General features: G+C 50.6%; 31 protein-coding genes and 1 tRNA gene. 8 read left to right on the forward strand and 24 right to left on the reverse strand.

What is annotated here, in order from left to right; all coding sequences use genetic code 11:
• Positions 1–201: 201 nt before the first annotated feature.
• The 18 genes from HNQ57_RS18200 to HNQ57_RS16895 all read right to left on the reverse strand — a co-directional run bounded on the left by HNQ57_RS18200 (position 202) and on the right by HNQ57_RS16895 (position 41,632).
• The gene (locus HNQ57_RS18200; RefSeq protein ID WP_184464954.1) at positions 202–1,728 is read right to left on the reverse strand and encodes a tyrosine-type recombinase/integrase; all 1,527 of its coding nucleotides are present in this window, start codon (positions 1,726–1,728) and stop codon (positions 202–204) included.
• Between the two features lie 414 nt (positions 1,729–2,142).
• On the reverse strand, positions 2,143–2,427 hold the full coding sequence (locus HNQ57_RS16815; RefSeq protein ID WP_184464956.1) for a hypothetical protein: 285 nt from the start codon (positions 2,425–2,427) through the stop codon (positions 2,143–2,145).
• Between the two features lie 78 nt (positions 2,428–2,505).
• A complete protein-coding gene (locus tag HNQ57_RS16820) occupies positions 2,506–4,458 on the reverse strand; it encodes a pyrroloquinoline quinone-dependent dehydrogenase (protein ID WP_184464958.1) in 1,953 nt (650 codons plus the stop codon).
• Positions 4,455–6,236 carry a Vgb family protein gene (locus HNQ57_RS16825; RefSeq protein WP_226968216.1) on the reverse strand — a complete coding sequence of 594 codons (1,782 nt, stop codon included), beginning with the start codon at positions 6,234–6,236 and terminating at the stop codon, positions 4,455–4,457. Before HNQ57_RS16825 ends, HNQ57_RS16820 begins: the two co-directional genes overlap by 4 nt.
• Before the next feature lie 77 nt (positions 6,237–6,313).
• Positions 6,314–8,671, reverse strand: coding sequence for a TonB-dependent receptor (locus HNQ57_RS16830; RefSeq protein WP_184464961.1), 2,358 nt, complete (start codon positions 8,669–8,671; stop codon positions 6,314–6,316).
• 53 nt (positions 8,672–8,724) lie between these two features.
• A complete protein-coding gene (locus HNQ57_RS16835; RefSeq protein WP_184464963.1) occupies positions 8,725–10,671 on the reverse strand; it encodes an outer membrane protein assembly factor BamB family protein in 1,947 nt (648 codons plus the stop codon).
• A 79-nt stretch (positions 10,672–10,750) separates the two neighbouring features.
• Positions 10,751–13,201, reverse strand: coding sequence for a penicillin acylase family protein (locus HNQ57_RS16840; RefSeq protein WP_184464964.1), 2,451 nt, complete (start codon positions 13,199–13,201; stop codon positions 10,751–10,753).
• A 486-nt stretch (positions 13,202–13,687) separates the two neighbouring features.
• Positions 13,688–14,815, reverse strand: a complete 1,128-nt coding sequence (locus HNQ57_RS16845; RefSeq protein WP_184464966.1) for a thiolase family protein — start codon at positions 14,813–14,815, stop codon at positions 13,688–13,690.
• 198 nt (positions 14,816–15,013) lie between these two features.
• Entirely contained in the window at positions 15,014–17,278 is a 2,265-nt protein-coding gene (locus tag HNQ57_RS16850) for a CapA family protein (RefSeq protein ID WP_184464968.1), read from the reverse strand.
• Positions 17,279–17,459: 181 nt separating this feature from the next.
• Entirely contained in the window at positions 17,460–18,719 is a 1,260-nt protein-coding gene (locus tag HNQ57_RS16855; RefSeq protein WP_184464970.1) for a M23 family metallopeptidase, read from the reverse strand.
• Between the two features lie 210 nt (positions 18,720–18,929).
• Positions 18,930–23,012 (reverse strand): hypothetical protein, encoded by a 4,083-nt coding sequence (locus tag HNQ57_RS16860; protein ID WP_184464972.1) that lies wholly within the window; start codon positions 23,010–23,012, stop codon positions 18,930–18,932.
• Between the two features lie 4 nt (positions 23,013–23,016).
• On the reverse strand, positions 23,017–28,188 hold the full coding sequence (locus HNQ57_RS16865) for a hypothetical protein (protein WP_184464974.1): 5,172 nt from the start codon (positions 28,186–28,188) through the stop codon (positions 23,017–23,019).
• Positions 28,178–29,026, reverse strand: coding sequence for a hypothetical protein (locus tag HNQ57_RS16870; RefSeq protein WP_184464976.1), 849 nt, complete (start codon positions 29,024–29,026; stop codon positions 28,178–28,180). The genes HNQ57_RS16865 and HNQ57_RS16870 overlap by 11 nt, the downstream gene beginning before the upstream one ends.
• A 2-nt stretch (positions 29,027–29,028) precedes the next feature.
• A complete protein-coding gene (locus HNQ57_RS16875; protein ID WP_184464978.1) occupies positions 29,029–31,467 on the reverse strand; it encodes a hypothetical protein in 2,439 nt (812 codons plus the stop codon).
• Positions 31,467–34,667: a poly-gamma-glutamate biosynthesis protein PgsC/CapC gene (locus tag HNQ57_RS16880; protein WP_184464980.1), complete on the reverse strand. Its 3,201-nt coding sequence runs from the start codon at positions 34,665–34,667 to the stop codon at positions 31,467–31,469. The genes HNQ57_RS16875 and HNQ57_RS16880 overlap by 1 nt, the downstream gene beginning before the upstream one ends.
• Positions 34,668–34,706: 39 nt before the next feature.
• Complete coding sequence (locus HNQ57_RS16885; protein WP_184464981.1) at positions 34,707–37,388, reverse strand: CHASE2 domain-containing protein; 2,682 nt, start codon at positions 37,386–37,388, stop codon at positions 34,707–34,709.
• Positions 37,389–37,628: 240 nt separating this feature from the next.
• Positions 37,629–39,086, reverse strand: coding sequence for a M20 family peptidase (locus HNQ57_RS16890; protein ID WP_184464983.1), 1,458 nt, complete (start codon positions 39,084–39,086; stop codon positions 37,629–37,631).
• Between the two features lie 11 nt (positions 39,087–39,097).
• Positions 39,098–41,632, reverse strand: a complete 2,535-nt coding sequence (locus HNQ57_RS16895) for a TonB-dependent receptor (protein WP_184464985.1) — start codon at positions 41,630–41,632, stop codon at positions 39,098–39,100.
• A gap of 204 nt (positions 41,633–41,836) precedes the next feature.
• On the opposite strand from HNQ57_RS16895, the gene HNQ57_RS16900 reads away from it, so the two are divergent.
• Positions 41,837–41,913: transfer RNA gene (locus HNQ57_RS16900), tRNA-Pro, on the forward strand.
• A gap of 329 nt (positions 41,914–42,242) precedes the next feature.
• Entirely contained in the window at positions 42,243–43,082 is an 840-nt protein-coding gene (locus HNQ57_RS16905) for an alpha/beta hydrolase (RefSeq protein ID WP_184464987.1), read from the forward strand.
• Between the two features lie 393 nt (positions 43,083–43,475).
• Here the strand turns inward: HNQ57_RS16905 and HNQ57_RS16910 are convergent, their stop codons facing one another.
• On the reverse strand, positions 43,476–44,312 hold the full coding sequence (locus tag HNQ57_RS16910) for a helix-turn-helix domain-containing protein (protein ID WP_184464989.1): 837 nt from the start codon (positions 44,310–44,312) through the stop codon (positions 43,476–43,478).
• A 193-nt stretch (positions 44,313–44,505) separates the two neighbouring features.
• Positions 44,506–45,183 (reverse strand): TetR/AcrR family transcriptional regulator, encoded by a 678-nt coding sequence (locus HNQ57_RS16915; RefSeq protein ID WP_184464991.1) that lies wholly within the window; start codon positions 45,181–45,183, stop codon positions 44,506–44,508.
• A gap of 126 nt (positions 45,184–45,309) precedes the next feature.
• On the opposite strand from HNQ57_RS16915, the gene HNQ57_RS16920 reads away from it, so the two are divergent.
• The 3 genes from HNQ57_RS16920 (at position 45,310) to HNQ57_RS16930 (ending at position 48,018) form a co-directional block, all read left to right on the forward strand.
• Positions 45,310–46,398, forward strand: a complete 1,089-nt coding sequence (locus HNQ57_RS16920) for a TIGR03857 family LLM class F420-dependent oxidoreductase (RefSeq protein WP_184464993.1) — start codon at positions 45,310–45,312, stop codon at positions 46,396–46,398.
• 9 nt (positions 46,399–46,407) lie between these two features.
• Complete coding sequence (locus HNQ57_RS16925; protein WP_184464995.1) at positions 46,408–47,472, forward strand: phosphotransferase family protein; 1,065 nt, start codon at positions 46,408–46,410, stop codon at positions 47,470–47,472.
• A 129-nt stretch (positions 47,473–47,601) separates the two neighbouring features.
• Complete coding sequence (locus HNQ57_RS16930) at positions 47,602–48,018, forward strand: cupredoxin domain-containing protein (protein WP_184464997.1); 417 nt, start codon at positions 47,602–47,604, stop codon at positions 48,016–48,018.
• Positions 48,019–48,400: 382 nt separating this feature from the next.
• On the opposite strand, the gene HNQ57_RS16935 is transcribed toward HNQ57_RS16930, so the two are convergent.
• Positions 48,401–48,748: a hypothetical protein gene (locus tag HNQ57_RS16935; protein ID WP_226968215.1), complete on the reverse strand. Its 348-nt coding sequence runs from the start codon at positions 48,746–48,748 to the stop codon at positions 48,401–48,403.
• Between the two features lie 41 nt (positions 48,749–48,789).
• Positions 48,790–49,224, reverse strand: coding sequence for an OsmC family protein (locus tag HNQ57_RS16940; protein ID WP_184465001.1), 435 nt, complete (start codon positions 49,222–49,224; stop codon positions 48,790–48,792).
• A 231-nt stretch (positions 49,225–49,455) separates the two neighbouring features.
• Here HNQ57_RS16940 and HNQ57_RS16945 point away from each other — a divergent pair, with 231 nt between their 5' ends.
• Positions 49,456–50,610: a tetratricopeptide repeat protein gene (locus HNQ57_RS16945; protein WP_184465003.1), complete on the forward strand. Its 1,155-nt coding sequence runs from the start codon at positions 49,456–49,458 to the stop codon at positions 50,608–50,610.
• A 50-nt stretch (positions 50,611–50,660) separates the two neighbouring features.
• Here HNQ57_RS16945 and HNQ57_RS16950 read toward each other — a convergent pair whose 3' ends face one another.
• Together HNQ57_RS16950 and HNQ57_RS16955 are read right to left on the reverse strand one after the other, a co-directional pair.
• A complete protein-coding gene (locus HNQ57_RS16950; RefSeq protein ID WP_184465005.1) occupies positions 50,661–53,303 on the reverse strand; it encodes a TonB-dependent receptor domain-containing protein in 2,643 nt (880 codons plus the stop codon).
• Positions 53,304–53,427: 124 nt separating this feature from the next.
• Entirely contained in the window at positions 53,428–55,119 is a 1,692-nt protein-coding gene (locus tag HNQ57_RS16955) for a hypothetical protein (protein WP_184465007.1), read from the reverse strand.
• Between the two features lie 282 nt (positions 55,120–55,401).
• On the opposite strand from HNQ57_RS16955, the gene HNQ57_RS16960 reads away from it, so the two are divergent.
• Positions 55,402–56,868, forward strand: coding sequence for an NAD-dependent succinate-semialdehyde dehydrogenase (locus HNQ57_RS16960; protein WP_184465009.1), 1,467 nt, complete (start codon positions 55,402–55,404; stop codon positions 56,866–56,868).
• A 156-nt stretch (positions 56,869–57,024) separates the two neighbouring features.
• A partial coding sequence (locus HNQ57_RS17735; RefSeq protein WP_221301779.1) for a hypothetical protein occupies positions 57,025–57,214 on the forward strand: 190 nt, incomplete at its 3' end.

A 57,214-nucleotide genomic window follows, 5' to 3' on the forward strand; every position in this document is an offset into this window, starting at 1 on the left:
GAAGCCAGCACTCAATCGATTTATGATTGAATTTGAAGACCGCTTAGCGGATTATATTTAACCTTGGCAGTTACACAGAATTATTTACAGGCTCCGCCTACACTCAGCCTTGAAACCCGCATTACTATGCCACCGACCTCAGGCAATACTTAAATCTGCACTAGCTGACATCACCGTATATCATTAACGCGCTCCTGCCACTCAACGAAGAACCCTGCGAACCGACGGCGTCTTGCGCACCTCAGCCAATTCAGACAATAACTCAGCACAAAGCTTAAAAACATCATCCCCATAATCTATGTATTGTGCAGCATCAACCAACTGATCCATTCTCTTTCCTTCAGAATAGACTTTCTGCAACAAAGTATTTCGTCCATCCACATGCCCGATAATTAAACTTTGGTACTCCACAGGCAAGTCCGCCCGATCAAGGCAAGTCGCTGCGGTACTGCGAAAACTATGAAAGGTATACTCGTTCTTGACCCCAGCCCACTCCAAGCCATCTGCTTTCCACCGACTAAAAGTGTCACTCATTTTTTTAGACCGGCGATTATCGTATTCAGACAAGCCTTCAATTAAGTAAGCACTTTTGGTATCCACCTTATTTCCCCGCAACCAAGCCAATACCAAACGACTCCCTCGATTTAATGGAATCCGCCGCTCTCCCGCCTCAGACTTTGACTCCGTTATATCTAAATAATCATACTCACCATCATTTTTCAGATCACCTAGCTTAATTCTCGATATTTCTTCAAGCCTCATGCCCGTATATGCCGCCAACATAGCTGCGGGAAGTAGATTAAGTGCTGAGGCTGAATGTCCTTTTTTCGAGCAAACGGAAAGCCAATTTAAAACTTCACACAACTGCTGACCAGTAAACCCTCTATTCCTGCTATTAGATTTAACCCTCGTCTTTTGCCTTGGAAGCATGTCGTCATAACCATCGAAAGGGTTTGCCGAAATCTCTTTAAGCGCCTTCCTAGCATAATTAAACACCGAGCTAATTTCTGACAGCTTATTTTGCCGAGTCTTATGAACCTGCCACTTACTGGCGACAAGTGCGGCAAAATCCACAGCATTCGCTCCTGATATTTCTGCTATGGGTGTTTTAAGCCCTTGCGGCAATAAGGAAGCAAATAATTTTATTGTTGCTCGCTGCCCCACCAAGTGTGACGGCCTCGAGTTATCAGCCTCACGCTTCGCCATATATCTCTTAACCACCTGCTCTAACGTTAGCCCTCCCGCTTCGCTTCGCAGGTATGTATCAACCTTCCTTGCAAGCACATGGGCACTAGGGCCGCCAAAACCAATAACGTCAGACTGTACAATATCGAACACCCCCTCAAAATCCGATGCTAAATCCATCTCAGCCAACACATTGATATACTCATCAAAAAGCGGATCATCTTTATCAACAATCCCATCCCGCACTATATCGCCAGCACCATTCCATACCGCATCGATCTTCTCATACTGCTTATTGGGATGATTTTTTGCACTCAAATAATATTCGCGGGCAGCACCAATCTGTAGCGCTATATACTCCCTATGCTCTTCTGGGATTGCCGATAAATCGAAAGGGAAATCGTACTTAGGTATTATTGGAGCCTTCAAAGCTAATGTTAATTCATCAAACAAAGCATCCCATTCCGCCACTATTCCATTAGCAACTTTATTAGCAGCCCTTCGATCCGCCGTTCCCGTACTACGACTTAGAAATTCCTTCACAGTACCTTTCTTGGTAAGAAGAGCAGGATGCCTACTGCCACTCAATCCTTTAGGCACACGCTTTTTAACCCAATAAATCGAGCTTCCAGACCTACTATAAATATGCGGACTTTGTTTCATTGAGAGTAATGCCAAACAAGACAATGTGTGACATATTGTGTGACACTTTGTTGCACACCACAACCATAACCCATTGTAATTATTATATTATTTATACCAATCAACAAGTTAACACATAATGCGTCCAATTCCTCTCCTGGGCACCATTATTTACCCTTTAAAACCCACACACTAAGACTCGAGATATAGCACCGATTTTCAAGGTGTGCGTAATTTTGAGACTATTTTTTCAAGTAACTGCGAATACCGCAATCGGCACGGAACCACCGCCACTGACAAAGAGCCCCGCAGCGATCAACCCCCAAGCGAAACGCCCTCTGTTTCAAGCACCGTAGCAACATCCGCCCGCTCAATGATTTTGACTAAAATAGACTGAATAGTTTCGTCTTCACGAGCATCTTGTTCGCAGCTGAATTTTTGCTCCTGTGCAGCAGCCCCCTCTTCCAAAATAAACGAGATAACGACTTCACTGGCAGAGTCAGGGCTTTTGCCAAAATACGCTAACGATATAAGTGGGTAACCGTGAAAGCCTTTTTTAACCTGCTTGGCGATACGTTTTTTGGCTTTATCTACGTTCATTGTGACGCTCTATGTTAGCTGTTTCTGCGACATTACACCGAAAGCACTAGGCCGACCAGCGCCGCACTACGGCTCCCCCTATTTAGACTTAGTCGGCAAAGCAAACGCAATAATATAATCACCCATCGACCGCTGGTACATATGATGCCCCCCAGCCGCAATCACCACATATTGTCGACCGCCCCGCTGGTAGGTCATTGGCGATGCAGTCGCATCGACGGGCAAGGTGTGCTGCCATAGCATTTCACCGCTATCAGCTGAAAACGCTCGGAAGCGCCGATCCATCGTTGCACCGATAAACACCAGATTGCCCGCCGTCATTAGCGCGCCCCCCAAATTCGGTGTGCCCCAATTAATGTCGAAGGGCAGCGGCAGGGGCGCCATCTCATGCACTGACCCCAACGGCTTTTGCCACAGCACTTCGCCCTTGGCTAAATCGATCGCCATTAATTTCCCCCACGGCGGTTCACTACAGGGAATTCCCAATGGCGACAACAGGCTCTCAACCACCACGGTATACGGCGTGCCTGCCATGGTAATACGCATGGTTTTACCCGCTGGCGGTAAATGCTCTCCCGTTTCAGCGCTGCTAGTGGGTTTTAAATATCCAACAAACGGCGCGGTATTTACATTAACCACCAGTTGCTGACGTTCCGGCCAAAATACCCCGCCTCCCCAATTCGCACCACCAAGGCTACCTGGCAGCATTAGCGTGGGGCTCTCGGTCAATGCGGTAAATAGGCCCTGATTATTCAAACCTGCAATTTTCTTGGCACAGACGCCGCGATCCCAGGGCGTCAATCCCCAGGCGCTTTCGGCATTTAACTCGTGATTCAATAATAAGGGCAGCTCAGTGGACGCTGGCTGAGTAGGTGACAAGTGCTCTCCCGTCACCGCCAACTGAGGCACAGGCTTTTCAAGAATGGGGAATAATGGCTCACCGGTCTCCCGATGAAACACAAAAACAAAACCCTGCTTAGTCAGCTGCACAACCGCAGGAATCGATTTGCCACTGCGGTGTAAATCGATCAACATCGGCTGTGCTGGGGTGTCGTAATCCCAAACATCGTGATGCACAAACTGAAAATTCCACACCATTTTGCCGGTGCTACCGCGCAATACTACCAGCGAGTTTGCATAGCGATTATCGCCAGGGCGAAGCGCGCCGTAATAGTCTGGCGATGGCGCGCCGGTAGGAATAAAAACCAGATCCCGCGCTTCATCCACCGACAATGGCGCCCAAGCGTTAGCGCCACCAGAAGCGGCAACGGCATCGACAGGCCACTGTCCGGCGTTAGGCGCGGTTGCGTCTAAAGGGATGGGTTCAAATTGCCAGCGCAGCGCTCCGCTCCGAGCGTCAAAAGCCTTTACCGTGCCGCGCGGGGTGTGGGCGCGAACAAAATCCACCACCGCCGACCCCACAATGATGGTGTTATTTATCACCACCGGTGGCGACACGCTGCCGATATCACCGGGAACAAAACCCTCTTCATCGGTATACAGTTTTACCGTGCCCTTATTGCCAAAGCCTGCACACAATTTGCCATTGCGAGCATCAAGGGCAATCAAACGGCGATCATGGGTTGCGGTGAATATACGCTGACCGCACTGTTCACCATCATTAGCAGAATCGGCCCACCAACTCACGCCACGACACTTAAACGGGCGATCACCGGCCAGCGAAATTTTAGGGTCAAATCGCCAGCGCTCAACGCCGGTCTCTGGATTAAGGGCGATTACCTGATTGAACGCGGTGCAGAACACTAAATGCCCACCCGCGGCCTCTGGCAATAATATCGGCGTGGCTTCTAAGGCGCTGTGCGGTAACTGCTCCGCAAATGTCTCCGCCTCGCCGCTACGATACTGCCAGGCCACTGCCAAGCCCCCAACATTGTCGCTACTAATTTGCTGATGCGGCGAGAAACCTGAGCCCCCTTGATCGCCCCGATAATAAGGCCAGTCCTGCGCCGCTACTGGCAAAGTCGCTAAGCAAGCGCCCAGCAGCAGCAGTGTCGCCCGCTGTATTTTCATTGCGGGTAAGGCGTAATGTGAATCAAGGTAGGCTGAGCGTCTTCTATTTGCCAGCTTGGAAAATGCGAGTTCGAGGTATATACCGAGCCGTCTTCAGCGATTTCAATATCTCGTGTAAATGTGCGACGACGCGGCATGGGGTAAACCTGCCAAGTCTCAGTCGCGATATCAAAGCGCATAACTGTGTCTGACTGATTACCGTTAACCCACACTACGCTGCGCGCCCTATCCACATTTAATGCATAGGGGAATTCGCTAACAACAGGTAAATCATATTCCTTTAGGATTTTAGTTTGCGGGTCGTACATGACCAACAAGCCAGCCTGAAACGCCACCATCCACACGCGGTTCTCGGCATCTACCCGCAGGCGGCGCGGCCCGATCACTTCAATATCGATTACCGTTACTTCGCCCGTTTCAGGATCGATATAACCGAAATCATTAGCATACAGCCGCGCAAACCAGACCCGTCCGTCTGGCGCGACGTCAATACCATACGGCATAGGCAGCCCGCTAGACTCACGATCGACCGAAGGCATAGGGCGCGTCTCTGGGTCAAGCCAAAATATCAGCGGTAGGAGCTTAATGGTCAGCCACTCTTTAATATTACGAGCGGGGATATCGAAATAGCTAAACACCTTTTTTTGACGATCCCACATCGCAACTTGAGACGACAGCGCGAGGGTAAACCACACTCGGTCTTGCTCGTCAGTACGAATAGTATGGGGATAAAAGCCCCGAGTCATTTCGTGACGGGTAAAGGTTTTGGTCTGGGGGTCAAATTCCAACAAGGCCCGCTGCATCGACGGCGTGATAAAAATATGGCCATCTTTAGGCGACACGGCAAATGAGTGCACCCCCATGTAATTATTAATTTTGCCGTAGGCGTTGAAGCGATTTCCTAAGAATCCGCCAAGCTTGTCGTCGGGTTCATGGGGCACCGTGTAAACCGTGTATACACCCGTTTTGGGATTCACTTCATAAATGCGGTCTTGAAGATTATCGCCTACGTACACCATGCCATTGGGATGCAGAATAAAGTCATGCATTTGCGAGAAACCGTCACCAATCGGCCACTCGGTATAACTCGCTCCAGCCAAGGCTGAATCCCAGGGCCGGGGCTCGGGTACAGATTCATAGCTCGCGTTTAAACTGTGGTAACCCGCTGCCAACCCCTCCGCCAATGGCTGGCGTAAGTCACCAGCAATGCGAGCACCATAACCACCCATGCGATCAATAACGGTCAGCCACTCTTCAGCGCTGCGTTCAACCCGCATAAACGGCGAGGCCTGTTGGTGGCAAAACGCACAATTTAAGGCGAAATGTTGTCGTAAGGCCTCGCCACCACCGATATCAAGCTGAGACAACCACACATTCGACGGCTTTTGCTCCGCCAGCACTCGGCGATCCTGCTCACGCTCCATCTGCACCGTCAGGTCTTCACCCAAAGACAACTGTGCAGCGACCACTGCCGCGGGCAAGCTAACATCTTTAAAGCCAGGCTTGCGAAAGCGATAATCATAGGAAATGCCAGTATCAGGAAAATTTAGCATGCCATTGGCATCGCTAAAGCGGGTATTTTCGAGTGCAGACTGATTACTGACACCGTCCGCAGCGTAGCCCTCATCAGCCAAGATCAGCTTCGGCTTTTGCGCCAATACCCGGGTAACCATTACCGTAGCCAATCCTTCGCCAGAGTCATCAGTCACTATCAGGTCCTTCGCCAGCGCGTGTCCCGCCAGCACCATGCACAGCCCTACCCCCAAAATTTTATTCATTACTGCTCGCATTACACTATCCTATTATTGTTTTTGTACGCAGCGCCGCATAAGCCGGCGCAAATCAAAAAGTGCGTCTAATAATTTAAACGCAGAGTCATACCGACGCTGCGAGGGTCGCCCAAAAAGGTTTGATAAGAGCCCTCTGGAGAACCAACGCTGGCATCAAGCACCGCATGAAACGTCGCCGGTCCAATGGCCGAGGCATACTGTTCGTCCGTCAAATTTTTAACCCACAGCGCCACGTCAACATTGGCACTGCGCCATCCCAGCCGAGCGTCAAACACACCGTAAGCGGGCTCTTCATGGCGAGGATCAAGATCGGGAATATAGTGGGTTGAGCCCTGATAACGATAGGCCAAACGGCTGTAGAGATCACCGCTAAACAGCGGCTGGGTATAACGCAGAGCTGCGTTACCAGCGAGGCTCGGGGTAAACGGCAGCTTCTCGCCACTGAGATCACACTGCGCGTATTCATTGTCGGGCTCACGACCGTAATAGCACTGACCGCCGTCGTAGCTCTTATAGACAACGTCTAAGGCAGTGGCGCTTAAACTTAAGGTCAAACTGTCAGACAGTAGCAATAAGCCCTCTACTTCAGCGCCATCCATAATCACCTGATCGGCGCTGTTCACCACAAAACTTAAACCCAGAAAAGAAGCATTTTGTTGGCTATCATAGATAGTGTGGAATAGGGCGCCGTTGAGGCGAGCGCGCTGGTCCCAAAATTCTGCTTTCCAGCCAAACTCAAAGTTCTGTACTTCTTCAGAATCAAAGTCACGCAACTCTGGCGGTACCGTGCCGGATTCTAAGTTAAAGCCACCCGCTTTAAAGCCAGTAGAGTAAGTAAGGTAGAGCATGACGTCAGGGCTAGCAAAATAACTGAGGCTGGCCTTACCGGTCGTTGCTGCCCAACTTTTTGATGAATCGTAAGGGTCCACATTTGGCGCTACTGAGCACACCGGGTTGGTATCAAACGGTGCCGAGCAACCATTAGCCGCCGTGTTATAGGTTGCAATATAACCGTCTTTTGCTTCGTCGGAATACCGCAGCCCCACACTAAGATTCCATTTTTCGCTGAGGTCAAAATCCATTTGGGCAAACACACCGTAGCTGGTGGTCTGTTGGTCTGCTCGGTAAAACGCCTCATCCCCTTCTACGCCAAGTATCGGTACTTGCGCAGGCGATCCAACCGGCACCGGTAGCGGCACCGGCAAGGGCGCGGCGACAAAGTACTTCGCCACAATCGTGCCGTATTCCTCTACTTGGTCTTCCATACGCAGGAACGGTTGAGCCCAATCACCGCGCTGAAAATCGTTGTAATAGTAATACACCCCGGTCATCCAACGCAGGCTATCGCTGCCTTCAGACGCGATACGAAACTCTTGGGAAATGGAGTCGCCCGCGTGCTTATCAAAATTGCTGGCAATATTGATCGGCATAAGCTCGACGTTATACATGTACTTTTCAGAATCGTAGGTATCAAAACTGGAGATCGAGGTAAAGCTGTAACCGTCACCGCCGTATTGCACATTCAAAATAATATCGCTGGAATCCTGCACAATAAGCGGTTTTAAATTGTGTTCAACCACGTGATCGAGGGGATCATTATTACTAATATCATAACCAGCCTCACTGATCATCTCGCGGGTTTTGGCGCTGTAGTACACATCCGCCGCCATGGCATTCATGTCGCGCTCTAACCAACCCGCAATTAAACGCGCGCTCCAGCGATCAGAAAAGTCATACTGCAATTGGCCACGCAGCGCGATGTCATTGAGATTACCGCTGTCTGGGCCACTGAGGTTTTCGGTCAGATTACCGCGCCGAGTGGTACTGGCACTTAAACGGCCTGCCATTTTTTCGGTGAGGGGTCCGCTAACATAGCCCTTAAGCTGATGTAAGTTGTCGCTGGCATAAGTGAATTCCGCCATGGTTTCCAGCTCGCGGCTTGGCGGCGCTGATGACACCGCAATCAAACCCGCCGAGGCATTTTTACCGTACAAGGTACTCTGCGGTCCCTTTAATACCTCGATCGCTTGCACGTCAACAATATCCCCTAGGCCCACCCCCGACCGCGAGCGAAATGCACCATCAATATACAGTGCTACGGCAGGCTCAAAGGTGGGAACATTGGCGGCATTACCGATACCGCGTATGCGCACTGCGGTACTCATTGGCTGCTCAGTGGTTAAGATATACAGCGAGGGGACCAGCGCAGAGACATCGCTAATATCGCGAAATCCAGACTCTTGCAAATCATCAGCTGAGAGTGCTGAAACAGCGACTGGCACATCCTGAAGACTTTCTGTGCGCTTTTGGGCCGTAACCACCACCTCTTCGAGTACTGGTGCGGCAATTGCCGCATTAGCCAAGCCAATGGCGAGGATAATCGGTTTAAGAGCCAAATCACTCACGGTGAATTTTATTGTCATTTTACGCTCCTTGGCGCGGTCACCACGACCGCAATATTTATTATTTTTTATGCCTATTTTTGAATTTTGTAGGCCAGCAAAACATTGCCGGGCAGCTGCCCAAACATGCTGTAACCCGAAAGCACATACAGCCACTCGCCAACCACAATCTGCCCAGCAACATCAATAGCGCCGCCATGGCCCGCTAATCCGTTGCTTGCATTGACCGGTACCGCCGTATTATCTGTCCACAGAACGCTGCCACTGGCGCGGTCAAACACCCGCATAGTGCCATCGAGCCCGCCACTAAAGACGAGCTCATCACTCACCGTTATGGCCGACGACAAACCGTAGTAAAAGCTGCATCGATAGAGCTCAGCTGGATCCACCTTGCTTGCCGAGCGGTTATTTTCTAAGCCAACCAAGGGCCGTTTACTGTAGTCAAAATCGCAATTTCGCTTAACGGGATGCCCCCAAAGCACATCGCCATCGCTTACATTTAAGGCATACAGCCCCGGCTTTGGGGTATACCCCGCCAGCTCTCGCTCGGGGTCGGCTATCGGCACATACAGCGAGTCGCCCGCCAGTGCCATGCCCCAATGAATACCGCCATTGCTTGTACCTTGGCTAAGCCGCTTGCGCCAAACTACGCGCTGCTTATCATCGCCATCGGGATTAAGGGCAAACACTTCGCCGGATTTTTGACCCGCTAATAGCAACTGCCTGCCATCAAAATCCGCAAGAATAATTGAGGCGCCAAAATCAAAATCTTGCCCGGGATTGTCTGGGCAATTCGCCCCACCGTTTAAACACGCCGCATTCCAAATATCACCGGCAGTAGCCTGAAATTTCCACACTAGGTCGCCGCTATCTAAATCCAGTGCAATCACCGCGTCGCTGGTGTCGGTAGCCGGTGCACTCAAGTTTTCGCCAGTACCGATATACAATCGATTGCGCTGGACATCGATGGTGGGCGTTGACCACACAGCTGCACCAGAAGGCCCATAGCGATCTTGGCCCGCTTTATTTTTACCCTGCAAACTGGCATCACGACTGGCATGCCACGTCCACAGTTTGTCGCCGCTGTCGGCGGCAAGCGCCATTACCCCGCCATGAGAAGTGCAACAAATATGACTGGGGCTGCCCGCCGCCGCCACCTCGAATAATGAAATCGGTACATAAAGGCGATCATCGTGGTAGCTAATCGACCCCGAAATTACCGAGTAGTTGTTCAGCCGCGCTGAGCGCTGCCAAACAATATCCAAGGTATTGGGATCAAGGGCATATACCGTTGCCAATGAGTCTGCAAAAACCAGCAATTGCCTAGAGTCACTCAGGGTCGCGACGGTAATGGCTGAGCGAATACCACTAATCATTTTGGTGTGAGCAATGACGCAGCCACTATGGCGATTTAAGACAAATAACTTCCCCGCTTTATCGCCAACAAACAGGCGATCACCAATTACCGCGGGTTGCGAACGCATGTCGCTGACTCGTGGGAAGGCAAAGCTCCAGGCCAAGCTAAGATCACCAACGTTATTTGCGTCGATACGTGTTTGCTTGGAGGAGATAAAGCGACGATTTTCAGGACCTAAGCCCCAGCTCGCCAATATTGGACTGGCGCTGGTATTTTGCGATTGCTCACACATCGCATCGGCAATCCAATCGTATTGATTGGTCGCACTGCCCGCTAAGTAATGTGCAATCAAGCCCCGCTTCTGTTTACTAAGATGAGCCGCCATTGGCTGCATTTTGCCAAATTCCATGGCAATCATCAGATCTTCTTTGGCGAGTCTAGATAGCGCCTCACGTGTCGGCGCATGCATTGTTGGATTGTCGTGACAGCTGGCACAGTGCTTGTCAAAAAGGTATTCACCGGCACGGGCCAGCGGCAAGTGTTCGGCATTGCGCAACACCCACGCCTCGCCATGCTGCACAAGCCACGTTTGCACTGGTGCACGACTCAGGGCAGCGGCGATACCCACCGCCACGATGATAAAAATAATTATGCGCTTCTTCATTAATGCCCCGTTATTATTGTATGAGGTCTTGCCTGCTAAAGGCACCGCAGCGCTTACGCTGCCGTGCCGTTTTAGCGGTCTATTCGCTTATTTCCATACTCGACAAACGACGGTCGGCCGCCACCGCCGCCTCACAAAAACGACCCGCAACCCACTCTTTGCGCGAATACATCTCGGTTTGGTCGGCAAAATAAGGTGACTCACTATTGGTCGATTGCGAGTAAGTCAAAATCGTTTGCGTATCAGGGCACTCGTCGCCATCAAAAGACACCACCTGCACAAAGCTAGCGCCATGAACGACGTCGTTATAGCCAGCGTCTGAATTGCTCCAGGTATTGCTCATCGCATTAAATAAGCCGTAGCCACCGGGACCGCCGTGCATAGGAATTTTGGCCTCTCCGCGCGACTCGGTAGCATGGGTGCGCAAGCTGGCATCCAATGGAATACCGTTCCCTTGTAAGTCGCTAATAGCCGATGCCAGCGCGTATTGCACGTGGGGATTAGCAATATTCAGCCCGCTAGGTGTATTCACTGGATCGTTAACGTCAAAAGGCGTTGTCCACACATCGGCAAAACCAAAGCCACTTGCCGCCGTCCCCGTAGGTACATCACTAATAAACAAATTCGCGACAAAGCGCCTAAATAGCACCGCACCTGGGGCATCAAGGTCATCGCGGCGAGTCCAGCTGGCTAATACCGCGCAGGCCTCAGCGGTTTGCACCGGACCACCGGCACCGATCATACCGGGTGTTACCGCGCACAATTGCAGCAAGTCATCCAACCACAGCTCGGCTGCCATATGACGATTATTAAAAATAAGATCCTGCATTTGTTGGCGGGTAAATTTAGTACCGGGTAGACCATCGCTACCATCGATCCGCTGCTTGGTCATAAGCAGTCCGAGGCGGGTGCGCATCCGTCGCTCAGTACCTTCGTCGCCAATAATACGAAAAAAGCCTTCCAGAGGCTGTTCAGGGCTCGACAGCCAATAACTGTCGTTCGAGTTAGTGAGGTAATCGCGACGAATCAACCAGGGCATATTGTCAGGGCCAATAATACCGGTTTGCACCGCATCGGCGTCATTATCCCAGGCACAAGCAGCCCGCGAACCGTCTAACACCGGTAAACCCAAGGTATTTGCAGTGGCCACGCCAAGAGGTGACGCGCACTCTAGGGCCTTTTGATCCGAGACATTTGGCGTCACCGAAATATCCGCATACAAGGCCTCGCCATTGCTGTCGGCAGCAATGGTGTTTACCCAAGGGATACCTTGATTGCGCTGCATTATTGCCAATAACTCACGGACACTCTGCGCGCGATTGGTTTCCACAAAATGATTTAAATAGCGGAAATTAAGCGCATTGGCGTCGGCCAGAGCGAACGCCGCTGCAGGGGTCCAAGGAAATACCGGTAAACCCAGTATCTCGGTCAACACCGGCCCCCAGCGCGTTGAGTAAAGGGTGCGAGATACCGCAGTGCCATCAGCTAGCTCAACACTTAATTCTTGGGCAAGCATCGCTTCCGGCTGACCGTCGACTAAATAGGAGGTCGGGTCGCCCGGCACCAACGTTAATTGATAGGGCGTAAATCGCCACGCCGACGACACGGTATGACTCCACGCCAAGTTCTGGGTATGCCCAATTAAGATCATGGGCACGCCAAACAAAGCTGAACCCGTCGTATCTAATGTACCAGGAATAGTCATATGCGCTTGATGGAAACGCTCGGCGCCATCCCAAGGGAAATGCGGATTCCCCAATAGCATGCCCTTGCCGTTTGCCGTTGCGTCGGAGCCCAGCGCAATCGCATTACTGCCAATTTGAATACCCTGCCAAGCCTCACCAAGCTGCTGTGCGATCTGCTCGGGGCTCGACGTATTCGCGCTCAGCGAGTTTGGTCCCGGCGGTTGCGCGCTACCAATGCCATTGATTGCCACGGCCGAGCTACCGAGCAAGGCCAGCTGGTAAAAACGACGGTACACATCCAATTCGGTGATCGGCCTCACCCAGCTCGCACCACGGCACGTGGGATCAGGTAGATTTTCAACACCAACATCGCGCAGGTAGCGGTTATAACCCGCCACGTAACCCTTCACCAGCGCTTGGGCCTCAGGCAAAGGCCCCAGTGGCGGCGCCTGTGCCATCAGATTTTCCACGCGCTGTTCGGCGTTAATTAATTTAAAGAAAAAATCTGAATTTAAATTATTATTGGTGGTGCCATTACCGGTCATGGTCCAGCTGGCATCAGGCCCAAAATATTTTGACCTTTCGCCAGACACCGTCACATAGACATCGGCAATAGTGCAAATATTATCTTCGGCAAAGGCGTAGCTATAGCCATAGCCGATACCGGCATAGTCATTGGCTTTAATATGCACCATACCGTACTCACCGCGACGAATTTCCGCGCGGAAAGCACTGTCATCCACTATAGGATCAATGGGCTTTTGGGTATTCGAATAGGAATTACCTCCGCCACAAGCGGAAATCAACAGGCTCACTGTAGCAATATAAATACTGCGATTTATCATTTATACATCCATCTATTTACTTAAGACTGCGACAAATAATTATTATTCAAATAGCCGCGTTTAAAGCTGGTTTAGCCTTCACCATTCACGTCAGCGCCATTGAGTGAGGCATGGGGAGCAATCGCAAAATCTATTATTAAAAACCCATCAGGCCCGCCCTAGGCACCCAACGCACAGGCCAAAGAATAAGGCACCCAAAGACACATAATATACATTAAGTAACCTAATACCAAGGTCTGCCCTAGCCCCAAACTCCCCGCTCTGGCTTTGCCTAAACCGACTGACGCGCGCCACTGCAATGTGTTCACTTTGGAGTGGCGCGGATGAATGGACGATAAACTACCCTGTAAGCTTAGGCGCGGCACATATTTTTTACGAAGGCTTAGTAGCCCGAGACAGGCTTTCGCAGGCAGTGTAAATGCGAATACAAATACGAGGGGCAGAGGAGTAAAGCGAGCCGCCCCGAACGGAGCGACTCAAACGGACTTAAACTAGTTCAATTGCCACAGCGGTGGCTTCGCCGCCGCCAATACAAAGACTGGCGATGCCACGTTTCAAACCACGATTACGTAAGGCGTGAATCAAGGTCACCACAATGCGCGCGCCAGAGCAGCCCAGCGGATGCCCCAACGAACACGCTCCTCCATTCACATTGATCTTTTCTAACGGAATACCTAGAAGCTTATGGGGTAGCAAAGCAACCATGGCAAAGGCTTCGTTTATTTCAAACAAGTCGACATCGCCCGCACCCCAGCCAAGGCCTTTCATCAATTTTTCAACCGCGTACACCGGCGCAATAGGGAATTGCTCTGGCGCGCCAGCATGACGAGAATAAGCCAGAATTTTGGCCAAGGGCTCAGCATCCAGGCCGCTACCAATTAATAAGGCCGCCGCACCGTCAGAAATAGAACTGGCATTGGCAGCCGTTATGACTCCCTCTTTAGAGAACGCGGGGCGCAACTGACGAATTTTTTCGGGGCGCGCATTGCCCGGCTGCTCATCATCACTGTGGCCATCGTGAGCGGCAATCTCATTTATGAAAGCGCCTGACTTTTGGGCCGCCAGCGCGCGCTCTAGTGACATTAGCGCATAGTCATCGAGTTCGTCGCGGGTAAAATGATGCTCTGCTGCGGCTTGCTCGGCCACCAAACCCATTAACTTACCCGAATAGGCATCCTCAAGGCCGTCGACAAACATAGCATCACGCAGCTGACCATGACCTAAGCGATAACCTTGGCGGGCGCGATCCATAAGATACGGCGCCAAGCTCATGTTCTCCATACCCCCGGCAATCACCAGTTTGCTACTACCCGCTTTAATTTGATCCATGCCGCTCATAATCGACTGCATGCCTGAACCGCAGACTTTACTGACCGTTACACAGGGCGTCGCCTCGCTCAAACCCGCTTTTAGCGCTGCTTGCCGCGCAGGCGCCTGACCAATACCGGCAGATATCACATTCCCCATCAGCACTTCATCAATGCGCTCGGCAACATCAAATCCCTCACACGCGGCTTTAATTGCAGTTGCCCCTAACTCCGGTGCGCTGGCCTTCACAAACTGACCGTTTAAGCCGCCCAGAGCGGTCCGCTTGGCGGAATAGATAAATGTCATGACTGAGTCCTGTCTCGTAGAATCGAAGAATTTCTAAGCGCTGATGAATCAATCAACAACCTAGACCTTGTATGGTTTGGGATCTTTGACGTCAATATCAAACACGCCTGAATTTAATTTAAAACCCGAAAGCCCATGCTAACAAGCTCCCGGTTTTGCAGCGAACAATCATACATAGCCGCTATGGACGCTGCTGTACTATAAGCCAGCCGGTTGATGACGCCGAAAACTCAGATTTAGCGTCACCTGCCCCGGACTGCCGGTAAGTCGAATAAACTCGAATGGGTTTGGCGTGGCAATTACACTACCAAGCGCGGGCTTCGCCTCCCAATTAATGACCGCAACATCGTCAAACACGACCAAGCCTTCGCCACGACTCGGCGGTGCTTGCTTAAGAAATACGCGTACCGCTCGGGCATTAAACTCACCCTGCTTTTCTGCGCCCGCTTTCGCAATGTCCGCTGGCATATTTAATTTAACGTTGAAGGCCTGCCAGTCGAAGCTGCCACCTGAATGGGAATACAGCTGTTCGCCACCAAAGGTGAGCTCGCCAAAACTTGCGTAGTATTCAGCGTCGACACTAATCGCCCCCGCATTAACGGCCTTAACATAGCCGTATAAGCTCAAGTCTTTGTTGGGGGCATCTAACTCGTCGCCCACCACCCGAATTCGATTGCGATACGCCGCTATTGTCGCGCCGCTGTGTTCTACCCCACGGGTTAAGCACAGCGCCGCATTGCCACGGTAGGCATGGGACTGACAAACGTAGCGCGATTCAGATTCCAGATTCCAGCGCGCCGCCTCCTGCACATCTTCGTCGCCGTCCCAATCCTCAAAATCACCGTATAACATTTGGTCTCGCCCAAGCTGCATGCTAACACCAGTGCCAGCAGTGACCATAAGCAGTGAGTTAGCACTCGACGCCAAGTCCCGCAAGTCAACGACCGCACTTCCGCTCTCGGGAATTGTAATTGTAATCTGTACAGTACTGTCCAACGCTACGGCATCTGCCGGGTTTAGCGCCACCCAGCCTTGGCCTTGATAGGGGTATACCAGCAAACCCATTGTTGACAGCTCGCCAATTCTACGCAGAAATTTATTGGCTAAATTTCCGCTAATTAAACGCGGCCGATAATCCTCGAGATACACCGGTAACATTCGCAACTGCTGAGTGTCTCCGCCCACCATATCAACCCGAGCAATTAAACCCAGCAGCGTTTCCTGGCGGTCTTGATCGAAGGCCAGGTTACCCAGGCCCAGCACTGCAATTTTATTCTGAATCAAACCCACGCCTTGGGCGACATGGGGGTGGTGCGCAATGACCATTTGCGCGCCATTGGCCAGCACATGATTCATTGACGAGAGCATAAATGTACTCGGCGTAAATGCGTATTCGACACCACCATGCAACTGGGCGAAATTCACAACGCCAGCATCCCGTTCCGCATTCAAAACGGTCGCAATATCGTCTTGACGACTCAAATCTGCCGCCCCACCTTTTACCTCAGTCGCCACATAGCTAACGGGGTGTTCATTTCCGGTAATTGACGTGCCAGAAAAAAATGAATAATTATTGCCCTTCAGCAGATGACGACTCACAGCCATGGCCTCAGCGGAATTCGCCCCGGCGCCGCTGTGCGCTATACCAATGGCATCAAGATTTACGAGCGTATCTAAAGCACCCTGTTCCTGATAATCAAACAGGTGGTTATTACCCAGCGACACATAATCAATTCCCGCCCACGTCAAGGCTGGCAAACTTTCGGGCAAGGTAAAAAAAACAAATTCCTTGGTGGGATGTGGCGTGTCGGGGCGGTGAGTGCACGGCGTTTCAAAGTTAATCACCCCCCAATCAGCGTCTACATAATACGGGCGTATCCACTGCAAAACAGACTGTGTGCCCGACTGAGGACTGCTACTGAGAATAAGCGCGCCAGGCTGATCCTTTGGCACTTCATTGCGCGGCGTAATTTCTAAAGGATCTAGATAACGACGACCAAACGCAACATCGCCGCCAAACACGAAGCGCAGCTGCTGATCGCGATCGTCAGTTAATATCACGTCGCCTATCTCACGGGACGACTCGGCGAGCGGGGCAAGTAAATTAACCACGGTAAATTCACTGCGGTAGCGAGCTGCATCAATTCGCAACAAACGATTACGACGATCCAAATTCGTTAAACTAAAGCGGCCATCACCATCACTTACACTCGTCACTCCGGCGCCATCAATAAAGCTTAGCTGCGCCATTGCGACAGGTTCACCCGCGAGATTAACGACCCGCCCACTGACGCTAATCGGCGTACTTACATAGTTAGTGCGATAATCTCGCTCATCGCTCGAATACTGCGTGTTCAGATTAACGCCGCCAGGCCCACCGGCACCGCAGGCGAGCAAGCCATGGATTAGGGCAAGACTAAGCAGGGGCTTACCCGCACCACAGATTAGCCGTGAATAATTCATGTTTGGAATCCCCATACCATTATTGAAGTACTGCATGCCGTGTCAATAAAGCGGCAGCTATTGCGCTCAGACATAGTACAGCATAGACCGGCATGCCTTAATGGCCTAGTGCCGTGCACAGACAAAAAAGGCGCTATCTCGGTGGTGATAACGCCTTTTAAAAAGAGCTGAAAAATTAGCGTTAGCGCACTTTTTTACCTTTATTGCGAACAGCTGCGCTGGGTGCTTCGGCCAGCGCAGCGGCTTCGAAACCGGTCTCGCGCCCACAGTCTCCCCATTCGGCAAACACTTGCTGCCCTGACACATCGCTCGCCTCAGCCACTAAACATGTCAACGAGGGCCCTTGATCATCACCCAATACCGAGGCAAAGCTCAGCGTCAGGCCATAAACGCTACTGTAGGCATTGAATTGATCTGGGGCGATATATTGGCCATTAAAATGCCCAACACTCGTGTCTGCAGGGTCCTGAGCATCTAAATGAATATTTGCCGTGTACGCGGCAGGATGATCCTCGGCATAGGGACAGTTAGCAAACGACGCCCACGGATAACTTGCCGAGTCTTTGTGAGAGAAATCAAAATTATTCTGTTCGAAGTCTAGAAACGTCGGGTGGGCGTAAAAGCCACTATCATCAGGACTATTACCAGGTTGAGTTACCTCCTGATACTCTCCCGCACTGGCAAGCCAACGGTAGGCGCGCACGCTTACTTTCGCCAAATCCAGACGTTCCGCCGCGGCCGCTTGCTCAATCCGTAGACTCACTTGCATAGCATTGCCCCCTAGAGATTGCACTTCGCTGAAGGCAACCGTCATTGGATTGGACTGATTACGACTATAGGGCAGGACTCGCAAGGGATGTACCGCATCGCGCTGCCAACGCGAGTACAAATCTGCTGGATTAGCGTCGCGAACCTCAAAATGCAGATGCGAAAAACCAGAGGCACTAACACCGGTATAAGCAATTAAATCGCCCTTATTCACCTGGGCACCGCTGGCGACAACCCAAGAAGCTAAGTGCATGTAATTACTATAGTAACAACCACCGCCAGCGCGGCAACTACTGGCACCTGGACGCCGGTGTTCGATTTGCACCAAGGGATCGGAATACGCGCTGTGTTCTCCGGCAATGACCACCCTACCAGCGCTAACGGCAAAGACCGGCGTATTTATTGCGGTAGGAATATCAATGCCGCGATGGTAATCATAGTGATAACCGGCAGAGGCCTTTTGCCTAGGGCCAAAGGTTGAGGACAACGGATAATCACTGTACGCGGCACTGCCTTGGCGATCGACGGGGCAACCGGCTGTCACCTGCCAATTTACCGGTGGCGATTCACTGATACGACCACAAAGTGGCCAGTTAACGCTATCATCATAACCACCGGCAAATACGCCCGCGGTACTCGTTAAAACGACCAATAGCGTTATTACATATTTCATACTGCCTCACCCGCCATGCTCTATGAAGCACCATAAAACCATGTGAATTAAAATGTAGGGAAAAATTTATATTTATTTGCGGTCCGTCTCACACAAATAAGTTAACACACGCAGCGTCTAACAGCCCCGCGACCATCTATTTAATTCGTAATTACACCTATTTTAAGCACATGACGCCTATGTTTTTTATTTTTCAGCCTGCGCCCCGGCTTAATCATTACCGCGCAGCCACCCGCCTTTTTGATCTCGCGTGAGCTTGCGTAATTCTACTGCAGCGCGCTCATAACTAATGCGTTCATTAATGAGTTCACGGTAAATTAAATCCGCTTTTTTGCGCCGTTTAATCGCTTCACCAGCGTCGAGCACAGACTCGACTATATCAATCAACCAAAGCAGTAGTGGGTGGCGACGATCCGCATCGCCATCACTCTCCTCACCGCGCGCTGCTGGAAGGCTCTCTTTCAAAACGCGTTTTGCGCGTTGCAACTCTACTTGGCTCTCTTCATTTTGCAGCTCGGGGCGACCGTCAGCATCCTCCAGCAAAGCGATTAAATACTCCTGTTCGAGCACATCATAATGCGTTGCACCGGCCAAATTCCGCAGGGCTGGCAGCGCATTTTCTAATACACCACTTCGTATCATTTCGCCCAGGGCATAATATTTATCCCAGGCCTGACATTTGTATACAAAATCCAAACCCGTGCCTTTGATATTTTGCATACCCATTAAGCGATTAGACAAACCCGGTGGAGTGTTGTCGATAATCATATTAACAACGTCATTACCGTCGGCATGAAAATCGTCTAAAACAACAATACTCTCTATAAACCAATCGCCAAGTTGCTGGCTAATACTGCTTATATCGTGACTTTGCGCGCAGGTCACAAATTCTTCTAAGCGTCTAGCATCGTATTCAAACTGTTGATTAACTTCAGCGCTATAGTCAAAGTGATTGGCCGTTATTAAATCGCGAAGCGCGGCGCAGTCACCTAGGTCTTTTGCTTTAGCGGCAAGCTCCGTTAAGCCTAGCCCCTCCAGCATTGCAACTAACCGTCCCTGCACTTCAACAAAATATTGCGGCACTCTTAATCGCTTCGCAATCGAGACTAAGCGGGCGCCGGCAGTAACAAGATCCACCGCCTGCATTGTTTGCTCAATATACGCTAGCCACGCGCTGTGCAAATAATTTTGCAGACCATCCAAATTATCGCCAATCAAAATATGTCGATCAGCGCTAAGCTCCTCTGCAATAAGTGCAGCAAACACCTTCGATCGCGATACGCGATCGGCGCGGTTATTAATTAAGGTACTCACCCAAATTTGAGGGTCGACCGCCAGACTGTGTTTATCAAAGCTGAGCCTGCGCCAATTACTTAACGACGCCAAGCGCTCATTGGCCGACATACCATTAATAAAACTCAAGCTCCGCCCTCGCACTTGGGCTGGCGGAAACACCTTGAGCACCCCAATATCTGGCACCATATTGTCGGCCATTTCTTTGTACGAAAAATCCCGAGGAATCCCTAACGTCTCGGCCATAGTCGCCACTAGCGCAATATTGTTGGGGTGTTCTTCATAGGGGAAGCGGGTGAGTATGTCCTTGGGAATACGCGCCGCTTGCCGATAATCGATATAGTGTAATTCCGTATTTTTTGCCTTGGCTGCGTCTTCAAGCAGGGGCAACATACTGACTTCAGTCGTCAGCATGACCGCATTACGCGGCACAAATTTTTGCATTACCTTGGGTATCTCAATACCCGACGGCCCCTGCAAATCTTCGTGGTCAGGGTAGCAATTGGTTACCGTGGAAATATCATCGCGCATCCACTGCTGCTGCAGTATTTCAATATAGCGAGGGGTTAAGCCCATACACTCCCAAAGAAAGGTGTTGGCGCCCAACTTAGCGGCCATCCTAACCAGGTTAACCTGCTCCCAAATAGTGGCTTTATCATAGGGTCGAAATAAAAATAGTTCCTTCATTGGCGCATTCGCTGGCGCATATAAAAACATCGCCTCGCAGCCGGTAGTCTTGGACACAATGGAGTAACCCAAACCGTTTACCAAGGCGGCCTTTAAACGCTCAGTACCCGATTTTCCCCGCGAGCCCCAGCCGCCGATCACCAGCGGCAAACGCTGCCGCGCCCGCCGCATTATGACCCCCATGGCCAAGTGCCTAGAGAAAAAACCTGCGGCAAACACAAAGCAAAACACGGCCAACTGACTTAGCGTATTATGGTAGACCGAGTACAAGTACTGCTGCGCGGAAAGTAAATATTCATCTAACACCACCGGCACAGGAACAAAGGCGGGGAAGAAGCGCTTAACCCGGGAATCGACTGGCGCAGACTGTCGCGGCCACTCGCTATATGCCTTTATCCGCACGGTAAAACCAAGTGCAGTCACGGCCTCTAAATAGCGGCGAGGATCTTGTTGATTTTGAGCATTGCGCAATGCCGCGTAATGCGCAAATTTCCAACTCAGCATGAGTTTCGCCCGAGTGCGTTGCCACACGCTATTAGGCGGCACCAGCTCAGTAATTCCCTCCGCCGTGTAAATACAAAGCGTCTTCGTTGGCCAGCTGCTATCCAGCGCCGAAATCAGCTGATCCGGCAGTGGCAACCACGGTCGCCAACCACCCTCGTCATCGATGTAAAGCGGCTCGCCCGGCACAGTCGTCGGACTCATTTCACAGAGGCCTTCAGGCGGTGCGTAATCAACACCGCTAAAGACCTTACCGCGCCAGTGAGGGTAGTTTTGACGCTTATCTGTCGCCGGGTGGCGAGCTTCATGAATGACCCGCCAGAAACGCAACTTTTCTTTATAGCCCGCTGTTAACAGCACTGAATTTTTAGACACGCGGGCATCTAAACCATGGCGCTTACGACCAATCAGCGCCAGCGCCCGCCCCAATTCCTCCCGATCACTGCCAGCAGGAATTTTTAGTCGAACGCTATCGTGCATAGCCAGTGAATTGGCGCCATTTTGTAAATGCGTTAACAGTGACGGCGCACCGTGAATCGCCCACAACTCCTCGCGACCAATGGCGGCAAAACGCCGGATACTCGTGAGAGTGTGATGTTGATTGAGCTCACTCAGTGCATCGCGCAGCGTGTCATAATTGCTATCGTCACGGGCAGTTTCTTGTAGCTGTCTAAATAACTGCGGGCAGTATTCAATCCATGCACGAAGCAGCAGTTCGTTTTCCTCTGCCTGTAAACGCTCAAGCAAAATAGACAGTAAATACGTAGCGCTTACTTTATCGGCGAGTTGAGGCAGGGAAAGCACCAACTCCATCCGCACCGCGGAATCGTGATCCGCAGCGAAGCGAGGTAACAACTCCGCAACAAAATCACTTGGTAATGACAGTAGCCCATTAATTAATGCCTGACGCACAAAGCCGCTTGAATCATTTGGAATATCGCTAAGCAAGGCACGCGCTTCAGGAATGCGCTGAAAATGTTCACAGAGTACCGACACCACGCGATAGCGATAGAATATCGCATCCGTGCTCAGGGTATCCTGGAGGCGAAGTCTTACCGCACTGGCAAAGTATTCAGGCTGAACAAAGGCAATAACGCTCAATGCCTCGCATTGCAGCCATACCGAGCGACGTTGATCTTGGCAAATTTGATATATATAACTAAGGGTATCTGCCTGTAACGGTAAATTCTCCGCAGGCAGAGTGCGTAAACTTTTTGACAAGCAATCAAACGCCGCTTGCACCAAGCGTCGGCTTCGACGGTGGGTACAATAGGCCAAGGTATGCCCCTCAATATCTAGGCGCCGCCAATGCGCCTGAATCACCTCTCCCTCATTATTACTGGCATTTTCTACAAACAAGCCCGCAAGTAAATTACAAAGCATTACCGCCTTTTGCTCTAGTTCTGACAAGCGCTTCAAGTAACGGTCGCGTATTGCCTCCACCCCAAACCAACGCGAAAGAGCCCGTAAATCACCCCGTACTTGACGTCGACTGCAGCCAAGTTTGTTAAGGTACAAGGCAATATGATAACGGGCATCTGCTTCCGATGTAGCAGACTGATACTCCTTTAAAAAAACCGCATACCAATTTTCTTGCTGATTGATATTGCGCTCTACAGCCTCTAATTCCTTTATCAATAATTCTAATATTCGCAGCCGCAAATCGGGTAAATTTAAAATATCGGCCTTTACATCGAATTGATTTAAAAATACGCGTGCGAGTTCCGTTACCGGCTGGCTATAGATCGGCTTATCGATTGCCGATAATTGGCTTAGCAGTAATTGTTCAATGGCCTTCAATTGTTTTTTCATTGCGCTATTCCATTACACCTAGGCCATCACGCTGGTAGCGATAGCGCAACACTCGCAAATCTCTGAAAACGGTTTCCCGTGGGCTGTAATCCGTTAAACCGCGCCGATGGTGAGCATCTAAACTCAGCTCGAATCCGGCTTCGGGACCACCACTGCCATCGTTAACCCGTAAATACGCTCGTGCATGCCAGCGCCAGCGCGACAGCCACCAGACGCGCTCAAGGGCCACACCGGCAGCTTGCTGCAAATAGGCGTGTGGCCGATCGCTGTCGGCGAGGTACTGGCTAAGGCTGTAGTCGAGGTCAATTTTCCAATTGCCATATAACTGCTGCCATGTCACACCCCCTCTTACGCTATCACCCACGTCATCATCGCTATGCTGATTCCCCGTCAGCGTCAATTCACTTTGTAATAGTCCGTCGCGATAAGGCGCATAGTCTAGCGCCAACTGATAGCGCCAACCGTCGCGATGGGTGTCGCGATAGCGATTAAAAACATCAAAATCCATTGCGTTAGTATCAATACGTTGAATATCCGCTAAATCAAGACTCAACTCATGCGCGAACACACTGAACTCATGAGTTAAGCGCGTTTTATAATTAAAATTTCGAGGTATTTTCAGCGTAAAATCACCGTTCACAGACCACGCCTGATCTAACTGGCTAACATCGCTTTGCTGGTAATAAGCGTCCATTTTAAGGTGCGCAGTCCATGGCCTACCGCTGGGGTAAATATCTAACCAGTTCTCACTGCCGATAGAAGAACTGCCGCTATCGACGCGGCGTTCAAACACATCACTGCGCCAATAAGCATGCTCCCAATCGTCCAGTTTCTTACGCACGCGCACGCCCAATTCCACTGCGCGCTGCTGCTCAGCGTCGGTCTGTAAGCCAAGGACACTGCGTTCGCTGTATTTGGTGTAGCCGCCAAGTGTGGCCCAACTGGCGTATCGTGGCGGCTCATCAAATAAGCCAAGACCCAAACCAGTAATATTAACGTCACCCAGCACCCTTTCAACTTCTTGTGTCACCGTCATTGCCGGCTGATAAAACCGATAATCGGGCAATTGCGGCGCAGCCGCTGTGCGCGTATTTAATTGGCGACGGGAATGCACCCGAAATAAGCCGCCCTGAAGCTTAAATGCGGCGGCGACATTGAGCTCGCCACCCGGATGAAGCAGGTATTTGCGCTCGACTCTGTCTTTACTAAAGTGGTCTATACGCAGCCAACTTGCATCGTGAATATACATTCTCAGCGGTGCCGCAGCACTAGCCGCCAACACGCGGGTTTCACGCTCTTCGTCAACACTGATCCACTGGCCAGCACGTAAATATTCAATTTTAACGCTCGCAAGATGCTGGCGCAGCGGATCCACAAAGGCCATTACCACGCGGTGCTCACCCTCTGGCAAGGGGAATTCGCGAACGATATCTTGCTCTCCCAGCACCAGTTGCGCGAGGGTTTGCTCATCAAGCCCCAGGGTTAATTTTGCGGGAACGGCGCGACGGTAGCTCGGCGTCACTGCGCGCAGGCTCAGCCGCAACCGCGAATCTGCCGGGGCATCAATATAGACGGCAAGACTGTCGCCACCTCGCAACTCCATGCGCTCTGGCAGGGTGTTTGTTACCACGCGACGCAGTCCCGCTGACTCAGATACCGCAGGCCAACTGCGCGCCAACTTAACACTACCAGCCATACTTAAAATCGTTTCTTCTTTACGCCATTCACTGCTGTCATTGAGCATAGCCAGTAAATTTGCCACTTCGTCATGCTCGCGCCGCGCATAGGCACCCGCTTGTAAGGACGCAAAGTTCGCCTCAGGGATAACGCCACCGTGGCGCACATGAAAAATGGCGGCCAGCAATTTGGCCTGCAATTGCTGCGTTGCCAGTTGCACACCGGCTTCGTAATTCGTGGTTAATAGACTGAGCAACGGCTGCGTCGCCTCAGCAATTTGCGATTCCGTAATCGCCGGCCAAACCGCTACGTCTGCACGTGCATTGCCCGCATCGCTAAATCGCGGCTGGCAAAAAGCGCTAATCTGCAGCGCCAGCGGCGCGGATACCGGCGACGTCTTACCACGATTAACATGACTTATGGCGTGATCAATATAAACTTGCCGCTGGTCACGGCAAGGCAGGCCCAAGGCGTTTTGGCGCAATGGCGCTATCGCAAAATTAGACTCCTGCAATTGTGCCAATACCGCCCCGTGGTCACTCAGTAATTCGAGTTCACCTTCGCCATGCCACTCAATATTCACAAAATACCGCTGACCTGGGTACTCCCCACTGGGCGACGGGGTTTGTCCTAGGACATGGGTAGTACTGGCCACGCTGCCAAGCACTGGCACGCGATACCATTGCTTATTAATGCGCAAACGTAACCAGCGGTCTAATCTCGCCTCTGCGTTGTCGTGCACCACACGTATTTCCAATCGTAAGTGGCGATCACCCCGCAAGGAATAACGCAGTGAATTAGATTCACTGATACGGTAGCGATGGTAGGGATCATCCTCGCCGATACGATCAACACGCTGCAAATAGGCACGCCCATTCTGAGCACTATCTATCGCCAGCCAGCGCGTCCAGCGTGAGCGCTCGGGCAGCGCCATCAGCGCGCGATCTCGCTGTGGTGGTTCACTATCGCTTAACAGTTCGCGTAACTGCCCAGCCGCTACCCCAGCGAGCCCCTTTGCGTGCTGGCGCGCTTCCGTAAACTGCCCTTCACTCACTAATGCATACGCCTGCCAATACTCCGCCGCGTCCGTCGACAAAGCGTTAAGCCTAGTGTTGAAGGTGTCTTGCCAGCCCTCTTCCACTGCGGCACGAAGCAGCACGTCGGCAATGAGCTGTTGATTTACATTTAAGGCATTAGTCGCCTCGCTTTCCGCCCCGGCCTCTACCCCACTGGCCTCACTTCGCTGCCACGCTAGCGCAAGTCGCAGTGCATCGCCACTTTGACCATTTTTAAACAAATAATGGATTACTGCACTTGCGGAACGCGCATCGCCGCGCTGAAGAAACGTCACTATTGCCAACATATCGAGGGCGTCGCTATCGCCTGCGTCACTGAAGCCTTGTCGTAAGATCTCACTCGCGGCTTTACTTAATGCATCTCCGCCGTTGAGCAATTCAAATTTTAATAAGGACTGTGCCAAACTGTGCTCGGCCATCGCAATTAATATGTTATTGCGCTCAGCTAAGGCCGCAATAGCAACTGCACTATTTTCTGAATTCACTCGACGGTTGGCGTCGATAAATTCGCTCAGACTCGGGCCGCTCACTTGCGCCGCCATCTGCGCTTGCTCCTGGTAAAAGCGATTGCGAGCGGCATTGAGTTCCCGCGACGTTGCCGTGCTGGCCAACCACTGGTCGCGGGCGCGATGTAAATCCGTTCGCAGGGTCTGTAAGTCTCTCGCCAAGGGCGCTGGCAAACTCGGTGCTATTGCATCCGCCCGCAGCCAATCAAGTACTGCCGTCGCCGATACCGAGTCCAGCAAACCTAGAAACGCTTGCTCACTAAGCGGCTTAGGCTTAGCTACCTCATACTCCACGCTGATATACGCTGTTTCAGCGCCTTTATTTTCGATTTGAAATTGCTCTTCATCCGCGCTAAGCCGCCACTGATAGCGTGCTACCGCAATATGCTCATCAGCAAGGCGCGTATTGACCAAGGCGTTTTGCATCATGGCCTCCGACCACGCGGTCTTCACACCAGCAGTACTGAGAACCTTTAGCGGTATGTTTCGCTGCGCGCTGGTATAGCGCAATTTTTGACTCACCGAATTAAGTGCAATCGACACCCGTAAATTGCGGCTCGTTGTCGGTGTCGGCAAATTAAAGCGCGCTCGCCCCCCTGCAGGTATCGCAAATATCTCTTGGCGGTCAACAGACTTAAGTGCCGCGCTATGCCAGTAGGGCGGCTGGCTTATGCCGGCAAACACCGCGAGCCCGCCCTGCTTACCAAGCTGCTGCGCATAAGGTACTAACCAGCGCCGTTGACTGGCAAGACCCGCAGTTTGCGGCGGTAAGACACGAAAATAGCGCTTCCAACCTAGGGGATAGGCTTGATCATCGCTTAATATCCGCGCGGCGGATTGATCCCAATAAGCACTGTCGTCTGCGGCTTGGGCAAGCAGCTCCTCGGCGAGCCGTTGCTGGGTTCCCGGCAGTGCTAGCGCCGCAACACGACGAGGATCATTTTTGCGTTGAAACACAAAATCATCTTTTGCGGCGCCGGTGACCCGCAAATAAACGGCGCTGCTGCTAACAAGCTCTAGCTCGGCAGTCTGAGCCTTATCAATTGGCAGAGCCAATTCAATACGCTCACTCAATAACAGCCACTGTTTGTGACTGCCACGCCATGCTTGACGGTGATCCAAGCGCGCTGTAAATGTCTGTGTCTGCCACTCACCGCCCTTTATACGCCATTTAATATCAAGATCGGCGGCACGCCCTAGCGGGAGCGGCAAACGCAATTCCAGGTGAGGAAATTCCAGTTCGGGTACGGCAATACGCGACAATTCTTGCGCGGGGCTTAGCTGGTAGTGCTGCCGCTCGCCACTACTGCCGTGCAGCCATACCGCCTTTGCGCTAGCGTCGAGATAAACCTCCCTACGCTGCAGTATGTCAGGTAATGACGCAGGCTTACCCAGCCAAACCGACAGACGATTGTCTAAACAGCCATGCGTTAATTCTCGGTTTAGCGGCTCAGTCTCCGAAAAAACCTGAGCGAGCTGTATAAAGGCGCTACCGCTAAGCGCGATGAAATACTGCTGATGCTTGGCCAGCGCTACAATTTCATTCTCAGCAAACAACAGGCCATCTTGGCTACGCATCACACGAATACGAATAGGCTGATCGCCATTGCGCAAACGCAGCCATTGCGCATTTTCGCTGGCGACTAATAAAGTATTGCGCGCCTCACTGGCCTCGACGCCACCACCTGTTTTAAACGTCGGGTCAGCGCTTCGTGAAGCCTCCGGCGCAAGACGACACTCACCATCGCCCGCACTGTGCTGAGCCACGGGTGGGTATGCAGAAGCCTGCAGCGTCCCCACCTCCGTCCAGCGCAAATAGTCGCCATAAAGATGCTGATAATAATCTTGAGCCACGTCGGCAGTAGCGCCCACCGGCACCACTAGCAGCGCTAGTAAAAACCACACATTAACGCGCATAGGAACTCAAACATTCATAGAGCTGCGCTCGGACGTTGCGGTCATCACGTAACAGCTGACGCGCATTTCGCGACAATTCCAAATGCAAAAAGCCGCGACTGTGCATCGCTCGCATTGTCTTACCCACAGTATTGGTGGTCGCGCCCAGCTCATTAATTTGGTCTGGGTATACCTCCGCCATCAGACCAGTGTGCTCCTGCACACACTGGCTAAGCGTATGCAATGTCGAAGTACTGCGAGCAGTGCCATTGCTCACAATTAAATCGACCCCTTGATTTGCGACTTGGCGCTTTGCTTTGGCAAAACCATGAACTTGCACAAGCACTGTATTGGCCTTTGCCAAGACTGCAGCTCTCGCCATGGCAGTGAAATGGCTACGGGGTAGATGCGCCAAATCTGCCGAGACAACATCGGAATCACTGTGGCGATTACTGCTGTTTAAGCCTAGCGCCAGGAAGTCGTGTTCGGCAAAGAGCAGACGAGCAATTTCACCGGTGTCACTGTCATAGAATTGATGTGGCGCCTGCATAATTAAGTTAGAAGCCGACGCCGTTGCTATGCGGTAGTATCCCCAGCCCTGCTTAGCACCGTCCAGGCGAATTTCAGAAATGGGGGCGTCGTCACACCGCGTTAAGCCTGACGCGGCCAGTTTATCCGACCAATTATCGGCCAACGGTTGGCGTAACACCGCGTAAAATAATTGTTCTGCCCCCCACAGTGTCTCCGTATCCGGCTGGCTATAGGTCGTGTTCTTGCCCATATCACTACAACCCTCCGCCGCCATTAAACTAATGTTAAACATCATCCCGAATAGCAAGCCCGGCTTTATTAATCCCATGCTCACTCCTGCTCCTGTTCATACAAGTTGCTAATGACCTTGCTGCGCTCGCGCTCGCTCGGTATTAACTGCGCAACGGCAATAAAGCCGCCGGGTACCGAAGAAGTCAGCTCTAGGCTTACGGTTTCTCCAGCCAAATCATCCCCCAAATTAAAGTTTAATCGCTCTGGGCCATAAACCTTTCGGCCACTGCCATCGAGCAAATAGGCCGGTGGCAGGGCGGCGCCCTTAATATGATAGAGGGTATCGCGAAGAGTATACGCGTTTGCCACGCCAGCCACTTTCTCGCCGCGTACCCGCAGCCGTAAACTGACATCCCCACGGTGTTCACTGTAAAACTGTATGGCAAGATTGTCGTTAAAGTGAGCTGCCGCTATTTGATATCTAAGGCCCTGAGCCAAGGGAAAAACTTCTCGCCAAGCATAGTCACAGGCGGAGTTCTTGGCCTGCGCATTTAGCCACCACTGCCCATTCACCTCAGCACCATCGCGGTAGCGAGACAGCGATAAGTGATGCTCGCCCAGAGCCATAGCGCCCAAACTAAGCACACCACTTTTGCCGAGATAACGCGGACCATGAGACTCACCGTCAAGATAAAGCATCACTGCTTGGCTGTCTCGCTGACCGGAATACGCCAACTGAGGCGCCATTATATTTTCAAGGTAGGCACCGGCCAGCGTAAAAACATCCCCACTCGGCGACAAAGGGCAGTACCGGCTCATACTAGCTTCGCGGCGCGGCAAATCAGCCTGGGGGTCGAGAAACAACAAAGGACGCGGATAAATAGCGTCGCCCATTGCACTGTTGCGCGTTATTGACTGAGGGGAAAACTCAATGCGCTGAAAATTATCCTTGGCAATAAATTCATCGACTTCCAAAATTGGGAAATGCCATATCAATGCCTGTACTCGACCATCGGCCAATAACGCCGCTTCATTATTTGGATAAAGGGTAAACCACTGCGGCATGCGCTGCTCACGCTCGAACCAATATTTGCGATCCTGAGGTAAATTGCGCGCTAACGGCAAATCTTCGGGACGCGAATACCCACTCACTAGCAGGGGCTCAGACGCCGCGACAATCACATAGGCGGCTTCAGCTGGTAGCTGAATATAATGAGCACTAACCTCACTGATGAGCGACTCGGATGGGCCTGAGCTCAACTGGGTGTAGCGATCGGGCACAAAATCGAGCTGCTGTGAGCGACGGGTTATTTGCTTGCCATCAGCGGTGTATAAGCTGACCTCTACGCTTAGCCGCCCTACAGGCTGCGCAGCCAACATCCGATAGTCCAAGCGCAATACTTGGCGGCGGCCACCATTTTGCATTCGAAACTGAAAACGCAAATCCTTACCAGGCTCCACCAAGTAGCTACTTACGTAATTTCGTTCGGGCTTGTAAGCCGTCGGGAGAAACTCCGCTTCAAACGTCATTGCCTGCGAAGGCACAATTTCTAACAAGCCAGCGCCTAAATCTCCGACCCATTCATTACCCTGAACCTGCCATACCTTAATTTCACGACTCAAGGCCGACTGCCAGCGTAGACGTACCGTATTATCGCCATCCGCTTCAGGGTAAAACTGCAATTGCCACGGCCCCTGGTTCTCGGGCTCAATTACCACGCTCGCCCAATGTTCAGGATCAGCATAGGCACCGGGGCTGGCGAGTACGTCGCCATCTTGGTCGAGGTCCAAGGCCTCGAGCTTTGCCATATACAGGGTGTCAACTTGATAGTCTTTACCCGCGAGCCCCGCCGGGCCAATGGGCTTCCACTCGCGCTGCAATAAATTGCTGATTTCGGGCGTCGATACACTGTGGGGCGGGAAAATATGATTTCGCAACATAAAATCCCGCTGTTCACGCAACATCCGGCGCCAGGTTTGCACCGCATCTACCGGGTCAATTAACTCGAGGACAGCAAGACGAAGGCCAATAAATTCAACGTCATCAGGCGAGGGGGCGGCCTGCACTCGCAGCGTTCTGGCACTAGGATAATCGGCCAGTCTTAGGTAAAAAATCTGATCAAGTGACGGGCGTAATTCACTGCGAGCATAGAAGCGACTGTATTCCAGCTCACTATGTTCATCTTGAATATAAGGGGCCGCCTTACTAACCAGGTGATATATTTTGTCAGCGACTATTTCACCGGCATCATCAAGTAGCTGATAACGAATATTATAGCGAAACGCCAAATCGGGAAGCAGCTTCTCCGGTGCGAGTATGGCATGAGCAATAAAACGCAATTCATTAACCGCACTACCTAGGTCGTATTCGGTCCACGTCTGCCGATTAAGCAAATATACGGTACTGGAGTCCAACTCAACTTGCAGTCCAGTTTGATACCCCGTCAAGCGCTGCAATGTTGGACCACAGCTGCGTGCCACAAAAATGGTGACGATAAGTAATATGAGCACGAGTAGATATCGCTCAAGATTACGCATTAGCCTGGCCCCGCTTGGAGTAATTGCACTCGCAGATCAATAAACTCCTGAGCGCGACTTTGACTTAGCGACGTCGTCGCTGGCACGTACCATACCGAGTCACCGAGTGGAGCCAAATTTGCAAGTAAAATAGGTTCACCAGCTTGGTTCAATAGCAGTAAATACGATTGCCCAGTATTGCGGTCCACCAAACGTTGAACCCGGTGAGTACCGAGTTGGTCTCCTATATTAAATAAATTATTAATATTTTCCGTCTCGACAAAATCGTTTACCCAAGCAAGGAGTCTTGGCGATAAGTCATCGGCCTGGGCCATAGGCGTCGTTCTCAGCCAGTCGGCGAGGCCAAGTTCAATGGCATCAATACCCGCTGCGGTAAACTTCCACTGTAATTGATAATTGTCCCGGGTATTGCGAAATTGCCGCCGAACCTGCGGCGCAAGCCAGACTGTGTCAAAGGTGGCGTCCGCCAACATCGGCATATAACTCGACTGCGCATTCCATGAGGCTTCAAATCCCAATGTCGCTCGCTCACCTTTCACTTCGGCAAAACGCAGACCACTTTGCCGCAATTGCGTCAGCAAACCTTGCTCCAGCGGCGTCGCGCCATAACCGTGACTGGCGCCCAAATGCGCCACCAATACATCGGCATCCGTTGGGAATTCGCGTTTCCCAGGACTAAAGGCTCTAATTTGTACGACGTGTGCTGGGTCAGGCGACTCTCTGAGTGAGACCGTATGGACTAAATTGAACAAGCTCTCCTTGTGCTCACGCAGACTTATATCGGCGCTACCGTCGCTATTAGCAGCGGGATGAGTTCCCGCTATCAGCAAGGTGCGGGCCCGCAATTGTTCAAATAAACTGATGCCATACTCAAAGGTGTTCGCTTCATAAATAGGGCGTGAAATTTCAAGCAAGTAATTATTACCGCCGCCTACGCGAAATACATACGTGCCCCAATGGCGATAAGGTTCTCCTCGCTCGCTTAAAATAAGGTAGTTTTCGTCACTGCTTAAATGATGGTAGCGAATGAGCTGATAGCCGAAGTGTTCCGCTAAGGTCGACACCCTAGCAACGATGGCATCTGCATCTTTATCCCAACCGTCATTGCGAACACCGTTCAACAGACCATATATTGGCGTAAGCACCGCTTGGTCAAAAAACAATAATTCATGTAGCTCAGGTTTTTTATACTCATCAGTGCCGCGCTTAGCGATCATGCCCTTATTTTCGTAAAGCGATTCTTGCAAATAGCCATCGATTCGTTTGGTGGCATTAATAACCTCCAAGCTGTCATCAAAGCCCAGTAATTTATAAGCGGCCAGTGCTGAGCCGTGGTCGAGAAACAGTTCGGCAAACTGCAGTGTCGCCGTTTCGCGCTGTCTGTTTTCTAAGCCACTAGACTGCCAGTGCAGAATCAAATCATTTGACAATAATTTGAGCATCCGCAAATTTAAATCCTTGGGGAGTTGTCCAGCAATCCACAGCGAAGGCTGGTCGCCATGCCGCCCCAACCACCCGCGTTTAACCTGGACACCACCAAACTTCCGGGCCGACTCAATATCGTAGCCTCGAATTTGAACCACTTGCTGGCGACCAAACACTTGATGAAAAACCTGAAAAACCGTATTGGCATTGCGCAAAACGTCGCCGCCACCGTCGAGGGCCTTTTTGCGTCGAGTTCCTGCAAAGGCGATTGCCCGGCTATGCATTTTATCGAAGAGTACCGACGCAGCGTCTGCTGCCTGCACTTCATCGAGCGCCGCGGGTACCTCAAAAACCAGTGGTGATGCGCTATTTGCTCTGAACACATACAGGCCCCAGCCACGCTCCGGCTCCATATCCCGCAGCGCAAGATAACCCTCGTCTAGCACCTCAAGACGGTAGGACAAAATATTAAAATTCGCCGCTATTTTTTCTAAACTGTGTTGCTCGCTACCCTGCAAATAACCATTCAGCATTTCAAAGCTTTCACGAAAACGCTCAAGCTCTAACAGCAATGGCGAGTGAACCAATTGCGAGCTTTCCGAGCTAAACAACTCGGCACGAGCAATCGCCAAATAGCTTTGCAAGCTTTCACTACTGGTCTGGATCGCCTGCGGCTCAACATCAACAGAGATAAATCGATTGCTACTCGGCAATTGATTCAAGCCATAGCCAATCGCCGTTGCCACCGCGACACCAAGAAACGAGACCTGCAATGTGGCGCGGCTAACAAGCACAACTTTGCCAGTCTGGTACATTTTAACCGCCAACAAACTGGACAATAAATAACCAAAAGCGTAGTAGTCCGATATTTTAGCGGCCGGATAGTAAATTTGTACAACAAAGCCTAATAGCCATTTATAAGCGAGGGCGATGGTGAAAAACACCAGTATTTGGCGCGCACCTTCAATATTTCGATTTTTGATAAATGGAATTTGCAGTACAAGGTGCGCCAAACCAAGAATCATCAAGGTTTCAGCAAATGTCGCGAGAAGTTTAAGCGGTGTAAACCACTGCAATGCCAGCAAGCTGGGCAATAGTATGCCGTTAAAATCCCAACCGTAACGCAGGTTCATTCGCGAGGCGATAAACGCAGTGGTCAATAGAATAATATATGCTTTGGGGGCGGCAAAAATTGAGCTAGCAATATCCTCGTACATATAGCCCAAGGTACTTAAATTGAAGTTGGTAAACTCCATAAGTACATAGCGCACAATAAACCAGGTGATCAGCAAATAAACTGACAGCGAGGCGAGACCCAGACGCGCGCCACCATTCCACATCTGGTTCGCAATAAGCGCAACGATGATCAAACCAAAGCTATGGAGGTTGTCCCGCAAATCATAGCGCAAGCCGATGGCTTCAAGCTGAAAGGCAAATTCGGGCAATATCAGGGTATCGAATAGTATCCGTACAAAAATACTACCGAGCACCAGCACAAAGAACCGGTCTCGGCCAAACATTTCATTCAAACCTAGCCAGCGCGGGCCCTTGTCCGCGAGTAAGCGCACCAACACATACGTTGCTACGCCCTCGATCATAATGGCGACCGCAATACTGGGCTTAACAATAATCAGCGGCACAATATAGCCGGGAATGACCAACCCCGACATCGTTGTACCGAAGCGCAAATTAAAAAAGGTAACTACCGCGACACCGACCCACACCGTGATGACGACGGATTCGGAAATAATATTTTCAGGAAAGAGTTCAATCACGGTGGGCAACCAACGCAATAACGTACCAGAGCGTCAAGATCACTTTTGAGTGCCCGCAGTCAAATTATTGATGGAGAACCCTTCTAGGCTAATCTGTATTTGATACCCCCTACCCAGCGCCGTATTGATATCGATGTTGGCCCAATTCTCGACAGTGCTTTTACGCTCCAAAAATCGTCTTAAACTACTATGCGACTCCGCGCTAATCTCACCACCCATTAGCTTTTGAGCAATTTTCTCAAACTCTTCGCTGGGAATGCCATAGCCTTTATTGCTCAAATTTATCTTAGCACCCCGACTGTCGCCGTCCCAAAACTCGCTGATTTCTATCGAAATCTCAGTATTCATTAGTGCATCGTCGCTTAATAGATTAACCGCCGACTGCAGTACGTTCTTCAAATCTTGATCTTTGGCCCAGACCAGTGGGCTTATCACGGGTTTTTTAAGGCTGAACGTTAATTGACGCCGCGCCAGATTATTTTCGTTTTTCTCTAATACCCGCTGCACCGTCTTACAAATATTCTGAGGTTCGGTCTCACGCCGTTTCAACTCAAAACCGCTACTCATCTTTTCAATAGCCTCTAAGGTTTTAGCCATTTGTTCATTATGGCGATCGCGTTCGAATTTCACCTCGTCAGATTCATCGGTCGCGCCCTCTAGGTCGTAATCTCGCCGCCAAATACTCAGTAATTTAAGCCTAAGATTGTCGGAGAAATAGTGCAGTCTATCCTGCTCTAGCTCTGAGCTTTCCTTACTGGAACTGATGTCAATTAATTCCAAAATAACGCCAGTCGGGCGATTAGCGCTGCCCGCCTCGCCTTGCCACTGTTCCGCGTCGATATGCAAGGGCATAATTCGAATGGCGTACTGATGGCCTCTCACCTTTTGCTCCATGGGGATTTCCACCCGCTCTTCGTGATGGAGCACTTCAAACAAATAGCTACCCGCCGTGACCATGTCTAATTCGCTAACCTGGGTCAAAATATCGATAACGGAATTCTTATAAATATCGATTTTGAGCGCTCGAGCAATGTCTTCAAATTGCAAATTGGCGTACAGCAGATTGCCAAACAAACTGTACATACCTGAGGCGGTGCTGGAATGTTTAGAAATATTTTCCAAGACATTCATCCGCGCAAAAACAGACTTGAATACGCTCTTAACTTGACGTCGAACATGACTTACCCGGTCGATAGTAGAAAGCTGACGGCGCAGACCACTGCGACGCTCACGCATCGAGGCCTTGCTACTATGAAATAGCAGCTCAGAAATGCGCTCCGAGATATCGTTCATAATCGCCGTAAGATTCCTAACCGATTCGTAAGATTTACTGGTGACGGTTACCACCCAAAAGCCCAGCAGGATGCCCGCATAGTACAGCGGTACGATCCACTCTTCCTCATCGGGATTCAACTTGAAAAAGAGTCGTTTAACTGATTTCACTGGCACGCCAGCATTACGTGCGTCAACGTACGGGGAGCGGCCGTAATCTCGGCGCCGCTCTTCAATATCGTTGGCGCTAGCGTTATAGAATTGCGCGACTTTTAAGCGATTGCTGTCCTCATCGAGCTCCAGGAATACCGACCGACTGATAAGCAATTGCTGGCCAACAAAGACCATCATTCGCTGCCAGCGCTCGTCACTGACCAGCAGGGGTTGCGGCACGATTTTCTCAGCAAGCATGGCGTGGGCTTCCGCCACGAGTTCAGATACCAGTTGCCGCTCATTGCGATAGCGCTGATTAATGAGATACAACAAAACACCGAATAGAATCAACAATACCTGGGTAATCGGCAGCAATAGTTGCCACCGCACTGCAGCCAGCCAAGTAAGCAATAAAAATACGATAAAAAACAGCAGGCTAACGAAGATTGTTTGCCGTGGTAATACCCACAGAAAACAGGCCACAAAGATAAATAGTATGGAGATCGAAAAGAGCAACGCTTGGATGGCCGGGAGGTAGAGCAAGCCTTTGTCGCTGAGCACGCTATGAGTGATATAGGCTTGAATCTGCAATTCGCTCAAGCCGTCTGCGTATTCTTTAATCGGTACCGAATAACCCGGCGTACCCGCTGCAGGGGCGTCCCCAATCAAAACAACTTTACCCTGCACCAACTCCTTAATTAAGCCAAAGTCCAGCAAGCGGTCTACCGATATTTCGGGGATCAAGCCCGTCGCCCAATAATTAATATTCAGTGGCTCGGTGAGCGTATTGCTAGTTAAACGGCTTTGAAAGCCGTCATAAACGAGGTCGTTCGCACCTTTAACGGCGGGCAGCCATTGCCGGTAGGCATAACCGAGTTTGACTGGAGGGCTAATATAGGCGCTGCGACTTGGCAGCATGGGGCGGTATTCGCCCAATTCATTGACCTGCAGCTGAGACGCGACAATAAGTTCGGGCTTGTCTTTATAGTCCTGCAACCACTGTTCATCAGCCTCAGTCTGGCTGAGTAGCACTACTGCTTTCACACCCTGATCAAATAACGGATCGAGCAAGTCCCGCCATTGTTCGCCGCCCTGAAAATCAGAATCCGGCGCAATACTGACTATTAATACTGGCTTATCGGTATTGGGAGAGCCAAGCGCGAGCAAACCATCGTAAATAGCGTGATTAACAGGTAAAAAAATCGACAGCCAGCTCAATACGCTGACCAGCAGTAAAAAACCGGCTGAAAACGCGAATGTAGACCGATACGTCGCAGGCTTGTTGGCAGATGACATTTCTAGCTACCATGGCATTGAGATACAAAAAAAGGCACCTCGTCGAGCATGACTCGAGAGCGCTTCTAAATAAGTATTACAGGAAATTAACAGAATCAACAGTTTACAATTAAAAAACTACAAAACTAATTAAGTTCAACCCGACAATACCCGATATTTTTCTCGTATCTTTGGAAAATCTGTAAAAAAGTCGGCATTTTGACGCAATTAAGCGCTAGCGCGCACTAGCCACACACCCACTTAAAGCTCAGCCGAACGCCGTATCAGCAGATAATACAAGCGCGCCGAATCAATAAAGCTAGCAGTGGACACGCGCTCATCGGTGCCGTGCATTCCCGCCAACTCTTCTGGCCCCACCTCAAGTCCTAGAAAACGGTAGCTGGCGTCACTAATTGCTTCGAAATGACGAGCATCCGTCGCCCCCACCACGATCCGAGGGGCAACCAAGGTATCTGGCCGCACTTCGCGGATTAAGCGGCTTAATAGCTTGAACCCCGGTGCATCAAGCGGCGCCACTGCCGACGGATTATTAGAAAAATCACTGTAGAGCGACACAGTGACCTCGGGGTCGTCAATAACCGTTGTTACATAGTGGATAACGGAATCCACTGTGTCACCGGGCAAAATCCGAAAATTAACCACTGCCTCGGCACGCTGAGGCAAGACATTGTCTTTTACGCCAGCCGTCATCATTGTTGCGGCGGTGCTGGTTCGAATACCGGCGCTGGTTGCCGGCATCGCCGACAACATTGCTTCCGCCAATGGCCCAAATAGCCACAAATTGGCAAATACGACTCGTTGCACAAAAGGCGCCGCAGACCCCAGCGCCATGAGGGTATCCCGAGTAAAACTGAGGTCTGCCGGAAACGGGTGGTTCTCTAGTCGGTTAATTGCCCGCGCCACCAAACCTAAAGCTGTGTGGCGCGGTGGCATTGAGGCGTGACCACCCAAGCCTTGGGCGCTAATTTTCAAACTGGTGTAACCTTTTTCCGCTGGCCCAATCAGCGCCACCCGACCGTCCACCCCCGGAATCAAGCCCTTGGTCACAAAGCCGCCTTCGTCCAGTAAAAAGCCAAGACGCACACGGCGATCTGCCAGTACCTTTGCCATGGCCTTCGCGCCTTGGCCACCCACTTCTTCGTCGTGACCAAAGCCAAAATATATTGAGCGCTCCGGCACAAAACCCTCGGCCAGTAGACGCTCAGCCGCTTCTAGCAAGCTAATTAAGCTCCCTTTATCATCAAGCGCGCCCCGCCCCCAAATAAATCCATCGGCCACCACTCCCGCGAAGGGTGGATGAGTCCACTCACTTTCACTACCGACCGTGACCGGCACCACATCTTGATGGGCCAAAAACATCACCGGTAGCTGCTCACCACTCCCCTGCCAGTGCAGCAAGAGCGACTGGCCCGCCAAAACTTCGACCTCGAGCTGACTAAAAACCAGAGGGTAGCGCTGAGTTAGAAAGGCATGAAAGTCGGCAAAGGCCTCGGTGTCTACCGGAATATCTGCACCGCGAGAAACGGTGGGAATCTGTATTGCTGCACTTATGCTTGCAAGGGCTCGATGCTCATCCCACTCAAGACTAGTCGCGGTTTCAAGTGGCTCGGGTTCAAGCCCAAATTGCAGGCCTCGCCATAACACCACGGCGCTTAATAGTAATAAGGCCAAGAGTGTTAGGCCCAAGAGCTTTTTCATAATGTATTCCCTTACTGGAACTGGTAGCTCACTTCAAGGCCAAAGTGACGGGGTGCACCCGGCACTCTATTCGCTACGCCAATTACACTGGTCACCGCAATACCGCCAACAAAATAGGGCGTGTCTTTTAGGTTATTAATATAAGCACTCACATTTAGGCGTTCGCTCGCTTCCCACATCAGGCGACCATTAAAGGTTTCGTACTGGTCTATGAAGGAGCTGTCATAGTCGCCGCTGAGATAATCCGTACCAATAAAAATCTCGTCAGAGTAATAATATTGCAGGCTGGGCACGAATAGACCGAACTCAGTCTGTATATCGTACTGCACCACCATTCCTCGGACATTCTGTGGCACTTGCGGAAAGGCTTCATCGCTGCGATCGACAATAGCGAAACCGTCAGCAGTATTGGTACCTAAATTGTATTCAATAAAATCGCCGTCGGTATAGCCCGCATTGGCATTGATCGTCCAGCTACCCAGCAGCGCAGTGAGCTCGACCTCAAAACCGTCAACCACGGCTTTACCCGCATTGCCGGTAAATTGCACCACTTCCGTATTGGTGTTGCCCCGCTCATACAACGCCACTTGCAGGTCGGTATAGTCGAGCTGATACGCCGCCACGTTAAAACGCAAACGCTGATCTAAGGCATCAATCTTTACACCAATCTCGGTATTGCGCACTTGCTCGGGTTCGAATTGCTGAATATTTGAACCGGTTTGGGTGGAGCGCACGTCGAGGCCGCCAGATTTGAAACCGTCACTGATGGTCACGTAAGCAATCAAACTATCTACGTTTAAGCTACTGACGAGTTCATCCGGCGCAATCATATTCGCCGTCAGCAATGGCGTAAACTCCGAGAAACGAGTACTTCCCGCAATCGACGGCAAGAACACTAGGGGTACTTCCGGGGCCTGATAAGCAAAGTACTGGTCGCGACTCACTGGACTGTAAATACCGTCCATCACATGAACAACAGGACTAATAATAGCCAGATTACTGCCAATCTGAGCATTGAGACGGTTAGCGTACTCGTCGTAGTCCGGCACCACCATGGTGTGCACGCTGCGGCGATCTTCCTCGGTATAACGCAAACCCAGGGTCATTTGTAGCCAGTCGTAAACGTCCCACGACGCCTGGGCAAAAATCGCCTTGGTTTCGTTTTCGTAATCCGCCAACGAAGCTGTATTGGCCTGCACCGGCAGCAGCAAATCTGGCGGTACCGGCACCGGCAAATCTACGGCTGCACTGCCCGGTATCCCAACCAAGCCGTTGTCACCAACATCGGTGCCGTCAAGGGTGTTGCTCAGTTCCTCGCGCGCGTAAAACACACCAAAGGTCAGATTCACGGTATCGTCGAGCAAGCTGCCATTAAACTTTAATTCTTGAGTAAATTGATTGCGCTCGGCATCTGGCGCGGTCATGCCTCCGCCTTGAAACACAATATTGCCGGCATTAGGGCCAACACTGACACTGCGCACCGCGGTGCCGTCGGAATCGCCGCTGATGCGAATATTGTTCTGAAAGGCGTAGCTCGTAATGCTCTCCATATCAAAACCCCGCACAGGCAAACGCAAGGTCAACGCATGCATTTGATTATCGATGGCATAAACCGCATCGTCGTCGTTTTGATTCACTGCAAACTGATCCGCCAAGGCCGTGCTAGCATCACATGCCGCCTGCAAATTTTCACCGCCGTCGCCGCGATAAACACCTTGCGTCAAGATTGCGCCGCTGTTTTGGAATTGACAGTTATAGGGTGTACCGCGCTCGTCTATGCGGCTAAGGAAGCTAAAAAAATCCACTTCAAAACTGTCGTTAACGTCCCAAATAGTACGCTGAGATACCGCCACGCGGTCTTCATCGAACAAATTATGATCGGACGCCACATTATCAATATAGCCGTCGCTACGTTTGGAACTGAGAGCAAAACGTGTGCTGATTGCATCCCCCGCCCAGGGCACATTGGCATTCAACTTGGCGTCTTTACGGCCGTAGCTACCAACGGTAATACGGCCAGACACTTCCAGCGCGTCGATATGCGGACGTTTTGAGTCTACCAGCAGCGCACCGCCAATATTGTTTTTACCAAACAGCGTGCCCTGAGGGCCCCGCAGTACTTGGATATTCGCCACATCTACGGCGTCAAGGAGCTGCGCGTCCGAACGCGGCACATAGACCCCGTTTAAATAAATGCCGACACCGGGATCCAACACTGGGTTACCTGAGCGCTGGCCAATACCGCGAATAAAAATCGCCGGCGCCTTGAAATTCGTTTGGGAAAATTGCAGGCTCGGACTCAGTGTTTCAACATCGGCAATAGAGCTAACTCCCATCGCGTCCAAATAATCTGAACCTAAAGCCGTCACGGCTAAAGGCGTTTCCTGGAGGCTTTCTTCCCGTCGGCGGGCCGTGACCACCACCTCTTCGAGTACTGCTTTAGCACGGGGCGTCGTCGATGACTCCGCGTGCAAGAAGCCAGAGCCAAGCAATAACGGCGATAACACCGACATCCCCAACCCCCAAGTCTGTAGACGCAGCAGCATAAAACACTCCCCAGTAAATTATTATTTATGGGCCACATCCTAGCTTGTTACAGAGAATTAACCAATGTTCTCATAGAGAACATCCATGAAACTTTCTCCACAACACTTTGCTCGCCAAACCGCGCAGTATCGCAAAGCCAAAATTGAGGAGGGGAATACACTTTGATATAGTTAATTGCTTATACACATGCCAGCAATAGCAAGCGGAATGTAGCTCAGCTTGGTAGAGCACTGCGTTCGGGACGCAGGGGTCGGAGGTTCGAATCCTCTCATTCCGACCAAGTCTAAAAGATATTCAGCGCTCGCACTGCGCCTAGCCCGATGCACAAGGCAAAGATAATGTTTCAAAACCAGCTAGGGCAATGAATCAATCTAATGGAATAGATTTACGCTGAATACTCGCCTACTAGAAACGCTATTAATCCCCACTACGCAATGACGAGGCCCTAGCCCTGATCAACGCCGGAGAGCAGAAGAGCCGGTCACATATTGAACGCATTCGAATCCAAATCCATATCCGCCGTTTGCTAGATCAGTTATTGAAAAAAATCGACGCTCAGATACAGTACCCGCACCGTCACTCAATACGCCTAAAAAGAGATATTTTCAGATGCCTGCTCACGTAGAAAGTTTTACCAACGCCAAGGGGCTAAACATACATACCCGCAGTTGGTCGGTCTCTGAGGCTAAGGCCCACGTTGTTATTGTGCATGGCCTTGGTGAACACGGCGCTCGCTATCAGGCGCTGGCAGAAACCCTGAATAATAGCGGCTATAACTGCTATGCGCTCGACCACCTCGGGCATGGTTTGTCTGAGGGTAAAAAAGGTCATATCGATAGTTTTTCGATGTTTGTCGACACCACCGTCGAGTTTATTCAGCGCGTCCGCGCCACTGCGCCAAAACTTCCCTGCTTTATGATTGGCCACAGCATGGGTGGTCTCATCGCCACCAATGTGCTGATTCAAAACCCTAAACTAATTGATGCCTGCGTGCTGTCTGGTGCCGCGATTGCCACCGATGAGGCCGTTGGCCCGCTGCTAAAACGCATTTTGAAAACAATAGCAGTGGTATTTCCCCGCCTGCCGGTTTTCGCCGTTGACCCAAGCTTGGTTTGCAGCGTACCCCAGGTGGTCGCTGAATACCGTGAAGATCCATTGGTGCTCAGTGGCAAGGGCACTGCAAATTTAATTGTCGAAATATTGGCCGGTAGCGTCCGGGCGATGGCCGGCGCAAACACAATCAATACCCCGATGTTACTTTTGCACGGCGAACAGGATGCGCTCGCCCACCCCAAAGGCTCGCAAATGCTTTACGACACCATTGCATCGACCGACAAAAAAATAGTGATATACCCCAAGCTCTACCACGAAATTTTTCACGAAGCATGCAAATACGAAATTTACGTCGATATAGCCGAGTGGCTTAACAAACGCCTAAACAGTCACTAAAGTAATTTATAGGAATATACTGCGCCGCTAAATGTCAGTCCTTTGGCAGTACTTATGAGATGGTTTATCGCCCCTTGCGCAATACCGCTCAACATTCGCTGGGTAAAGGTGATCTGTGCCAGGCGCTAAGCAAACACAAGGACTGCGTTTTGGTGCCCGCTCGCCTTAACTGAGAGCCAAAAGATAAGCAGAGCGAAAGCGTAGAGTTAAACGATTTTATAGCTGGACGGACCACAAACCTAAATCCTCTGCATCAGTTAATCTCAAGCCTCACTGGTGGGCTTGAGCGCGACATTATCATGCCTCCAATCACGCATTACCGCCCTGTTCAAGAGGGTAAGCAACAACACGGTTATGCATCACTGCTTACCCTCAGCAATGACGAACCCGCTATTAATAAAATAATAGGGGATGACTCAATTCCGCCCCACCCAAGGAAGCAAAATCGTAGCTTGCGTCTTCAGGGTAGAGGGTAATAATACTGAGGTGGGGCTGAGAGGCGAACGCACTTGGCCCCAATGCGCCGGCCATAGTGCCAACACTAAAAAAGCGCTTCACTTCTCCCGCGATATTAATAGGCACCCTGAAACTTGCCATAGGCTCAGTATGCGCCGCGCGCTGCCGCCAATCAGTCGGCACACTCGGGTAGGCCTGCAATCGCGCTAATGCCTTTTCGGCATTGACGTCACCGGTAAGCAGCGCGGATTGCTGGATCGACATCAAAATAGCCGACAAGGTATCAGCCCAATCGCCGGCGGCATCTTCCACCACCGCCTGGGCAAACAAAAAATCATAAAAATTACTCAGCGATGCCAAACCATCCACATCGAGCAAACTTCCGTAAAAATTTACCCAACCTCGATTCACCATAAGAATATTTGCCGAGCCATCGACAACCGATGCGGGATAGGGGTCGAGGGTTCGCAAGTGCATCATCATTGCCTTGCGCAACCACTTGAGCTCTGGTGCATTAAAATCAACCGGCTCTTCATTCGGCGCAAAGCCCGCCGCAATTAACAAATGATTCAAATCGCGCTTGCCCAAACTCAGGGCCCGCGCAATATCGAGCACCATGGTTTCACTGGCACGGCTACTGCCGTTCTCCAATCTACTAATATGCCTTGGTGAACTGCCTAAACGCCCCGCCAGTGCCTCTTGGCTTACACCGTGCACGCCACGCCAAAACTTTAAGAATCGGCCAAATACTGATTTAGAATCCGTACTCTGCATTTGCAATTACGCTCACGTTTTCGCCGAATCTTTCACATCGATTCAGCCACCCTATTTTTTAAATACAAATTCCTAGTTTTTAGCAATTTGCGCAGATTTACGTCGCACTACGATTACACTAGTTCAGTAAGCACCCGCTAATGCATTGCCGCATTAGCGGTCATAAATATTAAGATTAATTGCTCAAAAGCATTCACACAGCTTGCTCAAGCAATGCTTTTAATCCCTCAACCGAACGATCCACGGTGGCCGACCAAAGTGGCTCAAGGTCTTGCAGCGCCAGATGCGCCATAATCTGCGGGTAAGCGACCGCACTGTCCGCGGCGGATAAACGCTGAACTACTCTTGCATCACTTGCATGAATTTCAAACACCGCAAAGCCCATCACCGCCCACAATAATCCCTGTGCGTGCAACACGGCCGGACCAATCGGCATGCCCTGCGCCTGCAGCAGCGCAGTCACCGCGTCTATTTTACTCAGTGCAGCGGGCGCTGTACCTGCCAGTCCGATTAAAAATGGCAGACCAGGATGTGATTTTACTGCGCCGCGGAGGGAGTTCATCCAGCTCCGCAACTGCTGGTCCCATTCCAAGTCAGTATTTAATGATAGTTCCAGTGCTGCCAGCGCCTGCTCAGCCAAGACTTCAAACAGCGCCTCTTTGCTCGGAAAGTAAGTGTACAAATTTCCCGGCACAGTATCTAAGCGTTTAGCGAGTTGGCGTAGCGAGAAAGACTCACCACCACTGTGCTGCAATAGCGCCATTGCCGCGTCGAGAACCTGCTCTCTAGACAGCCGCGCCGGGCGACCTGCAGCCACATCGGCAGACGACTTTCTGGGTTTGGCGCCTAAATTCAAACCATCTTCTGACATTTAAAGCTCCCAAATATTGACATAATGAACGCCGTTCACTTATATTACTGATCACCGTTCACTAATTATACTGGTAAGCGGATAAAAACCCAAAAAGAACACCGGCACTCACTCTCGGATATAGTCATGACTACAGCAAGCCATCTTTCAGAATTCCCCGAGCTCGGCTTTTATACGCTACCGGGACACACAGAGAACCCCGCCGACATACTAAGCGAGGTTCGTCAGGCCGAGGCATTAGGCCTAGGCTCAGCGTGGATATCCGAGCGTTTTGACGTAAAAGAAGTCGCCGCGCTGGCGGGCGCAGCCGGCGCAGTGACCAATAAATTATTTATCGGCAGCGGCGCGACCAATATCAATTCCCGCCACCCCATGCTCACAGCAACTATGGCGACGACGCTGCATCGCCTCACCCAAGGCCGCTTTGCACTCGGCGTGGCCAGGGGCGTAGGCATTCGCTACGACTTGATGGGCATGGAGAAAATGACCAACGCGCATCTCGCTGAATTTGCTGGATTAATGCGTCAGCTATGGCAGGGTGAGCGCGTTAGTCACAACGGCAAGCTCGGTCACTTTCCCTATCTGCACATGAGCAAGTGGATGAACGAAGATATTCCCCTGATGTTTGTTGGCTTTGGCCCCAAAAGCCTCAAATTTGCCGGAAGTCTATTTGACGGCGTTATTCTCCATACCTTTTTATCTGACGACGCACTCAAACGAGCCGTTGCCCATGTTCGTGAAGGGGCTGAAGCGGCGGGCCGCGACCCCTACTCAGTAAAGGTATGGAGCGTAATGGCCACCGCCTGTGATGCCGACGAAGCTACCTACCTAAAATATATCGTCGCACGTATGGCGACGTATCTGCAGGCGCCCCACTACGGCGAGCTACTGGTTAATACCAATGGCTGGGATCTGGCCGTGTTAGAGCGCTTCCGCGCTGACGAAGTCGTCAGTGCCATGCCAGGTGGAATCGACAGCGTCGCGACGATCGACCAGCTTAAACACATCCGCACACTGCTCCCTGAGTCATGGCTACCTGCCGCAGTAGGAAGCCCCAAAGTCTGCGCACAACGCTTTCAGGATCAGTTTAATGCCGGCGCTGACGGCGTCATTATTCATGCCAGTACACCAAGTGAATTCGCGCCGGTGCTGGACGCCTACCGAGTTATCCGCGATACCGCACGCTTTGCTGATCGCACTAACCGTCCCTGCTGAGATACTCCAATGACTCAAGAATTGCGCCCCACCCCAAGCCTCGACGCCCCCGACACAGTTCGCCTTAGCTTACAGGACTGGCTCACAGAATCCGTTTACCCCAAGCGCAACGTTATTATTCCGGCGATAGTCATCCCCGAAAATACCGGGATGTCGAACATCACGCTGTTATTCGATTGCGTGCTCGACGACCAAGAAACGATGCCCATGGTAGCGCGCCTGCAAGCTCAGGGTGACAAGCTCGCGTTCCCTGAGTACAACCTGCCTATGCAGTACGCAGCAATGGAGGCCCTAGGCAAAATATCGGGTTTACAGCTTCCACAACTCGTCGCACAGGAGCCGAGTGGCGAGATTTTAGGGACGCCGTTTTATATCATGCAGCGCTGCGACGGCCGCATTCCGCCAGATATGCCTCCCTACCATATGGACGGCTGGCTATTAGACGCAAGTCCCGCCGACCGTAAAGCACTATGGAATAGCGCGATCAGTATGATCGCTACTCTACACGCCCAAGATCCAACGGCAGCGCCGCTGGCCGAATTTATCCAGCAGCATCACTTCCCGAAATCCCTCGATGAGCAGCTCAGCTACTGGGAGCATTATATGGACTGGGGATTGGAAGGCGCGCGCAACGAGGCCTGCGAACAAGCCTTGGCATGGCTGCGCCAGCATCAACCCGAGGAGCAATGTCTGCGCCTATGTTGGGGTGACTCGCGAATGGCTAATGTGATATTTGACCCCACCAAAAATGAAATCGCGGCACTACTCGACTGGGAAATGCTCTGTATGGGCGATCCATTGCAAGACATTGCATGGTGGATTTTTATGGATGAAGTATTCAGTCACGGCATTGGCATACCGCGACTTGAGGGCTTCCCCGACATTGATACCAGCGCGCAATTATGGTCTACACTCAGCGGGCATAAGTACGACAAGCTACATTACTATCGCGTGTACGCGGGCATGCGTATTTCATTGATTCTTGCGCGGATGTCACTAGCAACCGACGGCAGCATGGTCGAAGACAGCTTTGCCAGCCAATACACCCTTAAAGTAATGTCGGAAAAGAACTAGGCTGGTATCATTTATTAGCAAGCGTGCTTAGCACGCAAAACGCGGCAATATTGACGAGCGCAGTAATCTATCCCGACCACTGTTGAGTAAACGCTGCGCTAGCCGCCAAACATTAAGACGGAGATGGGCATGAATTATCGACCACTGATTTTTATCCTCATTTCTGCTGTCGCGTTAACAGCGCTATTTGTCGTATTAAAACCCGCCCCGAAGTCACCAATCCAACAAGAACCCACTGTAAATAGGGGAAAGACAAACGCAGCGCCGGAACGATCTGCACGCAGGTTTGAACTTGTTATTGAGGGCGGCGCACTGGCTTCTGGCCCCCGACGCATCGAAGTTCAGCAAGGCAGCGCGATCGAAATTAAGGTCATCACCGATCATGCAGACGAATTACACCTCCACGGCTATGACCTAAAATTACAACTCACCGCCGGTGAGCCTGCCACACTAGCCTTTAGCGCAGATCACTCGGGACGCTTTGGCCTTGAGCTGCATCATAGCCACGGCGAAATTGCCACACTGGAAGTCATGCCTACACCCTAATATTCAATTCATAATCATCAAAATACTGAGCTCAAATAAAGTTCTAAAGGGTCTCCCGCACGCCACGACGAACAGCTAAGCGATTCGCCGCCAGCGTCACACTCACAAACGCTAAGATTTGATTAGCCTGCTAGATAACAAGGCCACTACGAAGATTGCAATATGAGCAGCATTATAATGGAGATGATCAGCGTCATTACTGAACAGCTGCAAGACGCTGGTATAGGCCTACGCGACACTACCATTAACGACGAATAACCGCACGGCACGGTTATCCACACTGGTCTTGTCGACACATTGGCGCAAGCACAGATTAAAGAAACCTTAGGTCACTATTCAATGACAATTGAATTTAATTAGAAAACCATTGGCAATCACCGAATTATGGATACCTATGCCTAAAATAGAGCACCAACACCACAAACATCGCACAGAGCGCAACGCCCACTAACAGCTCGTTTAATACTGGCGAAAAAACAAACAGGAAACCTTGCCCCTTAATGAGCGCAGAAAAACTGGACACAGCAAATGGCATCATAAACAAACGAGCCGTTTGCCATCGACTACCGCTAGCATCAACACTGAGCATTAAACCCAAGCCAATAATTGCGCTGATACCCAGCGCATTTATCCAAATTTTAGGGGCGGGATCAAAATAAAAGTAGACTGTAGTCAAATACCAAATCAAGTAGCACCACAACACTATTTTTCCATTTTTGATCTTTGCCAAATACCGTCCTAGCGCCGTCATATAAAACTTACCCCAGCCTATTACTTACTTAGTACATTAATTTCTAAGCACTTTTTTGCCGACAGAGAATTACTCACAATACATATCTTCTCTGCCTTACGAAGCAGGGTTTCCGCTTTTGATCTACTCGCGGCATCCGCAACAAGCAACGTCACGGAAATCGTTATCTTAGTGAACAACATACTGCGCTCGACTTTATCTAACTCACCCTTGCAGTGACACTCAATAGATAGCCAGTCTAACTTAGCCAACTCCGCCACCGTTCGAAATGACAGAACAAAACAATTCGCCGCAGCCGCCATGAGCAACTCCTCAGGCGACCATTTATCGCCCGGGCCACCGAATTGGCTTGGCGCATTAACCGCCAATGCGGGTAAATGATCTGCAAAAACGTTTAAGGATCCCTGCGGATGCCCGCTTACGGTTACCGAGTAGTGAAGTGGTAATTCATGCATGACTTATCCCCAGCGACATAGAAAATTGGTTTTAATAGGCACGTCCGCAAAATACGTAGCCATAAATATCAGGTCAAAAATAACAGTATATTTATTGAAGGCCCGGCGCTGAATCGGCTACTTACCAATGCCTGCAGAAGACTAATAAACTAAACAGCTCGCAGTATTTACTGACCCACCGTGGTAAATTACGCTTGTAACGCGGAATAATAAACAAATGCGATGTATTTTATGAAAATAAAATCCCCTAGTTCAGCTATTGCGCTCGCCATTTTCATTAGCGGGGTAGGCAGCCTTGCACCTGGCTGCGCTAGCAGCCAAAGCCAATCCTCGGTACAAATCGACCCGCCGCCAGCAAATGCAGTTGCAAACTTATTAAACAATGATATACACCCCATCACCGCAAAATCTGCTTTCTCACCCGAGGAGAACATTCTCGCTATCGACGCCGATATGCGATATTTCGTTGAAGAAAATGTACCTGCTGCCTTAAGCCCTCGGGCCCGCTTGAGCTATCTCTTAGACGCCATGGTTCGACCCTCGCAGCTCGGTCTATCATATGACCCAGGGATTACATTTAACGCAACTGAGACCTTTTATGCGCGAAAGGGTAACTGCCTGTCGTTAAGCTCCTTATTCATTGCCTTGGCACGAGAGGCTAACCTCAACGCCTATTACAATGAAGTGACGATTCCGCCCAGCTGGGACATGGTTAGTGACAACAGCATGGTGTTTTATAAGCACATTAACGTCGTCGTCGATTTTGGCGAAGACGGACAGGAAATCGTTGATCTTAGTGTTGATAATTACGAGTATCACTACCCGCAACACCGACTCAGCGAACAAGAAGCGGCCGCCCAACATTACAATAATCGTGGTGCCGAGTTTCTTAACCAGGGCAAGAACGACGAAGCGATGCGCTATTTCCATAGAGCGCTCTATTTAGACCCGCAAGCCGGGCATATTTGGGGGAATTTAGGTACTTTATTTCGTCGACTTGGTCACCAGCAAGATGCAGAGTTAGCCTACCGACAAGCGCTAACCTTAAATATTAACGATCAAGTTGCTATTAGCAATCTAAGTCGCCTGTATCGTGAACAAGGTGATACCGAGAAAGCGCGTGAGCTTGAGAAAGTAGCGGAGGAATTCAGAAAGGAAAATCCATTTTGGCACTATACCCGTGCAAAAGCGGAGTATGAAAAAGGAGAGTATGCAAATGCTTTGCAAGCGATAAAGCACGCTATTGCACTCAGAAAGAATGAACACCGTTTTTACCGTTTTGCATCCTTGATCTATTTTCGACAGGGAAAGCGGGATTTGGCTGTTACCTACGCCGAAAAGGCTGCGAAGCTTAAAGTGGCATCGAGTGCCAATATCGAAAATTAAAAAAGAACGTCAAGCTGACGTTCTTTTTTATTGAAAGCAGAGTTTTAAAATTAGTATTTCCAGCTTAAATCAAGCCCAAAACTCGTGCCTACTTCCTGCTCTAAAATCACAACATTTTGACCGCTACTATTCTTCTGCTCAAACTCTCGCTTGGCATTAAGCAAATTACCGAGCTTAACTTTGACAGAAATATGTTCAGTGGGGTAGTAATTATAAATAAGATCCAATGAACCGAAGGGCTGTTCAAAAGCGTCATCATTACCCGATGTACCAGCAAAGAAAATTCGCTCGCCGGAAACGTTATATAGCAACGATGCACTATGCTGTTCGTTCGGAGAATCATAACCCAAAGAAGCATTCACCACATATTTAGAGTGCCCAGTAAGTCGACGGTCGGTATTGGTTACTTCATTATTGGTGGTTATGGTAATTTCAGAGTCGCTCAAGGTGACATTACCTGACATAAACAAACCTGCGGGCAAGGTTTTCAGGCCCTCAAACTCAATCCCGTAGACTTCACCTGAATCACCGTTAATATAACGCAGCACCGTGTCGTCATCTGAGCCAGCCCCTTCAACTTGCTCAATAGGCAATTGCAAATCCTTATAAAAAAGTGACACGGTAAAATTATCGCCACCGTCGTAATAGAATTCACTACGCAGATCGTAGTTTCGCACCTCCGTGGACTTCAATCGAGGATTGCCAAATACCCGCACACTCAACTCCGGATCGATATACGCAACGTCGGCGAGTTCACGCAGATCGGGCCGCACGACAGTTTCACTCACACTAAAACGCAACTGAAACTCATTGGCAGCAAGTAGATCAACACCAGAATAGGTAAGTGCAATACTCGAATAGATATCATCATTCTGTACTGCAAAGGTCTGTTTAGGATCTTTAAGCGCATTGATTAGCTGCTGGTTAAATACCCCAGTAAAATCCAACAAGTTCACCGGTAAGACTGCTTGCTGATACTCTTCCCAACGTGCACCCGCAGTCAGTCGCCATTCTTCACTCACGCGGAAGTCTACTTCGCCAAAAACGGCTCCGATTTTCTGCGCGGCCACATAGCTTTCATTACCGAAACCCGAGCCCATAGAAATATCAAAGCTATTAGCGGGATTGGCAATACTCCCGTCGGAGAAAACACTGGCAGGTGTACCCACAGTCGACAATGTGCCGACATTGGCCGTGTAGCCATAATATTCACGAGTTTTATCAGAATTCCACCATCCGCCTGACAAATTCAATTCTCGTCCTGAAAGATCTACAGGAAGAGAAAATTTCCCACCCCAACTTTCAACGCTGTCTTTCAGTGACAAAAACTCGAACTGACCGGACGACGAGGATTTTGATATATAAGGCGTTGGTTCAGCTGTATTTCGATCTAAAGAGCCAATAAAACTCGTTGCATTCGGAATATCAGTTGTGGCTTCTGCGTCAGAGTAAAACCAGTCGAGGCTGAGCATCTCCAAGGCCGTTAGTGGCGCGAAATTGCCCAAGCGGTGGCTACCTTTTATTTGACTTAAGACCAATTCACGCTCTTCCATGCGTGTCGCATAATTCCGATCTGGGCTATTGTCTACCACCGGATTATCATTGCTAAAGCTTGTGGTGATTCGCGCCTCATCGGAATCATTCTGAATATTATAATGACTCAACTGCACCGAGTGGTCTTGAGCGTACTCTGCACCAAGCACAAACGCCAACGTGGTGCGCTCCTCATGTACTGTGCGCTCTACCTCTGCAAAGTTGGTTTCTGGACTACCGATGCTGCGTTTGGTCTGATTTTTATTGCGATAATCCTCATCATAAGCACCGCTAATTGAGGCACCTAAAACCAGCTCGTCGGCTACATCCCAAGCATTTCCAAGATCAACTTTTATATCGCGATCTCGATCTAAACTACCCTGGGAAATAGCGACGTTACGGTTTAGCGACAGAATCAAATCCCGCTGAATACCCTCTGCTTGCTCACGCGTTACCGCGTTGCCAGAATCATTTTCAACATCGTATATATTAGTTTGTGACAAATCACCTTGATAACGACTTATGGCCGAGCGCAATGCACCGGGAAGCGCACTTGAGCCGCTATCAGGGTAGCTTAAGCCATCATCGCTCTCGCTATTAAAACCGGTACCGATACTAATCGCGGCAACAGGCCCCGATGGAACGTTACGGGTGCGGATATCAATTGCGCCGCCACCAAAGTTAGCGGGCAAATCCGGCCCCCAAGATTTCTGTACTTTCAGAGATTCAACAATACTCGCAGGAAATAAATCTAAAGGAATAACGCTCCGAGCTAAGTCTGGTGAAGGCACCGCCGCGCCATTAACAGTGACATTGCTGTAGCGCTCGCCTAAACCACGAATATAGATAAATTTATTGTCGATCAAGGTTACACCAGTCACGCGGCGAAGCGCGGAACCAACATCGCTATCACCCGCACGCGAGATTGCTTCAAACCCTAAAAAGTCAGCTGAATAAGGTAGCTCTAAACGTTCATCAACCAATGAAGCTGCAACACTTTGCAAGCGGCCGACTACAACCACTTCTTCTAAGGCAGATGGCGAAAATATTTCGGCGTTACCGGTATCTGCTTCTTGAGCGATAACAGCGCCTGTAAAACTGCTGGTCACCAGCGCAACAGCCATTGCTAGCGGCGTCAGCGAAAATCGTGTAGTTAACATAATCATAATCCTAAGTGCTCTGAAAAATGCCCCTCTCTTGGGAGGGGCGTTCAAGCGCTATACTGCCGATGGGCCGCCAGAAGCAGGCCCACCTCCCTAATAAATCAAGGGGTTTGAGAACGACTTAGGGATTCAGTGGCGCAGTCAAGCCAACTGTCCAGCCCGCCAACCAATCATCACCGGCATTCGCGCCACCGAGGTAGGTCGGCTTGGCGAAGAAACTTGCGTCGATAGTTGAGACATCAGTCAAGGCGCTAGCCTGGTCAAATACCGGCGTGCCAGCGCCATTAGTAATTGCTGCCGCCGTTTTATAACCGCGGGTACCCACGCCACCAACGATCAAGCTTTGAGCAGGAAGATCTGCACCAGTGATAATAACGTTGTTGGTGTTGTCGTTAGCCGGGGTATCTGCATTAATACCGCCACCAGCAAGCCAATTCACCAAGTCGAAATTACCTTTGGTCGCACCACTTACTTTCGTTGCTTCGGTACATGCAATTACGTTACTGCTGGCTTTGCTTGTTTTGTCTTGAGCCGCATCAATAGTTTGTGGCCCCTCAGTATCATCCAACTCTAAACACTCTTGACTGGCCATGCCGGCCGCATTTGAGGTTACAATTGAGTTATACATTTGAAAGTGCACACCTTCCCGGAACAAGGGGCCTTCAGAGTCGCCCTTCGAGGTCGCGTTAACACCCGTATTTTCCTTAATGCCCGATGTTACACAGGTCATATTGGAGATAATGAGATTCGTCTTGGGGGTGATGCCGTCGCCGCGATTAGAGCCAGTATTATCCCCTTCGATACAGCGGTTGGCTCCCGACGTGTGTACTACCACAGCGTATTGAATTTTACCGTTATAACCTTCCGAGTAATCGATTGAATCATCACCCGCATTAACGACAACAATGTGATCTAGATTGACCGCACCACCAAACATTTCAAAACCGTCGTCTTGAGTGGTGTAAGCCTGAACATGACTGATAATAGTCCCGCTACCAACACCGTTTAAAGTGACAGCATTCAACTCATTACCGTCGATAACTTCAAAACCAGCGTGCTTAACGACCACATATTTCAGTACACCCGAGCTTTCTGCATTGTTATTACCACCGTAAGTGGCTGGCTGCCCTTCTGCCTCTTGATTACAGTTATGAACATTGTTTGCGGTAGCAACAAAATCGCTCACCGCGCCAGTACCAGAGCCTGAAGCAGTACCGTCATGGCACTTGTTAGTCTTGCCGTTACCATTAATTTGCAAACCACCCCAAAGACCGCGGTCGTCTTCAGTGGCTACGCCATCGATGTCTTCATCTGCCGTAAAGGTGATTGGCGAGCCGGGTGTGCCTTCCGCAAAGATTTGCGAACCACGCGCTATACGCACATAACTTTCTGGACGCTTAAATACCATGGTGACACCGGCATCGATTGTTAACTTGGTGCCTTCACCTTCTTGTGGAATTAATGTGCCGGCAGCAGCAGCTTGCGCATCAACGTCATCACCTATAAACAAACTATCTGCAAATTCGTGAACTCCAGCTATGGTCTGGAACTTCACCGTAGGAGCGGTAATTGGGTTAGCAGAGCTTACGAAGCTAGCAGGATAGAAACAGTCAGCACCAACAACCTGCCCCTGATAGGTCTGACCTGATTCAACATACGATGCACATGGGTTTGAACCACCACTACCACCGTTACTAGTACTATTATCAACACTATTATCGATATTAGTTGGGCTCAGATTAATATCGCCGCCACCACAAGCTGCAAGTAACAAAGCAGACGACATTGCTGTCAATGCGAATATCTTTTTCATATGAACTTATCTCCGGAACAGACTCTAAGGTTTTCTAGGATTGTATTAATGGGGCACATCTTAGGGAGGTTTGGTGACAGATATATGAAGCGGGCATTTCAGTTATATGACAAATCAACAAGTTCAATATAAAGTGGACAACTCCGGATTTTAATTTAGCTGAATATTATTACGCGCATATAGTCCGACCTACCCGGCTTATCCCGCATCCACATTGAATACCTCGGTAGCTGGCAGTAGGATGTGCAATTGATCCTAAATAGACATAAATAGGAATTGGTTATGCAACTACGCAATCCCAATCTTCTTAGAGGCGAATCTTATATTGCTGGTATGTGGCAGCAGGGAGAGGACCTTCAAACTTTTGCCGTCCTAAATCCAGCCACCGGCGAAACCATACTGAATGTCGCCGACTTAAATGATCGGGATGCCGAACGAGCAATCGCTGCGGCCCATGCTGCTAAACCTGGTTGGGCAGCGCTCACCGTAAAAGAGCGCGCTAAATTATTGCGTCGCTGGTTTGATCTCATCATGGAAAATCAAGACGATCTAACGCTAATATTAACTACCGAACAAGGTAAGCCCTTAGCTGAGGCTAAGGGTGAAATTGCCTATGGCGCCAGTTATATCGAATGGTTTGCTGAAGAAGCAAAGCGCGTCTACGGCGATATTATCGCGCCGCCCAACAACAGCCAGCGTTTATTTGTTATTAAACAAGCAATTGGCGTTGTTGCGTCTATTACACCATGGAACTTCCCCAATGCCATGCTCGCCCGCAAAGCGGCTCCGGCACTCGCGGCTGGATGCACCTTTGTAGCCAAGCCTGCACATGAAACCCCTTTATCAGCAATCGCATTAGCCGTTCTTGCCGAACAAGCCGGAATCCCTGCCGGCGTCTTTAATATAGTTTGTAGCAGCAGCGCACCCACTATCGGCAAAGTAATGACTAGCAGCCCCTTGGTCAGTAAATTAAGTTTTACAGGTTCGACTCAAGTAGGGAAAACATTGTTAGAACAATGCGCCGGCACAGTTAAAAAAACGTCTATGGAACTGGGGGGCAACGCGCCTTTTATTGTATTCAACGACGCCAATCTCGATTTAGCGATAAAGGGCTTAATGAGCTCAAAATTTCGCAACGCTGGGCAAACCTGTGTTTGCACCAACCGTATCTACGTACAACGTGAAATACACGAGGCCTTTGTCGAAAAACTCAGCACGGCGATGGAAGCACTTCATACCGGCAACGGTAGCCGCGCCCACGTTAACATCGGCCCGCTCATTACGACCAAGGCAGTTGCCAAGGTAACGTCGCTCGTAGACGACGCAGTCACCAAAGGTGCGAAAGTAATATACCAGGCGAAGGTCGATACTAACGCCGGAGATATAGACACCCACTTCTACCCCCCAACCCTAATTAGCGGCGTAAACAAGGATATGCAAATTAGCCGCGACGAAATATTCGGGCCCGTCGCCGCTATTTCCATTTTCGATACCGAAGAAGAAGTACTTGCCTCAGCCAACGACACGGAATTTGGTCTCGCCTCCTATTTCTACACCAGCGACATCAGCCGCGTTTGGCGTTTTGGCGAGGCCCTAGAATACGGGATAGTGGGTATTAACGAAGGCTTGATCTCTAACGAGATGGCCCCCTTCGGCGGTATTAAAGAGTCTGGCTTTGGCCGCGAAGGCTCGAAGTACGGCATTGAGGACTATATGGAAATTAAGTATATGTGCCTTGGCGGGATTTGATTGTTTGCGAGAGACGCTTGACGTGAGACGGTGAACGCACGGTGATCGGGAGATGCGTTACGAGAGACGGAAGACGCTAAAACTTAAAAGCCCCAGTAGGGTTTCCTGCTGGGGCTTTTTTGTGGGTATTGCGTAAGGCTGGGAACCGGAGACTTGGTGTTGATTTTATCTTTTGCGTCTTCCGTCTCCCGTCTCCCGTCTAGCATTGAGCTGCCGCGGGTACTGCGGGTTATAAAAAGAACTAAAAAAATCAGCGTTGCAGCACTTAATAAAGTTTGGCGCGTAGTGATGACCTACTTTGTGTTGCGAGCAGTGCTCGCAATCCCTTTGGGACGCTTCCGCTTCG

The sequence above is a fragment of the Zhongshania antarctica genome, assembly GCF_014202945.1.
In the GTDB taxonomy this organism is placed as follows: domain Bacteria; phylum Pseudomonadota; class Gammaproteobacteria; order Pseudomonadales; family Spongiibacteraceae; genus Spongiibacter; species Spongiibacter antarcticus.

Excerpts from the sequence above, each read along its gene's own strand:
- HNQ57_RS16825 (WP_226968216.1), bottom strand. The coding sequence starts at position 6,236 with ATGAATAAAATTTTGGGGGTAGGGCTGTGCATGGTGCTGGCGGGACAC.
- HNQ57_RS16940 (WP_184465001.1), bottom strand. The coding sequence starts at position 49,224 with ATGCATGAATTACCACTTCACTACTCGGTAACCGTAAGCGGGCATCCG.
- HNQ57_RS16960 (WP_184465009.1), top strand. The coding sequence starts at position 55,402 with ATGCAACTACGCAATCCCAATCTTCTTAGAGGCGAATCTTATATTGCT.
- HNQ57_RS16815 (WP_184464956.1), bottom strand. The coding sequence starts at position 2,427 with ATGAACGTAGATAAAGCCAAAAAACGTATCGCCAAGCAGGTTAAAAAA.
- HNQ57_RS16830 (WP_184464961.1), bottom strand. The coding sequence starts at position 8,671 with ATGACAATAAAATTCACCGTGAGTGATTTGGCTCTTAAACCGATTATC.
- HNQ57_RS16945 (WP_184465003.1), top strand. The coding sequence starts at position 49,456 with ATGAAAATAAAATCCCCTAGTTCAGCTATTGCGCTCGCCATTTTCATT.
- HNQ57_RS16820 (WP_184464958.1), bottom strand. The coding sequence starts at position 4,458 with ATGAAAATACAGCGGGCGACACTGCTGCTGCTGGGCGCTTGCTTAGCG.
- HNQ57_RS16955 (WP_184465007.1), bottom strand. The coding sequence starts at position 55,119 with ATGAAAAAGATATTCGCATTGACAGCAATGTCGTCTGCTTTGTTACTT.
- HNQ57_RS16905 (WP_184464987.1), top strand. The coding sequence starts at position 42,243 with ATGCCTGCTCACGTAGAAAGTTTTACCAACGCCAAGGGGCTAAACATA.
- HNQ57_RS16850 (WP_184464968.1), bottom strand. The coding sequence starts at position 17,278 with ATGAATTATTCACGGCTAATCTGTGGTGCGGGTAAGCCCCTGCTTAGT.
- HNQ57_RS16920 (WP_184464993.1), top strand. The coding sequence starts at position 45,310 with ATGACTACAGCAAGCCATCTTTCAGAATTCCCCGAGCTCGGCTTTTAT.
- HNQ57_RS16840 (WP_184464964.1), bottom strand. The coding sequence starts at position 13,201 with ATGATAAATCGCAGTATTTATATTGCTACAGTGAGCCTGTTGATTTCC.
- HNQ57_RS16910 (WP_184464989.1), bottom strand. The coding sequence starts at position 44,312 with ATGCAGAGTACGGATTCTAAATCAGTATTTGGCCGATTCTTAAAGTTT.
- HNQ57_RS16915 (WP_184464991.1), bottom strand. The coding sequence starts at position 45,183 with ATGTCAGAAGATGGTTTGAATTTAGGCGCCAAACCCAGAAAGTCGTCT.
- HNQ57_RS16950 (WP_184465005.1), bottom strand. The coding sequence starts at position 53,303 with ATGTTAACTACACGATTTTCGCTGACGCCGCTAGCAATGGCTGTTGCG.
- HNQ57_RS16845 (WP_184464966.1), bottom strand. The coding sequence starts at position 14,815 with ATGACATTTATCTATTCCGCCAAGCGGACCGCTCTGGGCGGCTTAAAC.
- HNQ57_RS16855 (WP_184464970.1), bottom strand. The coding sequence starts at position 18,719 with ATGAAATATGTAATAACGCTATTGGTCGTTTTAACGAGTACCGCGGGC.
- HNQ57_RS16875 (WP_184464978.1), bottom strand. The coding sequence starts at position 31,467 with ATGCGTAATCTTGAGCGATATCTACTCGTGCTCATATTACTTATCGTC.
- HNQ57_RS16865 (WP_184464974.1), bottom strand. The coding sequence starts at position 28,188 with ATGCGCGTTAATGTGTGGTTTTTACTAGCGCTGCTAGTGGTGCCGGTG.
- HNQ57_RS16885 (WP_184464981.1), bottom strand. The coding sequence starts at position 37,388 with ATGTCATCTGCCAACAAGCCTGCGACGTATCGGTCTACATTCGCGTTT.
- HNQ57_RS16890 (WP_184464983.1), bottom strand. The coding sequence starts at position 39,086 with ATGAAAAAGCTCTTGGGCCTAACACTCTTGGCCTTATTACTATTAAGC.
- HNQ57_RS16925 (WP_184464995.1), top strand. The coding sequence starts at position 46,408 with ATGACTCAAGAATTGCGCCCCACCCCAAGCCTCGACGCCCCCGACACA.
- HNQ57_RS16870 (WP_184464976.1), bottom strand. The coding sequence starts at position 29,026 with ATGGGATTAATAAAGCCGGGCTTGCTATTCGGGATGATGTTTAACATT.
- HNQ57_RS16860 (WP_184464972.1), bottom strand. The coding sequence starts at position 23,012 with ATGAAAAAACAATTGAAGGCCATTGAACAATTACTGCTAAGCCAATTA.
- HNQ57_RS16835 (WP_184464963.1), bottom strand. The coding sequence starts at position 10,671 with ATGAAGAAGCGCATAATTATTTTTATCATCGTGGCGGTGGGTATCGCC.
- HNQ57_RS16930 (WP_184464997.1), top strand. The coding sequence starts at position 47,602 with ATGAATTATCGACCACTGATTTTTATCCTCATTTCTGCTGTCGCGTTA.
- HNQ57_RS16895 (WP_184464985.1), bottom strand. The coding sequence starts at position 41,632 with ATGCTGCTGCGTCTACAGACTTGGGGGTTGGGGATGTCGGTGTTATCG.